The sequence below is a fragment of the Microcoleus sp. B3-A4 genome (assembly GCF_036705385.1).
GTDB lineage: Bacteria > Cyanobacteriota > Cyanobacteriia > Cyanobacteriales > Microcoleaceae > Microcoleus.
The window spans coordinates 1-48,239 of sequence record NZ_JAUBUI010000049.1 but is presented as its reverse complement, the minus strand read 5'-3'; the positions used below and the strand labels follow the sequence as shown (position 1 = coordinate 48,239).

At 45.1% G+C, this 48,239-nt stretch carries 40 protein-coding genes, 1 tRNA gene and 2 pseudogenes; 26 read left to right on the top strand and 17 right to left on the bottom strand.

From position 1 onward, the window contains the following. Positions 1 to 1,038: 1,038 nt before the first annotated feature. Positions 1,039 to 1,185, bottom strand: a complete 147-nt coding sequence (locus QUB33_RS19095) for an isochorismate synthase (RefSeq protein WP_333352619.1) — start codon at positions 1,183 to 1,185, stop codon at positions 1,039 to 1,041. 109 nt (positions 1,186 to 1,294) lie between these two features. Here QUB33_RS19095 and QUB33_RS19090 point away from each other — a divergent pair, with 109 nt between their 5' ends. The 9 genes from QUB33_RS19090 (at position 1,295) to QUB33_RS19050 (ending at position 8,418) form a co-directional block, all read left to right on the top strand. Further along, entirely contained in the window at positions 1,295 to 1,489 is a 195-nt protein-coding gene (locus tag QUB33_RS19090) for a hypothetical protein (RefSeq protein ID WP_333352616.1), read from the top strand. A 197-nt stretch (positions 1,490 to 1,686) separates the two neighbouring features. After that, positions 1,687 to 3,090 (top strand): nicotinate phosphoribosyltransferase, encoded by a 1,404-nt coding sequence (locus QUB33_RS19085; protein ID WP_333352613.1) that lies wholly within the window; start codon positions 1,687 to 1,689, stop codon positions 3,088 to 3,090. Positions 3,091 to 3,214: 124 nt separating this feature from the next. Then, positions 3,215 to 3,814, top strand: a complete 600-nt coding sequence (locus QUB33_RS19080) for a nicotinate-nucleotide adenylyltransferase (RefSeq protein ID WP_333352610.1) — start codon at positions 3,215 to 3,217, stop codon at positions 3,812 to 3,814. Then, the gene (locus QUB33_RS19075; RefSeq protein WP_333352607.1) at positions 3,775 to 4,524 is read left to right on the top strand and encodes an NrtR DNA-binding winged helix domain-containing protein; all 750 of its coding nucleotides are present in this window, start codon (positions 3,775 to 3,777) and stop codon (positions 4,522 to 4,524) included. The genes QUB33_RS19080 and QUB33_RS19075 overlap by 40 nt, the downstream gene beginning before the upstream one ends. 70 nt (positions 4,525 to 4,594) lie before the next feature. Next, positions 4,595 to 4,888, top strand: coding sequence for an isochorismate lyase (locus QUB33_RS19070; RefSeq protein ID WP_333068455.1), 294 nt, complete (start codon positions 4,595 to 4,597; stop codon positions 4,886 to 4,888). 87 nt (positions 4,889 to 4,975) lie between these two features. Further along, entirely contained in the window at positions 4,976 to 6,712 is a 1,737-nt protein-coding gene (locus QUB33_RS19065; protein ID WP_333352604.1) for an NAD+ synthase, read from the top strand. Between the two features lie 19 nt (positions 6,713 to 6,731). Beyond that, the gene (locus QUB33_RS19060) at positions 6,732 to 7,661 is read left to right on the top strand and encodes a DUF192 domain-containing protein (protein WP_333352601.1); all 930 of its coding nucleotides are present in this window, start codon (positions 6,732 to 6,734) and stop codon (positions 7,659 to 7,661) included. Positions 7,662 to 7,704: 43 nt separating this feature from the next. After that, a complete protein-coding gene (gene crn3, locus QUB33_RS19055) occupies positions 7,705 to 8,037 on the top strand; it encodes a CRISPR-associated ring nuclease Crn3/Csx3 (protein WP_006635328.1) in 333 nt (110 codons plus the stop codon). Between the two features lie 204 nt (positions 8,038 to 8,241). Further along, positions 8,242 to 8,418: a GUN4 domain-containing protein gene (locus tag QUB33_RS19050; RefSeq protein WP_333352598.1), complete on the top strand. Its 177-nt coding sequence runs from the start codon at positions 8,242 to 8,244 to the stop codon at positions 8,416 to 8,418. Positions 8,419 to 8,743: 325 nt separating this feature from the next. Here QUB33_RS19050 and QUB33_RS19045 read toward each other — a convergent pair whose 3' ends face one another. Continuing rightward, positions 8,744 to 9,649, bottom strand: a complete 906-nt coding sequence (locus tag QUB33_RS19045; RefSeq protein WP_333352594.1) for a LysR substrate-binding domain-containing protein — start codon at positions 9,647 to 9,649, stop codon at positions 8,744 to 8,746. A gap of 244 nt (positions 9,650 to 9,893) precedes the next feature. Between QUB33_RS19045 and QUB33_RS19040 the strand changes: the two genes are divergently transcribed. The 4 genes from QUB33_RS19040 to QUB33_RS19025 all read left to right on the top strand — a co-directional run bounded on the left by QUB33_RS19040 (position 9,894) and on the right by QUB33_RS19025 (position 14,460). After that, the gene (locus tag QUB33_RS19040; protein WP_333352591.1) at positions 9,894 to 10,790 is read left to right on the top strand and encodes an aspartoacylase; all 897 of its coding nucleotides are present in this window, start codon (positions 9,894 to 9,896) and stop codon (positions 10,788 to 10,790) included. A gap of 170 nt (positions 10,791 to 10,960) precedes the next feature. After that, complete coding sequence (locus QUB33_RS19035) at positions 10,961 to 12,631, top strand: S8 family peptidase (protein WP_333352587.1); 1,671 nt, start codon at positions 10,961 to 10,963, stop codon at positions 12,629 to 12,631. Between the two features lie 151 nt (positions 12,632 to 12,782). Beyond that, entirely contained in the window at positions 12,783 to 13,592 is an 810-nt protein-coding gene (locus QUB33_RS19030) for a calcium-binding protein (RefSeq protein ID WP_333352584.1), read from the top strand. Between the two features lie 238 nt (positions 13,593 to 13,830). Further along, positions 13,831 to 14,460 (top strand): hypothetical protein, encoded by a 630-nt coding sequence (locus tag QUB33_RS19025; RefSeq protein WP_333352581.1) that lies wholly within the window; start codon positions 13,831 to 13,833, stop codon positions 14,458 to 14,460. Between the two features lie 231 nt (positions 14,461 to 14,691). Here QUB33_RS19025 and ureC read toward each other — a convergent pair whose 3' ends face one another. The 5 genes from ureC to QUB33_RS19000 all read right to left on the bottom strand — a co-directional run bounded on the left by ureC (position 14,692) and on the right by QUB33_RS19000 (position 19,757). After that, the gene (gene ureC / locus QUB33_RS19020; RefSeq protein ID WP_333352578.1) at positions 14,692 to 16,428 is read right to left on the bottom strand and encodes an urease subunit alpha; all 1,737 of its coding nucleotides are present in this window, start codon (positions 16,426 to 16,428) and stop codon (positions 14,692 to 14,694) included. Positions 16,429 to 16,582: 154 nt separating this feature from the next. Beyond that, positions 16,583 to 17,737 carry a glycosyltransferase family 61 protein gene (locus tag QUB33_RS19015; RefSeq protein ID WP_333352575.1) on the bottom strand — a complete coding sequence of 385 codons (1,155 nt, stop codon included), beginning with the start codon at positions 17,735 to 17,737 and terminating at the stop codon, positions 16,583 to 16,585. Positions 17,738 to 18,065: 328 nt separating this feature from the next. Then, positions 18,066 to 18,383 carry an urease subunit beta gene (locus QUB33_RS19010; protein WP_333352572.1) on the bottom strand — a complete coding sequence of 106 codons (318 nt, stop codon included), beginning with the start codon at positions 18,381 to 18,383 and terminating at the stop codon, positions 18,066 to 18,068. 33 nt (positions 18,384 to 18,416) lie between these two features. Continuing rightward, on the bottom strand, positions 18,417 to 18,719 hold the full coding sequence (ureA, locus tag QUB33_RS19005) for an urease subunit gamma (protein ID WP_006635319.1): 303 nt from the start codon (positions 18,717 to 18,719) through the stop codon (positions 18,417 to 18,419). A gap of 162 nt (positions 18,720 to 18,881) precedes the next feature. Beyond that, the gene (locus QUB33_RS19000; protein ID WP_333352569.1) at positions 18,882 to 19,757 is read right to left on the bottom strand and encodes an urease accessory protein UreD; all 876 of its coding nucleotides are present in this window, start codon (positions 19,755 to 19,757) and stop codon (positions 18,882 to 18,884) included. Positions 19,758 to 19,921: 164 nt separating this feature from the next. On the opposite strand from QUB33_RS19000, the gene QUB33_RS18995 reads away from it, so the two are divergent. Then, positions 19,922 to 22,645 carry a DNA methyltransferase gene (locus QUB33_RS18995; protein WP_333352566.1) on the top strand — a complete coding sequence of 908 codons (2,724 nt, stop codon included), beginning with the start codon at positions 19,922 to 19,924 and terminating at the stop codon, positions 22,643 to 22,645. A gap of 241 nt (positions 22,646 to 22,886) precedes the next feature. Next, on the top strand, positions 22,887 to 24,662 hold the full coding sequence (locus QUB33_RS18990) for an ATP-binding protein (RefSeq protein WP_333352563.1): 1,776 nt from the start codon (positions 22,887 to 22,889) through the stop codon (positions 24,660 to 24,662). A 378-nt stretch (positions 24,663 to 25,040) separates the two neighbouring features. On the opposite strand, the gene QUB33_RS18985 is transcribed toward QUB33_RS18990, so the two are convergent. Then, a tRNA-Leu gene (locus QUB33_RS18985) sits at positions 25,041 to 25,125 on the bottom strand. A 197-nt stretch (positions 25,126 to 25,322) separates the two neighbouring features. On the opposite strand from QUB33_RS18985, the gene ndhL reads away from it, so the two are divergent. From ndhL to QUB33_RS18955, 6 genes are all read left to right on the top strand, one after another. After that, entirely contained in the window at positions 25,323 to 25,538 is a 216-nt protein-coding gene (ndhL, locus tag QUB33_RS18980) for an NAD(P)H-quinone oxidoreductase subunit L (protein WP_193972727.1), read from the top strand. Continuing rightward, entirely contained in the window at positions 25,539 to 25,844 is a 306-nt protein-coding gene (locus QUB33_RS18975; protein WP_333083757.1) for a DUF3007 family protein, read from the top strand. A 305-nt stretch (positions 25,845 to 26,149) separates the two neighbouring features. Then, entirely contained in the window at positions 26,150 to 26,947 is a 798-nt protein-coding gene (trpA, locus tag QUB33_RS18970) for a tryptophan synthase subunit alpha (RefSeq protein ID WP_333352560.1), read from the top strand. 444 nt (positions 26,948 to 27,391) lie between these two features. Continuing rightward, complete coding sequence (locus QUB33_RS18965) at positions 27,392 to 28,039, top strand: DUF6658 family protein (RefSeq protein WP_333352557.1); 648 nt, start codon at positions 27,392 to 27,394, stop codon at positions 28,037 to 28,039. 689 nt (positions 28,040 to 28,728) lie between these two features. Beyond that, entirely contained in the window at positions 28,729 to 28,938 is a 210-nt protein-coding gene (locus QUB33_RS18960) for a hypothetical protein (protein WP_333352554.1), read from the top strand. Between the two features lie 252 nt (positions 28,939 to 29,190). Beyond that, on the top strand, positions 29,191 to 31,602 hold the full coding sequence (locus tag QUB33_RS18955) for an ATP-binding protein (protein ID WP_333352622.1): 2,412 nt from the start codon (positions 29,191 to 29,193) through the stop codon (positions 31,600 to 31,602). Positions 31,603 to 31,878: 276 nt separating this feature from the next. Here QUB33_RS18955 and QUB33_RS18950 read toward each other — a convergent pair whose 3' ends face one another. The 3 genes from QUB33_RS18950 to QUB33_RS18940 form a co-directional block, all read right to left on the bottom strand. Continuing rightward, positions 31,879 to 33,210: a serine/threonine-protein kinase gene (locus tag QUB33_RS18950; RefSeq protein ID WP_333352550.1), complete on the bottom strand. Its 1,332-nt coding sequence runs from the start codon at positions 33,208 to 33,210 to the stop codon at positions 31,879 to 31,881. Positions 33,211 to 33,364: 154 nt separating this feature from the next. Beyond that, a complete protein-coding gene (locus QUB33_RS18945; RefSeq protein WP_333352546.1) occupies positions 33,365 to 34,360 on the bottom strand; it encodes a pentapeptide repeat-containing protein in 996 nt (331 codons plus the stop codon). Between the two features lie 183 nt (positions 34,361 to 34,543). Beyond that, entirely contained in the window at positions 34,544 to 36,235 is a 1,692-nt protein-coding gene (locus QUB33_RS18940) for a hypothetical protein (protein WP_333352543.1), read from the bottom strand. 70 nt (positions 36,236 to 36,305) lie between these two features. Here QUB33_RS18940 and QUB33_RS18935 point away from each other — a divergent pair, with 70 nt between their 5' ends. Continuing rightward, entirely contained in the window at positions 36,306 to 37,805 is a 1,500-nt protein-coding gene (locus QUB33_RS18935; RefSeq protein WP_333352540.1) for an NAD(P)/FAD-dependent oxidoreductase, read from the top strand. 226 nt (positions 37,806 to 38,031) lie between these two features. Here QUB33_RS18935 and QUB33_RS18930 read toward each other — a convergent pair whose 3' ends face one another. Beyond that, positions 38,032 to 38,208, bottom strand: coding sequence for a hypothetical protein (locus QUB33_RS18930; protein WP_190732173.1), 177 nt, complete (start codon positions 38,206 to 38,208; stop codon positions 38,032 to 38,034). Then, positions 38,196 to 39,206 (bottom strand): leucine-rich repeat domain-containing protein, encoded by a 1,011-nt coding sequence (locus QUB33_RS18925; RefSeq protein WP_333352534.1) that lies wholly within the window; start codon positions 39,204 to 39,206, stop codon positions 38,196 to 38,198. Before QUB33_RS18925 ends, QUB33_RS18930 begins: the two co-directional genes overlap by 13 nt. A 178-nt stretch (positions 39,207 to 39,384) precedes the next feature. Here QUB33_RS18925 and QUB33_RS18920 point away from each other — a divergent pair, with 178 nt between their 5' ends. Beyond that, the gene (locus tag QUB33_RS18920; RefSeq protein WP_333352531.1) at positions 39,385 to 39,843 is read left to right on the top strand and encodes an ABA4-like family protein; all 459 of its coding nucleotides are present in this window, start codon (positions 39,385 to 39,387) and stop codon (positions 39,841 to 39,843) included. A 444-nt stretch (positions 39,844 to 40,287) separates the two neighbouring features. Here the strand turns inward: QUB33_RS18920 and QUB33_RS18915 are convergent, their stop codons facing one another. Further along, the gene (locus tag QUB33_RS18915) at positions 40,288 to 43,209 is read right to left on the bottom strand and encodes a GAF domain-containing protein (protein ID WP_333352528.1); all 2,922 of its coding nucleotides are present in this window, start codon (positions 43,207 to 43,209) and stop codon (positions 40,288 to 40,290) included. Positions 43,210 to 43,440: 231 nt separating this feature from the next. Between QUB33_RS18915 and QUB33_RS18910 the strand changes: the two genes are divergently transcribed. Beyond that, positions 43,441 to 44,601, top strand: coding sequence for a quinone-dependent dihydroorotate dehydrogenase (locus tag QUB33_RS18910; RefSeq protein WP_333352526.1), 1,161 nt, complete (start codon positions 43,441 to 43,443; stop codon positions 44,599 to 44,601). A gap of 102 nt (positions 44,602 to 44,703) precedes the next feature. Here QUB33_RS18910 and QUB33_RS18905 read toward each other — a convergent pair. The 3 genes and pseudogenes from QUB33_RS18905 to QUB33_RS18895 all read right to left on the bottom strand — a co-directional run. After that, positions 44,704 to 44,952: pseudogene (locus tag QUB33_RS18905) on the bottom strand (hypothetical protein); the annotation flags it as partial. After that, positions 44,936 to 45,268: a hypothetical protein gene (locus QUB33_RS18900; protein WP_333352523.1), complete on the bottom strand. Its 333-nt coding sequence runs from the start codon at positions 45,266 to 45,268 to the stop codon at positions 44,936 to 44,938. The gene QUB33_RS18900 and the pseudogene QUB33_RS18905, both read right to left, overlap by 17 nt. A 53-nt stretch (positions 45,269 to 45,321) precedes the next feature. Further along, on the bottom strand, positions 45,322 to 45,552 hold the full coding sequence (locus tag QUB33_RS18895) for a hypothetical protein (protein ID WP_333352520.1): 231 nt from the start codon (positions 45,550 to 45,552) through the stop codon (positions 45,322 to 45,324). 427 nt (positions 45,553 to 45,979) lie between these two features. On the opposite strand from QUB33_RS18895, the gene QUB33_RS18890 reads away from it, so the two are divergent. Both QUB33_RS18890 and QUB33_RS29695 read left to right on the top strand, forming a co-directional pair. Then, a complete protein-coding gene (locus tag QUB33_RS18890; RefSeq protein ID WP_333352517.1) occupies positions 45,980 to 47,890 on the top strand; it encodes an ABC transporter ATP-binding protein in 1,911 nt (636 codons plus the stop codon). A 212-nt stretch (positions 47,891 to 48,102) separates the two neighbouring features. Next, positions 48,103 to 48,239, top strand: a pseudogene (locus QUB33_RS29695) (IS1 family transposase); the annotation flags it as partial.

The following is a 48,239-nucleotide window of genomic DNA, read 5'->3' as shown; positions in this document are numbered from 1 at the left end:
CAAAATTGGGACGTATTCTCCGCTTATAAAGCCAGTTTAGGCTTTGTTTGGGCTTAAAATTTGTTTAAGTCCCGATAGTCATCAACTCTTGTGGTCTCAGGCGTTGAGCTTTGAGGCGCCTGTTTTTTGCAAGATTTCTTAGACCAGCAATTCTTCGGATTTGGTGGCATTTTTTTCACCGGCTTTATTTGAGGGCGTGATGGAGTTTGTTGTACGCTTAAGCTATAAGATAAACGACTCTCAATTTCGACAATAGAAATCACAGAAATTTCCAACCCCTGTTCCGATTTCCCCGCTACACCATTATAAAAATAACCCTTACCGTCAGTTTTTTTGCCACTTTTTCTTAAAAAAGAACAATCGATAACGGCAATGACTGTGTGTTCAGGATTTAAGGCAGATTCGAGGAATTATTGATTAAATTGTGGAAAATTAAAGTTTTTGAGAAAGTGACGACGGTAGGTTTTTTCGCTCAAATAACTATAACGACTGAGATTCGTGAAGTTGACCTTACCATAGACCAGCAAAATAGTTGAGAATAAAGTGATTAAAAACTTCTTTTTGGGTTGACTAATTCCTGGCATTTGTTGTAAGATGGATTCAATAATCTTCATAAGGCAATCTGTTGAGCTTGTGTGTTTTTATAGCTTAACCTAAAAGAGTGCCTTTTTTTCTGTTTATTTTGGGTTCAGATACCACTCAGTTTTTTCGCTTCTGTGCTTTATTGCGTAAGCATCCCTATTTAAAAACTGTCCGGAGTATTGCTCTAATTTATACGCAGTAAACCGGGGCAAAAATCTTTATTTCAAAAGCTTACTACCCTGAATATATTTTTTGTCAATTGGGGAAGTTCAGTGTAATCGGTGATTGGTAATTGTAGGTGGGGTAGAAGGAAGGGAAACCCCACCTACAATTACTATTAACAGTCAACAGTCAACAGTCAACAGTCAACAGTCAACAATTAATTGTTAACTGTTGACTGTTAAACTGACTGCAGCCTGTGCCGAACTCGTTATAAAGTGCCAGAATGGCTGCTCATTATCTCGATTTTGAACTCTTGGAGAGCTTACCTTCAAAAGGTTGAACTCCACTATTTGGATAGTTGTCATCGCTGGGGCTAAAAATCCGCACCGCTGCTTCCGAAACGTAACGCATCGCGTTTGCCAAAGATTTAGAAAGATTCATAGAATCTGCCTCTCTTAATCTGGGTTCTGATACTTATTAGATTACTCGGATTTTTGGGCTATGGATGACTTTAGCAATATTTATTTGAATTACTTATTGGTCTGCAACATTGAAGCAAGCTGAAGGTTTTAGGAATTACGCATTGTTGGACGATCGACCTTTTGCTGGTAGATTTTTCCTTGGTCAACTCAAGCTGTCGCGATCGCCCTCCCGACGCTCAGAAACCGGGTTGTCTAACTCTGTTCAAAGGCTGCAAGGAAATATTTTCGCAAAAAACCCGGAACGCCTGAGTGTTTGTGGTTAATTCCTGAGTTTGTTAAATTAAATATTTATATTGGTTTTACCATAATATTAATGTACAAATTAACCGAAATCCGCTATAAAAGGGCATAACCAGCGAATTTCTCCGACAAATATAGGTAATCTTTATCAAAGATTTACAAAAAGATATGGTGTTTGTCACTATAATTAAAAAAAAGAAGTTTGTCCGGGGTTTTTCTTATGAAAACTACCACAGAAAGCCTGCAGCTCACAGGTTTTGAAGAAATCTTAGAAGACCGGGAACTAACGGTTTCTTCAGCAGATTACAGCCTTTTGACCGATCTCTACCAGCTAACGATGGCCGCTTGTTATGTCGGGGAAGGGCTCGACGGGCGGGCCGCGAGTTTTGAATTATTCGCGCGCAGGCTGCCAGAGGGTTTTGGCTACGCGATCGCGATGGGTTTGGCCCAAGTTCTCGATTATTTGGAGAAATTTCGGTTTTCGCCGGCCCAAATTCAGGCTTTGCAGTTCACTGGGATTTTTGCCGGCGCCCCGGAGCAATTTTGGACTTTACTCGCCACAGCCCGCTTTACTGGCGATGTTTGGGCGGTTCCGGAGGGAACGGCGGTGTTTGCCAACGAGCCTCTGCTGCGAATTGAGGCTCCTCTGTGGCAGGCTCAGTTAGTGGAAACTTATTTATTAAATGCCATAAATTATCAAACTTTGATTGCGACGCGGGCAGCGCGGCTGCGCGATGTGGCGGGCCCGGAGGCTAAGTTGCTTGAATTCGGGACGCGCAGGGCTTTTGGGCCTCAAGCTGCTGTTTGGGCGGCTAGGGCTGCTCTGGCTGCGGGATTCGACGGAACTTCTAATGTTTTGGCTGCTTTGAAGTTGGGCCGCAAGCCTGTCGGTACGATCGCCCATGCTTTGGTAATGGCTGTGGCTGCCCTCGAAGGCAGCGAGAATCAGGCGTTTGCAGCTTTTCACCGCTATTTTCCGGGGGCGCCGCTGCTGATCGATACTTATGATACTGTGGCGGCGGCGCGGATGTTGGCCGATCGAGTCAACAGCGGTGAAATGCAGTTGGAAGGCGTGCGGCTGGATTCGGGCGATTTGGCGGTGCTGTCTCGGGAAGTTCGATCGATCCTTCCGGGCGTTCCTATTTTTGCTAGCGGCGATTTGGACGATCGAGAAATTGCGAAATTAAAAAGTAGCGGCGCTTGCATTGACGGTTACGGTTTGGGAACCAAGTTGGTCAGCGGTTCTCCTGTCAACGGTGTTTATAAGTTGGTGGAAATTGACGGAATTCCGGTGATGAAAGAGGCAAGCGGCAAGGTAACATATCCAGGAAGAAAGCAAATTTTTAGACATATTGAAAATGGGCAAATTCTCGGAGATTGTTTGGGATTGTCAGGAGAAAATATTAAGAATTGCGATTCTCATGTACCATTAATGAAATTGGTTGTCAAGGACGGCAAACGAGTCCAGAACCCGGAAAGTTTGGACGATATCGCCAAACGAACTGCTGCTTCTGTCGCCAGTCTTCGACCCGAAACTCGCCAACTTGACAACCCGATTTCGCCGCAGGTGGAAATTTCTACTGATTTGCAGAGTCTCACCCAAAAAACGAAAAAGAGTCATTAGTCAGTAGTCATCAATCAAGAGCCAACAATCAACAGCCACAATCAACAGTCATTAGTCATCAATCAACAGCCAACACTCAACAGTCAACAGTCAACAGTCAACAGTCAACAATTACCGATTCCCTATGCAGAAGATTGCTCTTTTTGGAACCAGTGCCGATCCGCCCACAGCAGGACACAAAACAATTCTGAGTTGGCTTTCCCAACATTTTGATTGGGTAGCAGTTTGGGCGTCGGACAATCCTTTTAAGTCGCACCAAACTTCTCTAGAACACCGATCGGCAATGCTGCTGTTAATGATTCAAGAAATTAATTCGCCCAGACACAATCTTTGCTTGCATCCAGAACTCAGCAGTCCGAGGACGGTGGAAACTGTGGAACAAGCAAGATTGCTGTGGCCGAATGCAGATTTGACGCTGGTAATAGGTTCGGACTTGGTGGGGCAACTGCCTCGCTGGTACAAATTTGAACAATTGTTAAAACAAGTGGAGTTACTGATAGTACCGCGGCCCGGTTATCCGTCAGAGCAATTAGATTTGTGGCAGTTGAGGCGCCTGGGTGCAGACGTGGCGATCGCATCTTTGAGTGCTCCCAATGTTTCTTCTACTTCCTATCGGGAAACAGGAGACAGGGAAGCTCTGACTCCGACCATCGAAGATTACATCAATAGGGAGCATTTGTACGCATGGCACGAGGCACGAAAAAGGGCGAAGGTTGCTCATTAGCTGACTTTAAAGTAGGAGTAGATAATGTGATTTTCTCCGTCGATGCCGTGCAGAACCGCTTGTTGGTGCTGTTGGTAATGCGGCAAGACGAACCGTTTATCGATTCTTGGAGTCTTCCCGGTACTTTGGTGCGTCAGGGCGAGTCTCTTGAAAATGCGGCTTACCGAATTTTGTCTGAGAAAATTCGGGTAAAAAATTTGTATCTGGAGCAATTGTATACTTTCGGAGAACCGGGGCGCGATCCTCGGGAAATTACCAGGGGCGATCGCTATCTTTCGGTGAGTTATTTTGCTTTGGTTCGCTTTGAGGAAGCTGAGTTAATTGCTGGGAGTGTAGTGGCGGGCGTCGGGCACCGCGTCGGCGGCATTGCTTGGTATCCCGTGCAACAAGTTCCACAGCTTGCCTTCGATCACAATCAAATTCTCGAATACGGATATCGGCGACTGCGTAACAAACTTGAATACAGTCCGGTAGCTTTTGAAGTTTTGCCGGAACTTTTTACTTTGAGCGATTTGTATCAGCTTTATACAACTATTTTGGGGGAAAGTTTTTCGGATTATTCTAATTTTAGATCTCGATTGTTAAAATTGGGTTTTTTGTGCGATACCGGTGTTAAGGTTTCGCGCGGGGCGGGTCGCCCTGCTAGTTTGTACCGCTTTGATGCGGCCGCTTTTGCTCCTTTCAAAAATAAGCCACTGGTGTTTATCTAGCTGTTCCTTGGATGACATTCGGGGATCAATTTAGTAACATTAGAATAGAAGCTATTAAGGAGTGCAGACTATGAAAGACCCTGATGAATGCGCTAATATTCACGAAGTTCGGGAGGAAATTGATATCATCGATCGAGAAGTGATCGAGGCTTTGAGCAAGAGATTTCAATACGTCATCGCGGCTGCAAGGTTCAAAACGAGTGAAGCTAGCGTTCGATCGTCGGATCGCTTTCAGGCTATGTTACAACAGCGGCGCGAGTGGGCTAAAGAATCGGGTTTGAATCCTGATGTCGTGGAAAATATTTACCGGGATTTGGTAAATTATTATATTGAGGAAGAGTTAAAACATTACAAATCTAAGTAAGTTTTCGCTACATTCAAATCTAGGACTATAGGAAAGTGAGCCCGCGCGGGCGGATTGTTAGCAATATTTATTAAGTGATTTGGTGATATGAAAATTGCGATCGCACAACTCAATCCTACTATTGGTGATATCTTGGGCAACTCCAACCTAATTCTGGAGGCTGCGAAAAAAGCTGAGGTTGAGGGCGCAAACTTATTGCTAACACCGGAACTTTCCCTGATCGGTTATCCGCCGCGCGATTTGTTAATTAATCCGAGTTTCATTGCAGATGCAGGTGCACAGTTGCTGCAACTGGCGCAAGGTTTGCCGCCGGAGTTGGCAGTCATAGCAGGTACTGCCTTACCTAATGCTAATGCTGTTAAACTCGGCGGAAAATCATTGTTTAATAGCGCTGTTTTGTTGCAAAATGGCGTTGTCAAACAAGTTTTTCATAAACGCTTGTTGCCTACTTATGATGTATTTGATGAAGATAGATATTTTGAACCAGGAGAAAACAGCAATTACTTTTCTATTGGCGAACTCAAAGTCGGCGTGACAATTTGTGAAGATTTGTGGAACAATGAGGAATTTTGGGGTAAACGCAGTTACGCAGGCGATCCTGTTTCCGATTTGGCAAAATTGGGTGTAGATTTAGTGCTGAATTTGTCGGCCTCGCCTTATTCTGCGGGGAAGCGGGGAGTGAGATCGGCGATGTTGCAGCACAGCGTCATCCGCTGCGGGCTACCGATTATTTACGCTAATCAGGTAGGGGGAAATGACGATATTATTTTTGACGGCAGCAGTTTTGCTGTGAATCGAAAGGGTGATTTAATTCAGGTATTAGCTTCTTTTGAAACGGATTTTGCGGTGCTGGAATATGACGCAGCTAAACAAGATTTAGTTGGCAGCCATCAGCAAAGTGCAGCAGGAATTGAGGCGGTGCCGTTGAGTTTTTATCCGGCAGAAGGAGATGCCGAAATATGGGCGGCTTTGGTTTTGGGAGTACGAGATTATGTTCGCAAGTGCGGTTTTTCTAAGGTTGTACTCGGTTTGAGCGGCGGAATAGATTCGGCTTTGGTGGCGGCGATCGCCAGTTGCGCGATCGGACCCGAAAATGTTCTAGGGGTGCTGATGCCTTCTCCTTATAGTTCGGATCATTCGGTTAATGATGCTTTGGAATTAGCCCGAAATCTGGGCATCGCGATCGAACTATTGCCGATCGGCGATTTGATGAAAACTTACGATGGCACTCTCGCCAATTTGTTTGTCAACACAACTTTCGGGATTGCTGAGGAAAATATTCAATCGCGGATTCGAGGCAATCTGTTGATGGCAATTTCCAATAAGTTCGGACATTTGCTGCTTTCGACTGGGAATAAGTCGGAAATGGCTGTGGGTTACTGCACTCTCTACGGCGATATGAATGGGGGATTGGCGGTGATTTCCGATGTGCCGAAAACTCGCGTTTATTCGCTTTGTCGGTGGCTAAATTCTAGCGGATATGTAGGGGCGGTGTCCCCGTCGCCGCCTCTGGCAAAGGAAATTATTCCGGTTAATATTATTAGTAAAGCGCCGAGTGCTGAACTGAAACCGGGACAAATTGACCAAGATTCTTTGCCGGATTACGATGTTTTGGATGACATCTTGCAGCGGTTGATAGAACATCACGAATCTGCCCAAGAAATTGTCGCTGCAGGACACGATGAAGCGGTGGTTAAACGTGTAGTAAAATTAGTCAGACAAGCGGAGTTTAAACGGCGACAAGCAGCCCCGGGTTTGAAAATTAGCGATCGAGCTTTTGGTACCGGTTGGCGGATGCCGATCGCCAAATCTTCATTTTATTAAACGCATCATTAAACGCAAAATGGTTAACATCGACGGTAGTTTCGGCTTCGATTTTCTCCTGGGAACTCTCAGCAACGATACGATTAGAGGATTTGCGGGTAATGATACTGTTCAAGGTTTGGGGGGAAACGACCGAATTTTTGGCGATCGAGAAAATGATTTGCTAGCAGGAAATGAAGGCGCTGATACCCTGTCTGGCGGTCAGGGAAGCGATACAATCTATGGAGGACAAGACTCCGATTGGATATTTGGCGATCGGGGTAACGATTTGCTAATAGGTGGCGAAGGGGGGGATATCTTGACAGGAGGGGCGGGGGAGGATTTATTTGTGATTGAAAGAACATCCGCCGCATCTACTATTACTGAAGCCGATACAATTACAGATTTTGGCAACGGCAATGATAAAATTGTCTTGACAGAAGGCATGAAGTTTAGCGATTTAGAGCTTTCTGTTTCCGACAACCAAACTATTATGAAAGATAAAAATTCGGGCAAATATTTAGGAGTTGTTTCGGGAAATTCTAATCTGACTGAATCCAACTTTATTTCGCTGTTTGGCGAACTAGATAGGGGTCAGCTTTTGCCAATTTCGGTTAACACGATTATAGCCGATCGCGCGATCGGACTGGAAGTGGCGCAAACTCCCCAAGAACAAGCCACAGGTTTAATGTTTCGGACAGAATTACCGGAGGACAGAGGAATGTTTTTCCCGATCGAACCAGCGCGAAACGTGCGTTTTTGGATGAAAAACGTGTTGATTGAACTCGATATGGTTTTTCTGCGGGAAGGCGTAGTGCAGGCGATAATTCCTAACGTACCGCCGTGTTTGACCGAAACCTGCCCCAACTACGGCCCGGATGTTCCCGTTGACGGAGTGATCGAACTAAGAGGGGGAAGGGCGGCCCAATTGGGACTGAAAGTTGGCGATCGGATTCCCAATTTACCGTAAAAGGTATATGATTTTATCGCAGCCTTCAACATTTGTGCATCCAATGAATCCTATTGAATTAAAAATAATCCCCAATCAAACTCAAGACGGTTTAGCTTACCAACATTTGCGCTTGCGTATTACAACTCAAGACGGTATCATTACGCCAAATGATTTACAAGGTTTGAAACTTCCTCAAGACGTTCAATTCAGCCAAGGAATTGTCATTGAAGGTAGAGGAGCAATTTGGCTGTACGGGTATTTAGTACACGAATGTCATCCTGCGGCTTGGGTTGGATGTTACGATCCGCGATTAGAAGGTGCCGTGGTAGTAGCGACGCACAAGCACGAGGTATCAGTTGGACAGGTATTAAAATTGAGTTTACCGAGCGATTAAGACTCTCCGTAGCGGGTGTAGCGGCTTTAGTTTTGAATGCCAATCCGATTCTTACTCCGGCCCAAGTTGAGTATATCTTGACGACAACAGCCAACCCAAATGGGATAATAGCCTAGAAAAAATAGGCAGCCACTATTCAGAAACATTAGTCGATCGCCATACAACCGCGCCAATCTGTTTTGTCCGAACCTCCGCGCGGATGGGATGTGGATGCAATCCAGCAATGGCAAATATGGATTGACTTCGCAGTTAGAAGTTTGGCAGAAACTCGGCGGTTCTAGTTGTCCAACTTGTGAAGGTCAAATTCAAAATTTTAGCAAGCAAGTAGGATGGAACATGAGCTCGCAAGTAAGTCCTATACCAAGGGAGTTTCCAGGCTAGTATCCAACACTTGCTGCATGAAGTTGGCAAAGTTATGTTGACAGCGATAAAAGCATAACTAGGTACAGTCTTTTTGCTGGCGCGCAGACATGACAAGCGTGGAGAGTTACAAAAATTAATCTGTTTTCTACTTTCGCTTGCGGCAAGTAACAGTTAATACCGCATATTCCAGGTTCATGAACTAGAGTAGCAGCTATATTGTGTGGTGTTAATCTGTCGGGTGCGGATCTGCGAGATATTGGATAAAACTTGCAGATTGTTGATGGCAACGCACCTTAATTGCTGGAGTTTTCAAGGCTTTTTACCTATGCCTGTTTCTCACAAATCATTTAGGATTGCTATAAATTGAGAGGGGTTTAATAATATTGAGGAATTGCTGCAAAATGGTGGACGAATGATTAGGCCGCCAAACAGCAGTTAATTGAGTGGTTGTCGTTTGTTCCTGAATCTGACGATAGACCACTCCTTCGCGTTGAATATTCTGTACGTGAGATGGCAGAATGCTGATACCTGTTTCGCCTGCGACTAATCCCAAAATTGTGACCATAAAGACGGCTGTTTGAGCAACTTTAGGAACAAACCCTGCTTGCGAACATACATGGTAAATTTCCTCAGATAAGCCAGCCACAATCTGATGAAGGGGCATTACAAATTCTTGATCCTTTAGGTCGGAAAGCGAAATTTTGGATTGGGCTGTAAGCGGATGGTTTTTGGGTAAAACGACGACAAGTGGTTCTTGCGTGAGAGACATCGTTTCTAAATCATTGGCTTCAGAAATATCGTGGTAGAGATAGAGAAAAATGATATCAGTCTGGCGATCGCGCAACCTCTGAATTAAGAAAGCACTGTGTTCTTCCTGCAAAATCAGTTGTACCTCTGGATATTGCTGTCGAAAAGTTCGCAGAATCTCTGGAAAGACACCATTCGCGATCGAACTGGGAAAACCCACCGTCAAATAACCCAATTCACCCTGATCGATGCGCTGGGTTTTATGTACCGCTTGTTCTAACTGTACCAAAGTTGCGCGAGCTTCTTCTAAAAACGCCTGTCCTGCTGGGGTTAGCTGAATCGGGTGACTTTTGCGATCGAATAGCTTTACACCCAGTTCAGCCTCTAAATCTTTAATTTGTTGACTTAGGGGGGGTTGGGCAATGTGCAATCGCTTTGCGGCGCGACTAAAGCTCAGTTCGTCTGCCACTGCAATGAAGTAACGAAGATGGCGAAGTTCCATAGGTTATACGATTTTAGATTTGAGAATTGAACGATTGGGAATGAATGATTACTATTATGGTTTGGAGCACGGGCCTACAGTTACATTCTCTTTTGTAACGGGGATAAAATACTATATTTTTTAAGTATATTTTTATATAAAAAATAGTATTTGACATATAGCAATAACTTCTTTATCTTGAAAGTAATAGTTATAAGTTTCGGCACGAAATACCCATTTAAGTATTGCTTAATGAGGATTATTCATGATTTCGCAAGTAATTCGACGAGTTGCAGTTGTGGGAGGAACCCACGGAAACGAGTTGACTGGGGTTTATCTGATTAAGAAGTTTCAACAATTCCCAGACTTATTGAAACGATCGAGCTTTGAGGTGGTTACTCTATTAGCTAATCCTCAAGCGGTAAAGTCCAATCGGCGTTATGTCGATCGCGATTTGAACCGTTGCTTTGCCGAGGAAGATTTGTCTAACCCAGATTTGATGGGTTACGAGAACAGACGTGCTAAGGAAATCTCCGCCCAACTATGTCCGAAAGACGAACATGGGGCTGATGCGATCGTTGACCTTCACAGCACAACGGCCAACATGGGGCTGACAATTTTACCATCTAGCAAACATCCATTCAATTTGCAATTATTAGCTTATTTGAGTGAGATCGAGCCCTCACTGCGAGTTTGTTTGGGAGAGCATTCTGGTGAGGATGCCCCAATGCTTCGATCGCTGTCTGCTTTCGGTGGCACCGTAGAAGTTGGGCCCATCGCCCAGGGAGTCGTCAATGCTCATCAACTTCAGCAAACCGAAATGCTGGTTCACGCCATTCTGGATTATCTCGACGCACAAAATCGGGGAAAGCCGCTTCCTATACCATCATATTTAACTGTATATCAAGCGATCGGCTCAGTAGACTATCCCAGAAATTCAGTAGGTGAACTGCAAGCTGCGATCCACCCCCAACTTCAGTTCAAAGACTATGAACCCTTACATCCCGGTGAACCGATGTTTCTCACATTTACGGGAGAATCACTCCCCTATCAAGGAGAATCTACTGTTTTCCCTGTATTCATTAACGAAGCTGCCTATTACGAAAAACACATAGCGATGGTTTTGACGCAAAAACAACAGCTTCAGCTTGAAACGGCATAACTTGCCGAAAAATATGACTTTTATGAAATTAGGGTTATGACTTTTATGAAATCAAGCAATGAATTTATGAATTGACTTATCATCTCGCCGGTGGAAGAATGTTAATTAATTTAAAATCAAGCATTGTCTCCCGTCAACAAAAGTGAATCTCAAATTATCGGAGCCAATTTATGGAAAGTACGCTCGGTATACTTGCAATCGATCGCGAACAGCAGCTCACCCCAGCACTAACAACCTTTGGTAATAGCGGTCAGCTTAATTTTTTCACGGCCTCCAGTCAATTTAACGGTAGCGTTCCCGGCAACGGCTTTGACACTGATAATTTGACAGGGATGGCGATCGGCGAACAACAACAAATAGCAGATTTTGTAGTAGCCCAAAGCAGCGACATCCTCAGTTACTCAGCCAACAATCAAGTCGCTAGCGGTACATCTGCTGCTCAACAACAACCAAACTCTGATGCGATCGCTGTCGGCACAGATCCCCTCACAGGAACGAGAACGGCTAATCAGTTGAATTTCTCAGACCCAGACAACTCCTTAGCCACTGCACGCAACATTGGTGTTGCTGATAACAATCGCCTCACCTTCAATGATATTGTCGGAGTTGACGATAACGAGGATTATTATCGCTTTACTATTAACAACAATAGCGATGTAAGCTTGCGTATCGATGTTGTGAATGGAGCAGGAATCGAGTTGATTCAAGATAAGAATCGCAACGGCGAAGCTGATTATGATGAACTTCTTGGCAGCGATTATGCCTCACCCGGTGCCTCCGGCGAGATAAATTTCTTCAACCTCACTCCTGGAGATTACTATGTCGCAGTTTATAGTTACTTTGACTATAAGAATTACAACCTGAATCTGGCTGCAACGCCTGGTACTGGTTTTAGCAGCAATTACGGATACGGTTTAGTGGATGCAAATGCAGCAGTAGCCCGCACTTTTAACAGTTCAGTTAAGTTCCCCGAAGTTCCTAATTTGGGCGGGAATGATTGGGCAAGAGACATGGTAAATGCGCCGGAAGTTTGGCAGGGCGGAATTACCGGAAATGGGATTGTTGTAGCTGTCGTCGATACCGGCGTTGACTACACCCATCTCGATTTAGATGCCAATATTTGGCAGAATGCGGATGAGATTCCCAATAACCGAATTGACGACGATCGCAATGGATATATTGATGATATTCGGGGTTGGGATTTTGTGTGGAACGACAACAACCCAATGGATTGGGACGGTCATGGGACTCACGTAGCAGGCGCGATCGCGGCCGAACGCAATGGTTTTCACATCACAGGAGTTGCCCCCAATGCCAAGATTATGCCTGTCAAGGTGTGGGACCCGTATAACGGGAACATCAATAATATTGCAGAAGGAATTCGCTATGCTGCTAATAATGGAGCCAATGTAATTAACCTCAGCTTGGCCGATTATCGGTTATCTTCCAAGGTAATTGAGGACGCAGTTCAGTATGCAAATAGTAAAGGCTCTGTTGTCGTCATGTCAGCAGGAAATGATTATTCCAGGCAACCAGATTATCCAGCTAGAAATGCCGATCGCTTCGGAATGGCTGTTGGAGGAATTGATCGAAATGGCAGAGTGGCTTACTTCTCTAACGATGCAGGTTCTAAACCTTTGAATTACGTAGTCGCACCTGGAGTAGATATCCTTTCTACAACTCCAAATAACAATTACAAAACCTACGAAGGCACATCGATGGCGGCCCCTCACGTGGCGGGTGTAGTGGCTTTAGTTTTGAATGCAAATCCGAATCTAACTCCGGCTCAGGTTGAGCAAATTTTGACTTCAACAGCCAACCCAAATGAGATAATAGCCTAGAAACTACCCGTACAGAAACATCTCTGTAATTACTGGCAAAACTTTCTCGCAATCTGTGCTTTAAAAAATAAAACTTATTTTTTTGCATAAAAGTCGGAAGCTTTGCCTGAGTAGAAAAATAAATCGAGACATCGCAAGGAGAAACGAACTTATGACTTTACGAACAGATCCATCAGGAATACCCCGCTTAATTGGCGAAGACAAATCAGAATTAGTTGATTTATACGATGTTAATTCCCAATTTGGAGAAGTAACTAACTTCCCTTCAGGAATTTGGATGCTCGGAGGTAACGATACAGTTCACGGATCTTTAGCTAATGATTTGGTATTTGGTAATGACGGGGAAGATAGTTTCAGAGGGGATGAGGGAGATGATTCTTTATTTGGAGGAAGAGGGAAAGACTTTTTGCAAGGAAATGAGGGAAATAACTATTTAAGTGGGGGTCAAGATGCAGATTGGATTATAGATAACGGAGACGATGATATTTTATTGGGCGGTAGAGGCAATGACATTCTCTACAGCGGTTACGACAATGATACTCTGGTTGGAGGTTTGGGTCGAGACTTCTTATCAGGTGTAGTTTCTAGCATCGGGGGAAATCTCCCTAAATGGACGGGAAGAACTTTATACGTTCTCCAACCTGAACCCGGAGTTACTGATATCAATCAAGCCGATCTGATTAACCATTTCAGATTGGGTTTCGATCGGATTGGATTAGCAAGTGGTTTGACACCTAACGATGTAGTTTTGCAAGAGTTGACCAATACAACTATTTTTATACAGTTTGATGTGCCAGAAGATGTGAAAATCTTGATGACGCCATCTGAGTTAAATCCTCCACCGCAAGTGCTTTCAGGGACTCTCATCAAACTCAGGAATACCGGAGATTTCCTAGGTTTTGTTCCAGGTATAACGCCCGATCGACTCCAAAACAGCATCATCTCGGTTCAGGAATTATAAGTTAAAGCAATTTTTGCCAGTGGTGGCAATTAGCATTATATGGCGGGGTTTCCCAACCCGATTTGGTATTATGTAGGGTGTGCAGTGCAAACCTTACCGCTGTTGCCAATTGAAAACCCCGATCTTATACTAATTCTAAAAAAACCTGCAACAGTAGCTGTAGGGTGCATACAGTCTTTCAGGAAACAAACCAAAAACTCATAACAGTTGCATGATTTTGAAGAATTGGTATTAAATTATGGCAAGTTACAGAACTGTGTTGTTTTTAAACAGTCTAACTTTAATGCTGGTTGGGCTAGTGACGGCGTGTCTGAGTTTATTTGGTTCTTCGGTAAAAGGGTTATTTTTGCCTCCTTGCTCTGCCACGTATCCGGGTGCAGGTTTCTTTTTTTTAGCCTTCCAAATGTTATTTTATTTATCGGTAATGGTGTGCGCTTTTACCTTTGGATTGCTGAGAATTATTCAACCCCATCGCCCAGAAAATCGATTTATTTTATATTCGGCACTGTTTGCCGGTTGCTTTCTGTTCAATGAAGTTTTTCGCACCCACGTTCATCTTGGACGTGCGGGTTTTCCGAAAGTGACAATTGTCATATTTTACGCGGTGCTGGCAATTGCATACGGATTAGCTTTTCGGAGACAAATTCGCTCCACTCCCTATGCTTTACTGCTGAGTGGCGTTGGTTTGCTATTTGTTGCCTTTTTTGCAGAAGCGCTGCCATTAAAAAACGAGATTGTTTCGAGCTTGCTGGAGGGAATACCGAAGCTGTTGAGCGGAATTAATATTGCACTTTATTTTTGGTTTTTGTGTCAGGGTTTGATAGTGCGATCGCTCAATTTTTCTAACAAGACATCACATCCCGAATGAAGTAAGATGAAGATTTGCCGTTGGGTGGGGGGGGTTTTTGAGATTGTCCGTTTTTGGCAAATATTGTTGGTAAAACCCGCCCCTAGATGATTGTATAATCGGTTAAAACTGAGATATTGCACCCTTCTCAATTAGGCTTTTATGAACAGGCATCTTGCCTGTTCCACAAAATATAAATTTTATTGTGGAACAGGCAAGATGCCTGTTGCTGACAATGGTGCAAGATATCAGTTAAAACAAAAAGTATCGCTGCGCCATTGGCAAAACTGTTGCCGGTTCGCAAGTTAGCAATTCCCCATCCGCCCTGACTTCATAAGTTTCTGGATCGACTTCCATTTGTGGCAAATAATCGTTGAGTTTCATGTCTCTTTTGCTAATTTGTCGCGTCCCGGAAACTGCTACAGTTGGCTTTTGCAAACCGAGCTGTGCGGCAATATCTCGATCGCGCGCAGCTTGGGAAACGAACGTCAGACAAGTCGCCCCAATCGCCCCGCCAAAACTGCCAAACATCGGCCGCATATGCACCGGTTGCGGCGTCGGAATGCTGGCGTTAGCATCTCCCATCTGCCCGTAGGCGATCGCCCCTCCTTTAATTACCAGTTCCGGTTTCACCCCAAAAAAAGCCGGCCGCCACAAACACAAATCCGCCAACTTTCCCTCTTCCACCGAACCGACATACTGACTAATTCCGTGAGTAATTGCCGGATTAATTGTATATTTCGCAATGTACCGCTTCACCCGAAAATTGTCATTTTCTCCCCCTGGTTCCCCCCCTTGGTAAGGGGGGGTTAGGGGGGGTAAAATCCCTCTTTGAACCTTCATTTTATGAGCCGTTTGCCAAGTCCGAATAATCACCTCTCCCACTCTTCCCATCGCCTGAGAATCAGAAGAAATCATACTAAACGCACCTAAATCGTGGAGAATATCCTCAGCAGCAATAGTTTCCCTTCTAATTCTCGATTCAGCAAAAGCCACATCTTCAGGAATGCCTCGATCCAAATGGTGGCAAACCATCAACATATCTAAATGTTCTTCTAAAGTATTGACAGTGTAAGGGCGAGTCGGGTTAGTTGACGAGGGCAAAACATTAGCTTGGCCACAAACTTTGATAATATCAGGTGCGTGTCCGCCACCCGCACCTTCGGTGTGGTAGGTATGAATGGCTCGATTCTTAAAAGCGGCAATTGTAGCTTCCACAAATCCCGCTTCATTGAGAGTATCCGTGTGAATTGCAACTTGCACGTCGTACTCGTCAGCTACATTCAAACAAGTGTCGATCGTTGCTGGTGTAGTTCCCCAATCTTCGTGGAGTTTCAAACCCATTGCACCGGCAAAGATTTGTTCAATTAATCCTTGGGGTTGACTGCTATTTCCTTTACCTAAAAACCCTAGATTTACGGGGAAAGCGTCAGCAGCTTGCAGCATTCTGTACATATGCCAAGGCCCCGGAGTGCAAGTTGTGGCGTTTGTACCCGTTGCAGGGCCAGTGCCGCCGCCGATCATTGTCGTGATTCCGGAGGCGATCGCCACTTCTATTTGTTGCGGGCAAATAAAGTGAATGTGAGTGTCAATTCCCCCAGCGGTGAGAATCATTCCTTCACCGGCAATTACTTCAGTACCAGGCCCGATAATAATATCTACCCTATCTTGAACATAAGGATTTCCGGCTTTACCAATTTTGTAAATTTTGCCGTCTTTAATACCGACATCTGCTTTAACAATTCCCCACCAATCCAATATTAAAGCATTAGTAATTACCGTATCAACAGCGCCGTCTGCATTAGAAATAGGCGACTGTCCCATGCCGTCTCGAATGACTTTGCCACCGCCAAATTTAACTTCATCCCCGTAGGTTGTGAAGTCTTTTTCAACTTCTATGAATAATTCTGTATCGGCTAACCGGACGCGATCGCCCACAGTCGGCCCGAAGGTTTCCGCGTAGGCGCGGCGATCCATTCTGTAACTCATGCTCGCTCCTAATATTAATAAATTTTTAGTTGGCAGTTGAGACCCACTTGAATTATAGTATGTGACGAGTTCCTCAATCTGCAACAGTCAAAAAAATACAACATTAGGCAAGCTTTAAAACCCCGATATGCCTCAATTTTTGCCAATCGAAAATCTAAAATGCTATCAAGGGGCAACTTTCCTCCAGCATTTTAGGGATTTCCCTTTTCAAAATCTCCACATCCACCGTCATATCCATGCCAATGAAACTCCAATCTTCTGGTATATTATTGTCATCAACCATACGGGAGTATTCTAATCCCAATAGCTGGCAAATGTAATAGAAATATGGCGGAGTGTACCCTCCATAAAAGAATTCCAATACTTTCGTTCCCGGCTGACACCACAGCAAATTTGTAAAACCAGCCCCGTGAGGGCCGACAACCACCGCCGCTTCTGCAAACAGACGAATTTGTTCATCAACAGGGCGCGGGATATCTTCCAAAATTTCAAAATCAAATTCTTTCAAAACCTCTCGCACTTGTACTTCATTTTTTACCTTGCGCCGGCCGCTTCTAGACAAATAAAGTTTTCTATAAGGCTTTACCTTTTCCTTAAGACAGAATTTTTTCCGCAAAAGCTCTATATCGTAAGGACTGGGAAAATACCAGTCTTGATTGTTTCCCACCACCACACTTTCTGCATGATATCCCGTATCTCTAGCCCGAGTGTCGATTAGTGAACTTTCAGGAATACCGAGTTTGGTCATAAAACCCAACTCAAAATCTGTATGTCGTAAAGGATAACAAATTTTAGCTTCTTGCCAAATTTCCTTACCTAAAGCCTCCTCAATTCGACAAAGTTTAGCCAGCACAAAAATTACATAATCATAATAACTACACCACAAATGCGACCAAGGAGCAACTACCAGCGGATAGGTAATTTGATTAGGTTTGTAAGGCCATTCCAGAATGCCCGCACCGCTAATCCGAAAATCCAAGTCTAAAAGCAACTTGTTATTCAGCAGCGTGTTGCCAGAAGTGCAAATAGTTAGAGAATTTATTTTTTGATTCAGGGAAATCTTCCACACATAATCTGGGTCAAAAGACACGGGTTTTTCCGTGGCAAAAAACCGAGAAGGCACTTTGTTTACCGAGGTTAATGCGGGTATATTAATAGGTTGGTGCTGCTTTTTGTAAACGATGCTGTCATCTAACAATTTGATGCTGGTGCGCCGGTCTAACGGGGTTCTCCAGACACGCCTTGATGTTTCGAGCAAGCTCTGCTTCAGTGTCTGTTTTATCTGGTCAACTAATTTTGGGTTTATCACGCGCTTTTGCTGTATATCTTTGCAGTTTTAACAACCACGGTATACCGCCAACTGCAAATTTTAACTCGCTCAAAAGTGGGAGATTGAACTAACAAAAGAAAGCCAGAAGGGACTTATACAGAAGGCAGAGAAAAAGTTGTGAGATGGCTTTGTCACTCTCCAGGCATAGGGCTGGAAGTGATACCATGTTAGATTCGGGATTGCGGATGACTTATTACTATCATGGTGTGGATATTTTTTACAGTTGCATTCTTTTTGGAAACTGGCAGAACTTTGAATTTAAAAAGTTCACATTCAAAGCTCAACAATCGTGAACCGTCATCTGGCTTCATACTTCAGCATCCAGATGACCGTCCACTTTTCCATTAAAGCCGTAGACTTGACGACTACCAACAAACGGCACTAATTGAACTTCCCTTTCATCTCCCGGTTCAAACCTGACTGCTGTACCTGCGGGGATATCCAACCGCATTCCTTTGGCTTGTTCTCGATTAAATTCTAAGGCTTCGTTAGCTTCGTAAAAGTGATAGTGGGAGCCAACTTGTATGGGTCGATCGCCTTTATTTCCTACCAGCACCCGCACGGTTGGGCGATCGGCATTTAATTCTATTTCGCCTGCTGAAACAATCATTTCTCCGGGAATCATTTTTTCCTCCTATGAGTCTCTGTGGTTAATTTTTTAACGGATAGGATCGTGCACTGTTACCAACTTAGTTCCGTCGGGGAAAGTCGCCTCAACCTGGACTTCATGCACCATTTCTGCTATCCCTTCCATCACATCTTCCCGTGTCAGTAGAGTTGTTCCATAACTCATTAAATCGGCGACGGTGAGGCCGTCTCTGGCTCCTTCTAAAATCGCGGCGGAAATATAGGCGAGTGCTTCTGGATAGTTTAATTTTAAACCTCTTTGTTTCCGGCGCTCTGCTACCAGGGCGGCGGTGAAAATCAACAGCTTGTCTTTTTCTTGGGGGGTGAGTTGCATTTTTATTCTTGTAAGTGCGATCGCATTATTTGGTTATGATATCGTTTACGGTTGTTTCTGAATGATTAAACCGCAAAGGGCGCTGAGGGCGCTGAGGAAGAGAAGAGAGAGATGAATAATCTAGTTAGGAGGGCAACTATACATTGAAACTCAAAGATCATCCTATTTTATCCAAACTCTGGGCAAACAGCAAGGGCGTTGTGAAAAAGACAAGCGCAGCAACTGCCAAATGTTGACAAACCAGTCTCTAGCTGCGGTTGTGGATGTACCGCGATATCGGCATAGCAAACCGTTAGGAATACGAGTCACGCCGACGGTGGAATTACCAGGATAAATTGTTGCCTCAGATGGCAAATCTCGCACTTTTTCCACGAGTTCTGTGGTTACGGGTTCGCCTACCCAAGCGAGGGTGGCGACTACGGGTTTTCCTGCAAGGCCGTGAGGGCTTTCGAGCATTTTTTCTCCACCTTTGAGCAATTGTCGGTCAATCCATAAAGGGCTGTTTTGTTGCCAGATTTCGGTGTGCGATATCCATTCTCCCGACAAGAACCTTTCGCCCCTAGCACTGCGTCCAAATCTGGTAATTTCCCACAGTAAAATCCTCGCTGTTGGTGCTAATTCTACCCGCAAACTTTGCCGATATATTGCGCCGTCAAAAACTATTGTTTCCTGTGGCAGCCATTCTAAATTAGCACCGGCTTCTAGTTTGATGTCGATATTTTGTTGTGATTCTAGTCCGCTGCTGCGATAGATTTTACTAGCAGCGGCGCTGGTAATCAAGGCTTTGGCGTTGGGTTGGAGGTGAAAATGGCTGGAAAGTCGATCGCCCCCGACAACTCCCCCAGCCGTGTGCAAGATGACGCTGTGACAAATCTCTTTCCCTTCAGGATAAAAGGGGCGCTGCACCTTAAGGGGCGCTTGCATTTGATTGTGAATGATTTGAGTTGCGCCGCTGCGGTTAGCGTAGACTAAATTGAGGTGGCCGTGCCATCCAGTTTGAATGTTATTTGTAGGTGTGTCAGTCGAGTTTTGAATCACAGCTTTTTAGAAGTTAATAATAAAGATTATTAACAATATAGTATTACTACCCGCTACCCAACATTCCGCCAGGGAATTCATTCCCTGGCGGTCTATGACAAAAGATAACAATAATACAAGATAGCAGATTATACTAATTAATATGCGTTTTAAATTATCCTCCCATGCCAGCAACCCCTGAAAGCCTCCAAAAATTCGTTACCTACTGCCAACAACACATTACAGGCGATGAAAAAGGACAAGCACAGGTATTTTTAGACCGCTTCTTTCGGGCTTTCGGCCACGATGGGGCATTAGAAGCAGGCGCAACCTATGAGGAACGCATAGAAAAAAGCAGCAAAAAAGGTCAAATGGGATTTGCTGATTTGGTGTGGAAAAAGCAGGTTTTGATTGAAATGAAAAAGCGCGGTGAAGATTTGACTAAAAGAGAACACCGCACCCAAACAGAACGCTATTATATTCGCCTCAAAAAAGACGATCGCCCGCGCTACGTGATGATGTGCAATTTTGACGAGTTTCACATTTACGATTTCGACCTTCAGCCGGATCAGCCTGTAGACATTATATCCCTAAAGCAATTGCCCGCGCGATCGCCCGCTTTTGCCTTCATGGAATCTACCAGCCGCCGCCCCATATTCAAAAACAACCAAGTCGAGATTACTGAAAAAGCTGCTAGCAGGATGGGGATGCTGCTGGAAATGCTAATCGAGCGCGGCCAAGAGCGCAAGTTTGCTAAATTTAATCAGTTTCAGGCACAGCGATTTGTGTTGCAGTGCGTCTTAGCAATGTTTGCCGAAGATAGGGGACTTTTGCCGTCGGCACTCTTTACTCGCTGCGTCAAAGATTGTCTGGAAGGAGCAAGTTCTTACGATGTCTTGGGCGGCTTATTTCAAGCAATGAATCAGCAGGGAGTCACGCCGGAAGGACGTTATGAAGGAGTCGAGTATTTCAACGGCGGATTATTTTCGGAAATACACCCCATTGAACTGCAACAGGGAGAGTTGAAAATATTAGAAGTTTGTGCCGAACAAAACTGGAGTCAGGTACGCCCTTCTATCTTTGGCAATATCTTTGAATCGGCTTTGAAAACAGATAAAAAACAGCGCCGCGCCTACGGGATTCACTTTACTACAGAGGGAGACATTCGTCGCATTGTTTTGCCCACAATTAGCTATTACTGGGAAGAGCGAATTAACGCTGCAAATACCGTAGCCAAACTGCAACATCTGCACCAAGAATTAGGTCGCTATCGCGTCCTAGATCCGGCTTGCGGTTCGGGTAATTTTCTGTATGTAGCTTATCAGGAACTTAAGCAAGTTGAAAAGTTACTTTTAGATAAGCTAAACGAGTTCGACGGTACAAGAGGTTATATGAATTTAGTCACGCCGCAGCAATTTTACGGCATGGATATTAACTCGTTTGCGGTGGAGTTGGCGCGGGTGACGTTGATGATTGGCCGCAAGGTGGCGATCGATAATTTGGGATTGAAAGAACCTTCTCTGCCTTTAGATACTTTGGATAAAAATATTGTCTATGCTGATGCTTTATTTACTGATTGGGTGAAGGCTGACGCGATTATCGGCAATCCTCCGTTTTTAGGCGGAAAGCACATGAGGATTGCCCTGGGAGATGAATATATTGACCGCGTTTTTAAACGCTTTCCTGATGTGAAAGATTCGGTGGATTTTTGTGCTTATTGGTTTCGCATAGCTCACAATAATTTAGAACTCAATGGCCGGGCTGGTTTAGTTGCTACTAATTCAATTAGTCAAGGTAAAAGTCGTGCTGCTGCTTTAGATTATATAGCGCAAAATGGCGGTCACATTTATGCGGCAGTTTCTACTCAGCCTTGGTCTGGGGAAGCTAAGGTTCATGTTAGTTTGATTAACTGGAGCAAGGAAAAACAGAAAGTTTACTATTTAGATAATCTCGTGGTTTCAAGTATTAACTCTTCACTACAAGCTACGATTGATGTTTCTCAAGCTGCTAGGTTGTCAGCGAATTTAAATAAATGCTTTCAAGGTATAATTCCGGTTGGCAAAGGATTCATTGTTACTCAGCCGCAAGTAGAGGATTGGGTGAAAGCTGATGCGAAAAATCAAGATGTTTTGAAACTTTTTTCAATGGGGGCAAATCTAGCAAAAAATCCTAACGGTATGCCGGAACGCTGGATTATTGACTTCAATGATATGAACATTGAAGAAGCGAGCGAATATGTGCTGCCTTTTGAGTATGTGAAATCTAATGTAAAGCCTGAACGGGATAAGAATCGCAGAGAAGTAACTAAAGTTAATTGGTGGAAATATGGCGAAAAACGACCAGCAATGAGAAAGGCGATCGCCCCTTTATCTCACTACTTCACTGTACCGAGAGTCTCAAAATGGGCTGTCTTCATTCCCGCTCCCGTTAGTTGGCTACCAGGTGACTTAAATATTGTTGTTGCTTCAGAAGACTTCTACATTTTTGGCATTCTCACATCAAAGGTTCATCGCTTCTGGGTTAAAGCTCAAAGCTCAACACTTGGAGATACAACTCGATACACGAATACAACCTGCTTTGAAACTTTCCCATTTCCCCAGACAGCAGCGAAGCAATTAGTAGAGCAAATTCGGGCAACTGCGGTTGAATTGCATCAATATCGCACTCAACAAATGTCAGCAAAGCAGTGGGGAATTACTCAACTTTACAATAAATTTTTTGAAGAACCAACAAGTCAACTTTATAAACTTCATGCTAAGCTCGATCGCGAAGTAATGCAAGCTTACGGATTTACTGACAGCGACGATATTTTAGCAAAAGTGCTGGAATTAAACTTAGAACTGGCAGAAAAAGAAAAACGGGGAGAACCGGTAGTTGGGCCTTGTGTCCCAACTGACTACAAATACTAATCGCTGTAACCCTAAGTTTTGTTAATTTGCGTATAATCACATAGATTGTTGATATAGATCACAAACACTCTAGTCTAAAAACAGAGATACTAGGGGAAGCGTTGAGTATTGAGGGGTGAGTTTTGAGCTAAAGATTTCAAAATTCAAAATTAAACACTCAAAACTGCTTTCGACCTTTAGCATAAGTGCATTCTGCTTTTCTTCGCTCAATTACTCCTGATTAGTTTGGGAGGAACTTCCAATGTTATTATTTAACCACAGTCAGTCCAAGAATAGCAAGGTAGAGCAAAAGCACTATGCTCAAAAACATTTGTTACAAACTTCAACTATTAATCTAACTGGGCTAAAGGCAGAATGCAACCATTTGCGGATCGGCCAAAAAATTAGCTATGGCTATGCTTTAGCTATCGGCATAGCGATTTTGGGAACTGGTGCGGGAATGAGATTGGGAGACTACTTTCGCAAGCAAGCTTTAGTTCAGGTGAATGTAGCCCAACAGCAGCAGCAACTGCTGCAAAATTTGCAAAATACTGTATTTGAAGCCCGATCGCACGCGGCGAGATTGCCAGTCGTTTTAGGAAACACGGTGTGGCTGCAATACGAACAAGATCGGTTTTTCAGGCAAATCAATCAGGCGAAAATCCTGATTTCAGAAATTGAATCTTTTGCACGAGAAAATCCCGATAGACTAGCAACAGAAGAGGCAGCATTGCAGGCTCTATTGAAGAAATCTGCTCTTGTCATAGATTACTACGGTCAGCTAATTAAATTGCAGTTAAAAGAAGCGGAAGTTGGGAATTTGCCTCCCAACACCATCGAGTCCGCACAGCTACAAATGTTGAGGACTAGCAGCGGCCAAGAAGCGATCGTACTAGATAACCTTGCTCAGAGTTTAACTGACCTAATTTCTACAGTAGAAATTCACAAACAGCAAGGAACCCAAGCATTAGAAGAATCTGAAAATTTGCGAAACCGACTTATTCTCGGGAGTATGCTAATTTCAGCACTCATCGCCGTCGCGCTGGCGGACAAAACCAGCCGCGCGATCGCCCAACCCCTCGAAACCGTTACTAATTTTGCTCAGCAAGTCACTCGCGAATCGAATTTTAACCTGCAAGTACCAATCACAACCGACGACGAAATCGGAGTTTTAGCGGCCTCTTTCAATCAATTGATTCAGCGAGTTAGCGAATATACACAAGAACTCAAACAAACTCAATCCCAATTAATTCAGACCGAAAAAATGTCCTCTCTCGGTCAAATGGTTGCAGGGATAGCCCACGAAATCAACAATCCCGTCAACTTCATCGGCGGCAACATTGACTATGCCAACCAATACATCGAAGATTTGGCAGGTTTGGTAACTCTCTATCAAGAATATTATCCCAACCCACCAGATGCCATTCTAGAGCGAATCGAAGACATTGAACTCGAATTTCTCAAAGAAGATTTGCCAAAAACCCTCTCTTCGATGAAAATGGGAGCCGATCGCATTCGCGAAATTGTCGTATCCATGCGTAATTTTTCGCGATGCGACGACGAAAAAATGAAATCAGCCGACATTCACGAAGGAATTGATAGCACCCTCGTAATTCTCAATCATCGGCTCAAACAAGGTATTCAAGTTATTAAACAATACGGCAAGTTGCCTGCGGTTGAGTGCTATCTGGCCCAACTCAATCAAGTATTTATGAACGTGATCGGCAATGCAATAGATGCGCTGGAGGAGGTGAAAAAGGAAGACAAAGGCTATTCGCCAACGATTTGGATTAGCACGGAAATTACGGCCGACAATACTGTCACCGTCAAGATTCGGGATAACGGGCCGGGAATGGCAGCAGCCTGTGCCCAACAGATTTTTGACCCATTTTTTACTACAAAGTCGATCGGCAAAGGTACTGGATTAGGATTGGCTATTTCCTATCAAATCCTTGCCAAGCATCAAGGCAAAATTGAGGTAAATTCTCAAATAGGACAGGGCACGGAATTTGTGATTACTTTGCCAGTTGCTGCGTAAAATCACGCGGGGCGATCGGGATGAAGATAAAAAATAGGTTCCCACCGTCGCCCCATTTCCAAAACCAGCCGACTTGCTCAACCAATTGAAGGCCCGACGTAAAAAGTCCGGGGCGAAGTTGGCAGATATAGAGCCGGTTTGAGAAATACTAGAAAACCATTAGCGCGAAAATTGAGCGAAAAACACAACGATTGGTGACAATAAATCTGAAACCGTTGAATCATATTGTTTTCGGTTGCACCGGAATGATACCGAGGACACGGCACTGCCATATCCTCTATATCATGTCGCTCGTCCAACCGGAAACGATATCAACAGTCAAGAGTCAACAATCATTCCGGTGCAACCAGAATTGATATCACAAATGATTGAAATGGATGGGGGCGGAGGGACTTGAACCCACACGACCGTTTCGGGTCAACGGATTTTAAGTCCGTAGCGTCTACCATTCCGCCACGCCCCCTTTTTGTCAAGCTGTTGTGGTTTTGAGCCACTAAGAGCAACAGCCTTTTATTCTACAGCCAAAACCCCAATTTACGCAACCCCTAATCAAAAAAATTCCAAAAGTCGCGCTGGATCTCCGCAAGCGGTACAATAGTTAACCAGCTAACGGAGCGTGTCAACCGACTTACCGTGTTATTATTCCCCTAAAGCAAATCTATGTATATTACCTTACTGCTTTACGCCGTCTTGGCCGGAGCCTACCTCCTGGTAGTACCCGCGGCCACCTACGCTTACCTGAACAGCCGCTGGTACGTCGCTACCTCTTTTGAGCGCGGCTTCATGTACTTCTTGATGTTCTTCTTCTTCCCAGGTATGTTTCTCCTAGCTCCGTTTTTGAATTTTCGGCCCAAACGGCGGCAGATAGAAGCCTAAATGCGACGTATTGACGTAATTGGAATCAGTGTCGGCTTTTTTGTAGCAGGTGGGTTTGTCTACTTGCTACTGCAATTTGCCGGACTTGACAGCATGAATGCAGGGATTTGGAGTCAGTTATTTTTGGTCGCCGGCTTGATTGGCTGGCTGGTGACTTATTTATTTCGAGCACTGACTCAAAATATGACCTACAGCCAGCAATTGCAAGACTACAAAGAAGCTGTCTTGCAGAAGCAGCTCGATGAACTCACTCCTGAAGAATTAGCCAAACTTCAAGCCGAAATTGAGCAGGAAAAAGATAATTAGTCAATAGTCGTTAGTTCTCAGTTATTAGTTATTAGTGAGCTATTAGTGATTAGTTATTAGCAAGAAACGGTGAACTAATGACTGGGGAATAACAACTCATGAATAGTAAGATAGACGGCTAACTAATGACGGATGACTGAGATCACGTTCCCTAAAATAAGCGCAATAGGTTGGTAGTGAGGACTTCAGTCCGAGGGAGTTTTATGAGCCAGGAATTCCTCACTACAAACAAATTTGATTGCGAGCGATCGAGGGTAAATTCTATGTATGATGACTGATAACCAATGACTGATGACTAATAACTAATGACTATTTCTAATTGTTTTGAAACGTTACGCAAGAACCACGAATGTGCATTAATTCCTTTTATTACTGCGGGCGACCCAGACTTGGAGACAACAGCTAAAGCACTGCAAATTTTGGATGATAACGGTGCAGACGCGATCGAGCTTGGCGTTCCCTATTCTGACCCGCTAGCTGACGGGCCGGTGATTCAAGCCGCTGCTACAAGGGCGCTACAGCGGGGAACGCGGTTAGATACGGTGCTGGAAATGGTAGCGAAAGTTAGTCCGAATTTGCGATCGCCCATCATTCTCTTCACATACTACAACCCGATTTTGTACCGAGGTATAGAAACCTTCTTGCAGCAAATCAAAAGTGCTGGAGTTCAGGGATTGGTTGTACCAGACTTGCCCTTAGAAGAAGCCGACAGTCTCATCCAACCTGCCAACAAATTAGGGATTGAACTAACATTATTAGTTGCTCCCACAAGTCCCAAAAGTCGTATAGAAGCGATCGCTCGTCAGTCTCAAGGATTTATTTACTTAGTCAGCGTGACGGGGGTTACGGGAGTGCGCGAAGGCTTAGAAACGAGAGCAAAAGAGTTGCTGCAAGAACTCCGCACCGTCACCGACAAACCCATCGGCGTCGGGTTTGGTATATCGAAACCCGAACACGCTCGCCAAGTGAAAGAATGGGGTGCAGATGCTGCGATTGTTGGCAGTGCTTTTGTGAAACGCTTGGCCGAAGGCACTCCAGAACAGGGTTTAGAGGCGATAGGCGAATTCTGCAAGAGTTTAAAAACAGCGATTCAAAATGCTTAGCAACTGTACAGATACTTTCAGCCATTAGACAGATGTGTGCGATCGCGATGTGTCGCCACAATTGCGATTAAAGACCTTGTTGTACTTGAGATCATACACCACCTTCCTTCTAGTTCCTGACTAGAAGGTTTTTTTTGAGCCGAAAATGCAAAACATTTCAATATACTGCGGGCACGGAGAACCAAACAGCGCTATAGGGAAAGGACATTGCCGTGTCGGGCGCGGGGTGCTGAGATTTTTAATAATTGGTAGAAGATTGAAGATTCTCCATTCGTTCTTCCTTCTTCCTTGTACTATAACTTGAGAAATCTAACTTGAGATAGATGAAAAGCTCCTGTTTCTCTTCGTAAACTAAAAAAGTGTTTAAGTGCCTACTTTTGTAATGCTAACCATCTACAGAACCACCAGGCATTTGAGCCTATCACAATAGAAAGGATCATTTTTATGAAGAGACTAACTGCATTTGTGAAAAAAATTCGAGCTGTACAAATTTTAACAGTGTTTCTGGCTGGCATTTTAGTATTAGTGAGTACGGCCTGCAGCCGCCCTGATGTGACGGCAGGAAAAACTGATGTAATCGCAGGACAAGGTGATGCGAGGATAGGAAAAACTGCCGACCAAATTAGAGAAGAAGTGCCTTCAGGGGCTGTAACTTCCGAATTCAAAGGCGGCATGAACGACTACCCCGATGTCGATCCCAGAAACAAAAAGCTTACAACACAAGAAGCAAAAGCTCAGCTACTCAAAGAGGAAGCGCAGCACCGCATTGACACCAAATCTAGCAGCAATGTAGGCGAAAACGTGCGCCGGGTAGCGGACGACGCCCCTGACAAACTCGGTCAAATTGGGAACAAGGTGAAGGAAGATGCTAGCACCGCCCAGAGCAAAGCTGATAACTTTGGCGACAAAACCAAACAAGGGTTTGCTAATCTTAAAGAAAACACTCGCGAAGGCTTGAAGGGAGCAAAAGATATTGTTAAAGAAGCCACTGCGGGAGCTAAAGAAAGAGCAGCAGAGGGTACTGAGTCGCTGAGATATGGTACCAGCGGCGGCCAAGAAAATATCAATGATGCAGCGCGAGATGCCAGATAGAACGCTGAAGATGCCTCGGAGAATATTTGCTAGAAAGTGAATCGAGATATTGACATAACTCAACGAGTGGCAGAAACAGCGGCAGACGCGATCGACTAATTTCAAATAACGCTGTTTCCTTCTCGGGAAGCTAGATTCCGACAGGGGTGTTAACCTCTGTCGGAATCTACGTAAATTCATGTGAAGACTACTGCCTATTACTATTTGATTTGGTTTTAACCCTTGGGAGGGCTATTAGGCCGGAAGTAGAGTGGAGGGGGAGTTTCACCACAATGCAACGATTCTGTCCTTTTCTAGGGGGGACTAGAGTGCCACTGCTTTCACGACGGATTCTTTATAATTTCTATAGATTGTATTTGGACTTTTTAAGGTACTAACTTTTTGAGCCGCTTCGCGGAAATTTGGGCGATCGAGCTATATTAAATCCAATTAATTACCCATTGTATTTTTCAAGACAGGAAACTGCGGTGTTTATACGGTATTTCGCGTTCATTGAATTGCATTTGAGATTAACAGGAGAAACTTATACGTAAGTAAAAAGCTTTAATCGCGAGCGCCAAAGTATAAAATGTTGTTCATTAACAGACAATTAGAATTTTCGATCGGGCGATCAAAAATTATGCGGTTTATGCCCTAAGATAGATACACTAAGTTTTGTCAAGCTAATGTCGGAGTTGAGGTCAGGCGATATGGACGCAACAGTAGATGTAGTAGATTTGACTGCGGTAAGGCAGGGATATCGCCCGATCGCGCAATTGTACACAGATTCTCGATCGGCTATCGATCGGTTCGTGTCCGAGAAAGACCAACCACCCGCCGCTAAAATTCTCAAACCTACGTCGTTGTGGCTGAGGATTTCCGGGACGCGGTGCTGCCAAAATCCCAAAAAGTTGCATTAGCGACCGTTAATTGGATGGGTAGAAATAGTCCTCAACCCCACAGACATTCTCGACAAACTCGAACGCAGGTCGGTTATTTACAAATACATTAAACCTTCCAATCTTTCAATTAATCTTAACTGTTATCTGCCACATGGAGGTGTATAAATTTTAGGAAAAAGAGGCCACGGATTCGGGATATATTCGCGCCGCAATCCGCCGCCAATCGACAGGGGAAATGGAGGCAAACCTTATCTTGGGAATTGTGTTTTGATGCTAGTAACGATGATGCACGACTTTTATGATGCGCTGGCAGATTTGGCAATCTATGCAGATGCCGCACCGGCGGAGCGCCAACAAATCCTTAAGCGCGTTGGGGCTAGTCAGAAAAAATTAAAAGAATTCGCGCACCATACGCCGATCAATTACCAACACAAGTTCGATCTGGTTGAGGCAGAATTGCTGGGCGTTTTGGGACAGACAGCCGAAGCAATGGAACTGTACGATCGAGCTATTACAGGAGCTAAAGCGAACGAATATGTCAATGAAGAAGCTCTTGCCTGCGAACTCGCTGCTAAGTTTTACCTGTCATTGGGAAGAGAAAAAATTGCCCGACTCTACATGATAGATGCCTATGATTGCTATGTCCGCTGGGGAGATAGAGCAAAAATTGATGACTTAGAAAAACGTTATCCTCAATTATTAAAACCGATTTTAGAACCCGCAAAACTTCCTGCAAATCCATTAGCAAATTTTCCAACACCTGCGGAGCCAAATCAATTGCTTCATCCATCCATTCATCCATCCATTCATCCGTCTGTTTCGGCGAGCGTCTCAGATTTCGGGAATTTTTCGACACTGCTAAAAGCTTGTCAAGCGCTCTCTAGTGAAAGAACTCTCGATCGACTGATTGCCAAACTGATGCAACTGGCGATGAAAAATACAGGAGCTGACAAAGGAGCGCTGATTTTGCCAAACGGCAATCAATGGGAAATCGCGGCTACCAGCGCGCTCGACAATTCGGGACTCGAATGGGCGATCGACTTATCATCCGCAACACTCGATCAAAACAGAGATATCTTGCCCCTTAAAATTGTTGACTGCGTTAAAAATTTATTGAAACCTGTGATTGTTCGGGATCTCGCTCAACAACGTGATTGGGATTCCGACTCCTACATCCTCAAATACCAACCGCAGAGCCTGTTATGTTGGCCGATTCTCGATCGAGGCAACTTAGTCGGCATTTTGTATCTGGAAAATCGCTTAACCGCAAGAGTTTTTACCCGCGATCGCCTGCAACTTCTCAATCTCCTGTGTTCCCAGGCAGCCATCTGTTTGCAAAATGCTTTGCTGTATAAAAAATATCAGGATTACAACCAACAATTAGAGCGATCGCTAGTAAAAATTAGCCGAACCGAAGCTCAGCTTGCCGATCAGAAGAAAATGCTCCAAGCGATTCTTGATGTCGCTCCGATTTGGATTTGGATGGTGAATCCCAGTGGTAAAGTACAGTTTGTGAACAAGACATTTTCTCAAGATGTGGGCGTGCCTCTGAGCGATTTCCTAGCTGTCGATCATTATAAAGATCTACTGGGGGAGAATGCAGCGGGCTGTCTGGTTTCAGATGCCGCCTGCCTTGCTCAAGATTTGCCGCATTACTCCAGCGAAATTCTCCGACTTGTTGACGGCAAACTACACGATTTAGAAATCACGAAAGTGCAGTTAAAAAATTCCCAGGGCGAGACAATCGGGATTATTGGTTTGGGTGTTGATGCCACTGAGCGCAAGCAAGCCGCCGAACTTTTGCAAGAGCAAAATCAACAGCTAGAACGAACTTTAAAAAATTTACAACAAGCACAACTGCAAATCGTGCAAAATGAGAAAATGTCGGCATTGGGTAATTTAGTCGCCGGAGTCGCCCACGAGATTAACAATCCGATTGGGTTTATTTCTGGCAATTTAAGCGAAGGTAAAAGAAGTTTGGAAGATGTTATCGAACACTTAGAATTGTATCGCTCCGCTGCATCGCAATCGGAAATAGCAGACCACGCCGAAGAGATAGACCTCGATTATCTTGTGGAAGATTTACCGAAGATGATTGATTCAATGCAACTCGGATGCGAACGCATTTGCAGTATCAGCAACAGTTTGCGTACCTTCTCCCGAGGCGACAAAGACTACAAAGTTCCTTTTAATATTCACGACGGCATTGATAGCGCTATTTTAATTTTGAAACACCGCCTCAAAGCCAACGAACACCGCCCGCAGATCGAAGTGATAACTAAATACGGCAATCTCCCTAAAATCGAATGTTTCCCCGGTCAATTGAATCAAGTTTTTATGAACCTGCTTGCCAATGCGATCGATGCCTTAGAAGAGTCAAATATAGGCCGCAGTTTTAGTGAAATTACCGCCAATCCCAACCGCATCACGATTGGCACGGATATAGTCGGCGAGGGGTACATTAAAATTCAAATTGCTGATAACGGCACTGGGATAAAAGAGGAATTTAAACAGCAGATATTCGACCATTTGTTCACGACGAAAGGTGTGGGCAAAGGAACTGGATTGGGGTTGGCAATTGTCCACCAAATTGCGGTAGAAAAACATGGCGGAAGCATCGAGGTGAATGGCGAGCCTGGAGTTGGCACTGAGTTTGCGATCGTTTTGCCTGTGAAGGGATAAATTTGAATTTGAATTCAATATTTTTTGGGCGATCGCGTAATAAGATATACTGACTTTAATTCGGGTCTTTTTTTGAAAGCCTTGGCATAACGATTTTAAAGTAGGATCATTTTTTTGATCGAGCCGTCTGGTTTACAAGCTGTTGCTACTGAACTTAATGAACCTGGAATCTGCGGTATTTTCGACACCCTATAAGTGAGCGCGTCACCCATTTTTAGTTGGGAGATGTTTATTATACAAAAAAAATTAATCACCAAGGCTTCGCCCTACAAAAATTTATCTTAAATTTAACCAATCTTGAATTTCTTGCGCTAACCAAGCCGCCTCAACCTCTTTCAAATTTGTTGCTAAAGTATAAAAGTAAGTTCCCCTCTCGTTACCTGAACGAATCCTGATTTCATTTCCCTGATAAGTATTGTATAGAAAAGCACCCAAAATCTCAGAAACTTCCCCCCTTTGTCCTAAATAACTCCAACCAAATATCTGATGTTCCAGTTTAAAGTAGTTCCGGTTAAAGGTAATTTTAGTACCATTGCCCAAAATCTTAACTAAGATACTTGCTATAAGCGGAAAAAATCCTAATCCCATAGTCAGATTTACTGGCAAATATGCTAAGACTATTGGCCAAGATAGCAGTATAGTTAATATTCCTATAAAAGCACCTGAAAAAGGCTTTCTGACTAAACGAGACGGAATTTTAATCTTTAACTCCGTTGCTGATTTGCTAACTTGAATGCGACTGTGAGGTGGTTTAGCAATTTTCCAAACAGTCGGAATTGGAAGATTAGCCCCTTGTATTTTTCCCGATTTCAAAGCTGCTAAAGCCTCTCTAGCCTTGCTGAAACGCTTTTCTAAGGCGATTTCCGTCATCTTCTCAATCCAGCTTACCAAAGTGGGATTCACACTCACGCGATCGCTAAACTGAATCCGAGAATCTTTCTGGGGCAAATCCGCAGGAGTCGCCCCCGTTAACAAATGAATTAAAGTAGCTCCCAAAGCATACAAATCCGAAGCCGCCACCGCCCGCCCCCAAAACTGTTCTAACGGTGCATAGCCACTCGTCCCTACCACTGTAAACGTTACACCTGTCACCGCCGCTTGAGCTTGTACCGCACCAAAATCTACTAGATAAACGTGCTGATCTTCCCCCCAAATTAAATTACTCGGCTTAATATCTCGGTGCAAAACTGGGGGGCTTAATTCATGCAAATAAATTAAAATTTCCAGCACTTCAGTGGCAATTTTGCGTACTTGTTTTTCTGAAAAATTATTACCTTTTTCTAACAATTCCTGAAGTGAAAATCCCGGAATATAATCTTGCACTAACCCAAACCAAGGCAATCCTGCTCCGGCTTCCCGCTCTAGGGAAAAATAATCTCGATAGCAAGGAATGCGGGGATGATTTAGCGCCTGCAAAACTTGTGCTTCTCTTTCAAAAAGCTTGAGTTCTTCCCAGTGCATTTCCGGGCTAAAAGCTAACATTTTCAGCGTCACCTGTTCTTGAGACTCTAAATCCACTGCTAGCCAAGTTTGATGACCGGCGGCTGTGCGTCCTAAACGCTGTTGCAATTGATAACGTTCTTGTAAAATTTTTCCTGTATCTAACACAGCATTGCCCTCCTGTTTTGAATTCTACAAAATGGCCTTAACTATTAAATTAATGACGGCTCTCCTACCCCGCTCATTTTTACTCATAATTGTTAAATCACACGGTCGAAGATTAACTTTTTTGGCGGCAGCCTTAAATTGCTACTAGAAGTAATTAAAGGTGCATTTCTCCATTCGGCATGATTGTACCGCGCAATTGAGCACCCGCTAAATTAGCAGTGCTCAAATCTGCCCTAATCAAAGTTGTGCGGTGCAGAATTGCCTCCCGCAAATCTGTTCTAGCCAGGTAAGCATCAGTCATATCAGCTTCACTCAAATTTGCCTGATTAAAATTAGCTCGACTCAAATCAGCCCGCACCAAATTAGCTCGACTCAAGTCAGCCATAATTAAATTAGCATTGCTCAACTTAACATCAGTCATAAATGCACCGCGCAAGTTAGCGCCAGCCAATTCAGCATCAAGCAACACAGCTCTTTCCAACTTAGCATTTGCCATTACAGCCCAGGAAAAATTTGTTTCTACCAAAGTTGCTTCAGTCAAAAATACGCCATCTAAAATAGCTTCGCTCAAATTCGCCTGAGTCAGATTTGCTTCTCCCAGAAATGCTTCAGTCAAATTAGCGTGACTGAGATTAGCTTTAGTCAAATCTGCACCTTGCAAATTGACGCCCCGCAAATCTGCACCTTGCAAATTTGCACCCCGCAAATTTGCACCCTCAAAAATCCGCAGTTCCTTCCGCAAATTTGCACCCCGCAAGCACGCACCGCGCAAATCTGCACCTTGTAAATTCACACCTCGCATATCTGCATCGCTCAAATTTGCATCAATAAAAACTGCCAAAGAGATGTTGGCTTTGCGAAAGTCTGCACCTTGCAAAGTCGCTCCGTGGAAGTCTGCATCGGACAAATTTGCTCCGCTCAAGTTGGCTTGATTTAAGTTAGCACCGCACAGCTTTGCATTAGTTAAATTTGCGCGCTGAAGGTTAATTCGGCTCAGGTACGACATGGCTAAGTTTGCACCCCAGAGGTCAGCACTGCTTAAATTGACGCCAATTAAATCAGCACCGCTCAGGTATACGCCTCGGAGATTCATACCTTGAAAATCTAGTTCTCCTGATGTATATCGCCTTAAAATTTCGCTGGCATTCATATTTGTTTTTGTTGTTAATTAGGTACAATCTGCTATTTCTAGACTGCTTAAATTTCTGTTCGCGCAGGCGGACTTAGTTTTTGTAGCCCCAGACTTGAGTCTGAGAAATTTGATGAAATTTCTTGAATTTCAGTTGACGCAGGCCGACTTAGTTTGTGTAGCCTCAGACTTGAGTCGGGGCATTTAATGAGTTTGATTGACAAATTCTTGAGTCCAAAAGACTGTTTTGCTACCTAACTGTCGCCCGTGAATTTTCACATGAGTAAGATATTTGGATTTTAAAGTACACAGTTTTTTGTGAATGTATGTAGCTGTCGCCTGTTGGTTTGGTACTTCAGCCGACTCCAGAATAACATGGAGCCAACCGTCTTTAAATCCCGCTGTAGCAGCAATTCCCTTAGGTTGTAGCAATTGATTAATCAATTGGGCGATCGCCTTTGGTTTGCCTTGCTTTGCCATTTCCAGAAGCTGATACTGATTTGCTTTATGGCTAGAGTTTTCCTGCGGTATGTCTAAAATATTGTCATCCAGGTCTTCGGTGATTTCAGAAGGATATTTACCGCTTTCTTTTGACTCCAGTTCGATCAAAATTTCCAGCAATTTATCGGTAAACTTCTGAACTTTTCCTACATACTCTCTGAGATTTTTATATTTCCAGTACAAACGCTCCTCTGCACTTCCCGTAGAAAATTTTCCGTTCAAAGCAGCTTCTAACTTGGTGAATATATTTTCTATTTGCGCCGTTGCGGAGTTAGCACTTTGACTGACTAATTCTGTCATTTCTTCTTCCAATTCCAACTTGCGTTTGATGGAATCGCTAATATTTATAATAACAGGAGCTGCCGGTTCTAAAGTTTCGATAATAGTCGCCATTTCTGCAACTGGGAATGTTTCTACCATTTCATGTCTGAAATCGGTAGCATAATTATTGCTGGTTTCGGCTTCTTTAAACTGTACCGTTTCTGCAGTGTCCGGGACTAAGTAACTCTTTTGGGGGTCATAATGATAGTGAGCAGGAGCAGCTTGAAGGATGTGAGTAATCTCGCCTGGATCAAAATAATCGGTGCGCCTGTCCACCAGCTTGCTCTCTTCATAAACACTGTTGTTTAAATGCGTCTGATCGTAATCTTCGCTAGCGGAAGATTCGGCTTCATCCGGTTCTTCCTGTTGCATTTTTGTGTAACAAGGATTCATCGCTTTGATGATTACGCTCGCAGCTTGGTCGTTTTCATCTCTGTTGTCAAGATTGCTAGCAGTTGTGTACAAGCGAGATTCGAGTTCGGCTAGGCTGCCACATACATTAAACAGTTGTCGCAGTAGATTGTCAAGTTCTTGAGTTTTCAGCAGTAGCCAATCGCGATCGCTAAAAGTAAACTCGTGATAAAGAGTAGAAAAAATTAGGATTTTCGCCCTCAGCGGATTTGTTTGCTGCAAAATTTTTTGTCTTACATCAAATAATTTGCCTGGGTTTCTTGCACCTTCTTCGCTGCTGGGTATTTCCGAACTAAAGTGCTCTTCAAATGCGGGAGCTTCCTGACCGCCAAAACTAGATATGTTTATTTCTAATTTGGTGAAATCTTCAAATTCATACAGCCTGCTAAGTTGACAGACTATGAGGTCTGCTACTAAAGCATACTCGGTTTTTTTATTAACCTTAGAGACTATACTATTTAAAACGGCTTCAATATCTTCTAACCTGCTGTACTTGGCGCACAGTTCTTCAATTAAAAGCCTTACATCTGCGCTGGCGAGTTGGGCGGGGTCGTTTTCCCAGGACTCTTTACAAGCAAAAAATATTATTTTTTTAATGCGCGAGAGATTCACGTCTTGTTCTAATTCGCGAACAACTTCATCTAAAATAGATAAAGCTTTCATAGTTTTCCTCCCATAAAAATACCCTGTCAACACTCAGCAAGAAATAATACAATTATACCACATTTGATAAATGCAAGACTTTGATGCGATCGTAATTGGCAGCGGTATTGGCGGCTTAGTCGCCAGCTCGATGCTAGCTCGTTACGGCAAGCGGGTGCTCGTCTGCGAGAGCCACACAATAGCGGGCGGGGCAGCTCACAGCTTTTCGCGCCGGGGATTTCACTTTGATTCGGGGCCTTCTTTTTATTGCGGTTTGACTGACCCCCGGTCGTTCAATCCTTTACGGCAAGTTTTTGATGTTTTGGAGGAATCGATCGCAGCAATTTCCTACGATCCGCTGGGGCATTACCATTTTCCAGAGGGAAGTTTAGCGATTTATGCTGATGCGAGAAGTTACTTAGATGCTGTAGCTAAGTTCGCACCGCAAGGTGCTGTAGAATTGCAGCAATTTCAACAAAATTTATTAGTTTTGTATGAAGCTTTGCGTGGAATTCCGGCTTTAGCACTGAGATCCGACTGGCAGTTGATACCTGTTTTGCTGTCTCGGTACTCGCCTGCTTTGCTGAAGCTGTTGCCGCTAGTAGGTGCGATCGCGGGTTCAGCCGGTTCCTTGATGGATAGGGACGTGCGCGATCCTTGGGTGCGGCGTTTGATCGATTTGGAGTGCTTTTTGCTGTCGGGTTTGAAAGCGCACGGAACTGTCGCCCCGGAAATAGCTTTTATGATTGGCGAAAGATCGCGCTGTGCGATCGAATATCCTGTCGGCGGCAGCGGTGCGATCGTCGATGCTTTAGTCAGAGGTTTGCAGCGCTGGGGAGGAAAATTGCGCCTGGGAGCTCCCGTCGAACAAATTTTAGTTGAATCCGGCAAAACCACCGGCGTTCGCTTGAAAAATGGCGAAGTTATCCGCACCCCAATTGTCATTTCAAATGCCACAATCTGGGATACTTATACAAAATTACTGCGACCAGAAGATTTGCCGGAAAGCTACCGCAAAAGCGCTTTGTCGATGCCAGCAGTAGAGAGTTTCATGCACCTGCATTTAGGAATTAAAGCCGAAGGACTCGAAGGTTTGACCGGCCACCACGTCGTCGTTCACGACAGCAAGATTGACATTACAGTACCCGGAAATACTTGCATGATTTCGATTCCTACAGTGTGGGATGCAACTCTGGCGCCGCCCGGACATCACGCCGTTCACGCTTATACATTGGAACCTTACGAAGGTTGGGAATATGGCGAATTGTATCCGCAGAAAAAGCAAGAGCGATCGCAATCTCTGTTTCAAGCTTTAGAAAAAATTATACCCGATTTGCGATCGCGGATAGTATTAGAGTCGATCGGCACACCGCTAACCCACGCCCGATTTTTGCGCCGATATCAAGGAACTTACGGGCCTGCAATTGCCGCCGGAAAAGGCACATTTCCCGGGCCGCAAACACCAGTCAAAGGCTTGTATCGCGTGGGAGACAGCACCATGCCAGGAATTGGCGTCCCCGCCGTCGCAGCATCGGGTATTTTGTGCGCGAATACTTTGGTAAATTCGGATGTTACAGCACAATTTTTGTAAGCGAAGGAAGAAGGAAGTTCGGCAACGGATTCTGTAACGGATGTCAGGAAGAAGGAAGAAGGAAAATTAACTGGTTCCCTGCCTCTGACTGGGAACCGAGCTCCAGAGGCTCTGCCTCGCTTGCAAAAAAACAGGAGGCAGAGCAATAGTGAAATGCGTTCCCAGCCAGAGCCAGGGAACGAGGAGAAAACTACTTTTTACAAAATCTGCCTGCTGCCAAAACTGATTATCCACCAGCGGCAAAAGCGCCCATAATTGCGATCGACAAAGCCAAACCTGGCAACAGCAGCAATCCTAACATCAAAGCATCGTGTCCGCTCATTACTTTCTCCTGATATTGACCTTTGACATTATACTCTATAAACTGCCATCTTGCCTCGGCCTTAATAATTAAAACCGGCATATAGATTCAGGATTGACAGGGCAAATTTTATTAACAATGGGATTCCCGCGCAAGTCCAGGCTAGTTAACTTTTGCAAAGATTGCAGGGAACTGATATCAGATATTTGATTGTTGTACAAGTCTAGTAAAAATAAATTATTTAAAGCTTGTAGCGCGCTGGTATCCGAAATTGGATTGTTGAACAGATACAGTTCAGTCAAGTTAGTTAACGATTTCAGCGGACTGATGTCTGATATTTGATTGTTACCGAGGTTGAGTTCAATTAAATTAGTGAGCGATGTCAAAGGACTAATATCTGATATTTTATTTTGGAATAAAACCAATTTATTTAAGTTAGTTAGAGAACCCAGCGGATTAAGGTCAGATATTTCATTTCCGAAGAGAAACAGCGTATTGAGATTTTTTAAGGAAGCCAGCGGCGTGATATCCGATATTTTATTATTATAAAGGTAGAGTGTCTGGAGTTCCGTTAAATTTGCCAGAGGAGCGAGATCATAAATTTGATTGTTGTAGAGAATCAGCGCATTTAAGTTAGTTAAATTTTTCACCGGAGTGATGTCGGAAATTTTGTTGTCAAACAACACAAGTGCGGTAAGATTACTTAGACCTGCCAGGGGACTGATGTCTGAGATTTGATTGGTATCGAGAACGAGTTGACTCAGATTTATTAGAGATGAAAGCGGGCTGATATCTGATATTTGATTGACATCCATAATCAAACTCTTCAGATTGGTTAAAGATTGCAGGGGAGCGAGGTCAGATATTTGATTGCTGCCGAGGATAAGATTAGTAATTTGAGTGAAAGATGAGAGGGGGCTGATATCGGTAATTTGAAGATTTTTGAGGTTAAGTTCTGTTGTATTAGAAAGCAGTTCGTTGCCTCGCTCGCACTCGGGAGTCTCTGATATTTGCAACAGTATTTCTACCGTATGTTTAGCATCAAGCGAGAGATTTTCTTTTTGCTTGCACCAATCGGGAAAGTTATTATAAGTTGTCATGGGCTGTGCTGCCTTAATCGATTTTAGATGGGAGATTTGAAATTTTAGATAAGTATAGCAATTCTATTTCATTTGTGAATAAGATTTTTTTCAGGTTTTGAGAAATTTCCGCAAAAATTGTGTAAAGTAATCTTAACATCCTTAATTGAATTGCATTCGCAGGAGCCAAGAGCAAACTATGACACCAGAACTAATTTTTAATGCCGGTAATCTGTTCGTTGTGCCTTTCTGGGCAATTATGATTTTATTACCAAACTGGGGAATTACCCGAAAAGTGATGAATTCCTTCATTCCGTTTGCGATGCTCGCCGCTTTGTACATATATTTGTTTGGTAGCAGTCTAACTGCGGAAAATGCGGCTGCTTTGTCGAATCCTAAGTTAGCAGATATTGCTAAGTTTCTGGGGGAGGAAACGGCCGCGGCTACGGGATGGATACATTTTTTAGTGATGGACTTGTTTGTCGGGCGCTGGATTTATTTGGAAGGACAGCGGACAGGAGTTTGGACGGTTCATTCTTTGGCTTTGTGTTTTTTTGCTGGGCCGATGGGATTGCTTTCTCATATTGTAACTGCTTGGATTACTCAAAGGTTTTTCCCGAGTTCTGAGGCGGCGGAAACTGTTACTTCATCGGTTTAAGCAGAGGGTTTTTAATACCTTGGATGTTATAGCAATCCTTGCAGGAGTCGTAAATTTTTGACCCCACCCCAACCCTCCCCTTATCAAGGGGAGGGAGTAAGAAATTCACAAATGATTTAGGATGGCTATATATCGCATCCGGTTGCATCGGAATGATTAAACCGCGAAGGCGCAAAGGACACGAAGGAAGAGAAAGAAGAAGGTGCAGTTTTTCCTTCGCGCTCTTTGCGTCTTCGCGGTTCATTTAATCTTATGACCTAACAGAACTCGCTCTAATACAAGTCCGAATCAAACCGAGTTGATATCAATCATCCACTCTTGGACGCAGAACCTAATTATGTAGCGTGCACCTGAAGCACTTTACCGCTAGAAGTTGGGTAGGGGCTGGTTTATAAGTACCTAGTATGTGAATTGCAGATAGGGTGAACTCGCCCCTACAGAATTTTAAGAATTGGCTAGGGGCAGCACTAAACGAGCCACAATTAAATTGTTTTCTAACATTTCTAGAGAAAAGTTTCCCCCCATTAAGCGTACCGCTCGCTGATAAACTAAGAGATTTTGCACGATCGACCTATTGGAACTAGAAACGGCTAATATGTCCGGCCCGGAACCGCCGTTGAAGGCAGCAATTAAGTGTCGATCGCACGCGCCGCTATCGCTCACAGACAATTCTAGCCAATCTTCTCCCAACAACTGAGAGCGAATCTCAATCTTGGCGCCAACAGGAGAGCGCCTGCAAGCCGTCGCCAGCAATTCGCACAGGATCAAATCCAGCTTGATACTGTCCCCGCGAACGCTCAAAGTTTGACCCGCAGGCATCGACACAGCAGCTTCTCTGTGCACATCCAGCAAGACTTGCGACTGTTTGACCAGGGAGGCCGTTCGATCGAGCGATCGCCTCAGCCAAGCGCTCACAGGCACCGCATCTTGTCCGAATTGCAGCCTCCACTGTTCCTGTTTCAGCAGCAAATGAGTTGACCCCAAAGCATTGCCAATTTGCCGCAAAACCTGTTGGTAGCGCAAAATTTTCAGAGCATCCTTTTGCTCCTTCGCCGACTGCAAAATCGACTGACTCAACTCCCCCAACTCCTTCACCCCCGCTCCCACAGTGCGGTAAAACTCCTCAAAACGGCGCTGTTTGTACCAGTTGAGCAGCTCCAGATCCAATCGCTGCGACTCGCTTGCCGATTGCACCGCCAAATACCTGCGCCACCAAGCCAACTGAGAAGCCATCGAGCTGAGTAAACTCACCGACAACTCCGACCACTGGCGGCCCGGAGCGTCCGCAGCCACCACAATGCCCGCCGGAGCGTGTTCTGGGGCAGTCCGCAGCGCCACCGTCAGAATCTCGCCAATTCCCGGACTGCGGAGCCACCGCTTCGTCGCCAGCGGCAGTTGGTTCGTGCTCTGTTGCAGCACGCCCGCTTCTGCCAGGGTTTGTTGGATCAAGGCATCTGTTTTGACAGGAATCACCGCCTCGGGATTGAGGGCAAATACGGGATTGGCAGCTACCGTCGCCACGATAGAACCTTCCTCCTGACCCGGATTCCAAGTAATTAGGGCGACTAAAGGACAGGAAAGTGTCTGGGAAACGTGTTGAGCAAAGTTACGATCGAGCTTTTGTAGCGGCAACTCTGGGAACATCGTCGGTGAAGCAGCAGATATCTCTTGCTCAGATTGCTCATCAGGAGAATGTTGCAAAACCGCCAAACCCGATTTGAGCAATCGCTCAAATTGCTGGTATTTGTCGATTGCCGCACTCTGCTGCCAGGAGTGCAGGATCAATCCTAGCTGTTGGCCCACTAGCCGAACTAATTCTTGCTCAGATCGCCTCCAAGTGCGAGTTGCATTGTGTCCGACAACCAGCAAACCCTCGATCGATTTTCGATTGGCGATTTTCGATTTTAGATTGGGGTTTTCTCCCTCTTTCTTTTTCCCCCTCGTGGTCGATGCCAAAAGCGATCGCACCCCCGCCTCCCCCAAAACTTCCCGCCAAGCGCTCAACCGCCCGTCTTCCTCCCAATTTTCAATAGCCACAGGTTCGCTTTCTTGCAACAGCCCCACGTCAGCCACATCGAGGGCGTTGAGCGGCGACGGCACTGACCTGCGGTTGCGGGGCAGATTTTGGCAGACAATTTCAAAGCGATTTTGTTCTTCGCCGTACAGCAGCAGCAAAAAGTATTCGCATTTGAGCCGCTCGCACAACTGTTCGGCGGTATTTTTCAAAGTCGCCTCCCAGTCAGCATCGCTGTAGATGGCGCGAGCTATTCCCGCAGTTAAATCTCGATCGATCTCAATTTGCTGAATCCTCTCCTCCATCTCCGACACAGGAGCCGTCAGAGCCACTAACTGCGCCACTCCCCGCAGGTAATGTTTTTCATTGTCTTGCCAAATCCGGGGCTCGCCGGCTTCGACTGCCAAAAATCCCAACAATTCCCCTTCTGAAACAATCGGCGCAGCCAACAGAGAGCGAGCGCGGATTTGCTGCATCAACCGCCCCGTCAGTTCAGTTTTCAGAGAACTTTGAGATTCACCGATCCAAACCATTTCTTCCCTGCCCAAAGCCTGATAAAATTCGCCCAAGTCTTGAACGGTGATGCCCGAAGCCGCTCGGCTCGGCCCGCCCAAACCCGGAGCAACTTCGCGGTTGCTGACTCGGCGCCAAAAATAGCGCCGCTCTCGCTCGAACCAATAAACATTGGTGCGCGTCGGCTCGATAAATTCATGAGTTTGTTCGACAACCGCTTGCAAGTATTGGTCGAGCGATCGCAGTTCCCCCAACTGCGAAATCAGCGCTAAAAGAGACTCATCTGGGTGTTTAACTTGTTGTCGCTGCCAGTCTTTTTCTATTTGGTAAAGAGCAGTTGCCAGCGCTCCAAATACGATCGCCAACTGCGTTTTTTCCCCGGACTTTGGCGACGCTCCCCACACGTCTGTGCCGAGCAAAATCACGCCGTAGCAGCGGTCTTTGTAGCGGAGCGGAAACAGAGTCGTGCCTTGAATATTGAAAGTTTGAGCTGCTTTGCGCCATTCTCCGGCTCTACCTTCCGATCGCAAATCCGGGACTCCCACCGGCCGGAGCTGAATCACAACTTGTTCCAGCAAATCCCCTGGGCTGAGGGCAAACCGCTGTTTGAGAAAAGACTGGTCGCCGTTAGGAGTCATGCCGCCTTTCCCCAACAATCTGTGGGCCTGTCGATCGTACAACCCGATCCAAATCAACCCCCAGTCAAATTCCGTTTGCAAGTAACCGAGTGTGGTCGAAAGTAGCACTTCCACATTCTCCTCTTCTCGGAGAGTCTCGAGAACGCGCTCTAGGGTCGCGATTTGTTCGTCTAAATCCTTCGGTCTTTGCTGCTGCCCCATTTCCAAGCTTCCCCGCACCTTTGTCTAAATTAAAATTACCAACTTAAAATTTAAAAAAATTAAAAAGCAAAAGAACCAACTTATAATATAATCGTCTCACTTATCCTTCTATCTAAAACATTGGATAAAGTCGATCGAAGTTGAAGTAACAACCTCGTCTTCGCTGTCTGCTCGTGAATATTTTTATTTCCCTTCTCATTTCTCATTTGTAAATTGCCCCAGTACAAGTCATTGGATATTTATCAATCAGGTGTGCGTCCGCTGTTGTTTTCGGTATTGAAAACCGATGCCGAGTGGCTGCACAACCGCACTCTCCAAGTTCTCGAATTCGCAGCCAGAACCCAATCAAACCCGGCAACCAGCCAAATGCTCTCCCGATTGCAGAAATCTTTGGGAGTGCAAGATTCTCGCCTCGAACAATCTTTGTGGGGACTGAGCTTTAAAAATCCTGTCGGCTTGGCTGCGGGATTTGATAAAAACGGCGTAGCTGCTGACATTTGGGCAAATTTTGGCTTTGGCTTTGCCGAACTTGGCACTGTCACTTGTCAACCACAGCCGGGAAACCCCCAACCTCGCTTGTTCCGCTTGACGGAGGACAGTGCAGCCCTCAACCGCATGGGATTTAACAATCAAGGAGCCGCGGCAATGGCAGCCCGGTTTCAGGCAGCACAGAAACAGTCAAAATTCGATGCCCAGCGCCCCATGCCTCAATCTCGGTTCCCCTTGGGCATCAATCTCGGTAAATCTAAGGTAACACCGTTAGAGCAGGCAGCAGCCGACTATTTGGAGAGTTTTAAGCTGCTGAAAGATTGGGGCGACTATTTTGTAGTCAACGTTTCATCTCCGAATACGCCGGGGTTGCGATCGCTCCAAGATGCTGCTGGGCTCAGCACAATTTTGGAAATTTTGCAACAAGAAAATCGGGGAATCAAGCCAATTTTAGTCAAGATTGCGCCGGATTTGGAGCCAGAGGCGATCGTATCAATCCTCGACTTAGCAAAAACCTACCAACTAGCAGGAATTATCGCCACAAATACCACCATCCGCCGCGATGGATTGAAAACACAAATATTGCGAGAAACAGGCAAACCAATCGCCGAAGAAGCCGGGGGAATTAGCGGGCTTCCTGTGCGGGAGCGATCGACAGAAGTAATCCGATTTATCTGGCAATATACAAAAGGCGAATTGCCCATAATTGGAGTTGGCGGCATTTTCACCGCCGAAGATGCTTGGGAAAAAATAGCCGCCGGTGCAAGTTTAATTCAAGTCTACACTGGTTGGGTTTACGAAGGGCCTTGGATGGTGCGTCGAATTCTCCAAGGTTTGCTGCAAAAGTTAGAAGAAAAAGGATTTAATTCAATTTCCCAGGCAGTTGGTTCGGGCAATCAATAGACATACGAGTGAAAAGCAAGTCTTGGGCAGGCAGGGTGCCTGCCCCACAATAATTGTTGAATAAGTATAATAAATTATTGCAGCAGGATTTACGCACCGACTCTAACGAGTTATTAACTCTCTTATGTCACTTGAGGCAGAAGAAAAATATAAATCAGGGTGAGACAGAAATATAAAACTTGAGGAAGTCAGCCTATAAACGATAGATTGAAGTTTAGCAAACCCTAAAGATAATTGAGGAATAGGAAAGACTGTAAGCCCCGGCTGAATTAAGTTCAATATGGTAAAAGGTTGAAGTATGATACGAAGATTGTTCCAAATATTCTTCCAGCCCTTACCCCTCCACCTCCTTCAACCCGTCCTCTAGCAGCATCCGCACAATATCGACTTTCTTGCGCCCCGTCCTGGCTGCCAGCATCGACACTTTACGATGTAGAGATTCGGACATATCCACCGTAAACCTTACCGTTGCTTCTTTGTCGGGTGCTTGGAGTCGGTGAGTCAGACTGCTCTCTTGGGATGGAGCGGGGACTGGTTCTGCTGCTGATGCTTCCGGCTGCGGTGGTGTTAGCGCTGGCAGTGCAACTTCCAGTATTGGTGGTGTTTCCGTTATAAGTGATGCTGTGGGTGTTGTTGCTAGTGATACAACTTCTGTTGGTGCTTGCACACCTGTTTTTATGTGTGTTAGCTTATTACTTAGAAGAGCATATGTGTCAACGATTACCGTCCGTCGTCGTTGTTTGAGGATGAGGAGTGGTTGAATGCTTCTGAGTCAGGGTCGGTGGTTGTCCCGGTTAAGTCATCCACTCCAGCAAAACGGAAAGCTTCAACAAAATGTACTTGTGAGAGTTTTCCAGTTCCAAGTTTTTGGACGTTAATAACAAATTCATCGACAATCGCTAAAAACCGAGTCTCGCCTAAATTGCGTCTGGTTTCAGTTAGTTTCGACAAGCTGACAATGCCAGCTCCTTTGCAACAGAGAGCTTTGGATTTACTGAAGGTTTCCCTAATATTGTAGTCATCTATTGAGGGAGGGCGTTAGCCCGATTGCCCGACTGATGGAGGTTTTGCTTGGATGCGATCGACCACAGGGGGGAAGCTCCGATTAAAAAGTTGAGACTATCTCAACTTTTTAATAGCTTTGCCAAAAGTTTCGCGCTTTGCATCACACCAGGAAGCACGCGCGCTCTCGCTTTCTATTTAGCTACCCTTGAACAACGCAACTATACTTACATCTTGCACCAGTCGAATAATCTCACATTCCATCTGCCCGGCTTGACAACAAAGGTTATAACTCAAAGTTAATTTCTAGCTTCTCTGACTGGGGTGAAACTTCCTAATTGGTGCATTGTCTTACTTAGAGGCACCCAGTATATTTATGAATTTTCCATTCAAAGCACGTTTGAAGAGCCAGAAGAATTCACCAAAAATGGTGATGCCGTTAATTAACCAACATTGGTTGGTGCGGATCGTCCTGCGCTCCATTTCCTACTTCCGCAAAGACTTATGGCTGATCGTCACACTCTTGTTGTTGATCGGAGCATCGGTATTTTTCAACCTTCTCAACGCCTGGCCAATGGCGATTCTAGTCGATACGGTTTTGTCACCAACTCCGAAATCCAACTGGATTCATACGCTGTTTCTTGCTCCGTTCGGTGAAAGCACGCTGAACCGAATTTTCGGAATGGCATTCGTCGCGATGATTATTAGAATCCTGAGCGAGACCGTTTTCATGCTCCGTAGGATGTTGAACTACCGCATCCAGTACAACGGAACCTTGCGGGTTCGCACCGAACTCTACGACAAAATGCAGGCGCTGAGTCTCGGCTGGCACGGCTCCCGATCGCAGGGTGACGCAATCTATCGGTTGAGCTACGACAGCCTCGGCCCCTGGGGGGTAATCGATACGCTTATCGGCTCCACTGCCGCATCGGTGACGCTGACGGCGATGATCTGGATCATGCTGTCGCGCCATGTCCTTCTCACCGTGTTTGCGCTTTCGTTCACTCCGCTTCTAATACTGGCGAATTGGTACTTCGAGGGAAGGATTAGGAGTCGAGCCCTTGAGTCGAAGCAGACCGATGCGGTGATGACCTCAACCATGCAGCAAGCTATAGAGTCGATCGGGCTAATCCAGTCCTTCGGTCGAGAAGCAACCGAGTCGCGGCGCTTCGGGCAGGCGGTGGAACGCAGCGTCAAGGCCTCCATGCGACTCAATTGGCAAGAAAACCTCTATCCGCTAGCGGTTCAGGTAGTCTTCGCCCTGGGAAGCGGGGTAATCTTAGGCTACGGCGGATACCTAGTTTATCGCGACCAGTTCTTGCGTCCGGTGCAGGGCGGCGTAACCATCGGCGATCTGCTCGTATTTATGGCGTACCTGGGGCAGTTCTGGGACCCGATAGGTTGGGTGTTGGGGTTCACTACTAAGATCCAGACGTTTGTAGCTTCATGCGATCGCGTTTTTACGGTCATTGACGAGCCGCCTGCTATAAAAGATGAGCCTGATGCGCGATCGCTTCCCGTCCATCCCCGCACACTAGCACTTGCCGACGTAAGCTTCGAGTACAACTCTGGGCAACCCGTCTTGCGGAACATCAGTGCTAGTATCGAGCCGGGTCAGATGGTGGCGTTTTTGGGCCCTAGCGGAACGGGAAAGAGCACGTTGCTCAATCTTTTGCCGCGCTTCTACGACCCGACATCGGGCAGCGTCCTCCTCGACGGCTTCGACCTCCGCACCCTTAAGATTGCCGATGTTCGCAAGCACATGGCGCTCGTCTCGCAAGGCAGCCCACTATTCCCCGGAACGATCGCAGAGAATATCGCCTACGGTCGCCCGGATGCTCTGCTCTCCGATATTCGGGAAGCGGCGGTCGAATCTGGGGCAGCCGAGTTCATCGAAACCTTGCCGGAGCAGTATGATACTTTAATCGCGGAGGGCGGTCAGAACCTCTCGGGCGGACAGCGACAGCGCCTAGCTATTGCGCGAGCGCTCGTCACTCAGGCTCCTATACTCATCCTGGACGAACCCACAAATGCGCTGGACTTGAAGCACGAGCAGTGGGTACTAGAGACTCTGCAACGTCTACGTCGCAACAGAACCATCATCTTGGTCACGCACCGACTCGAAACTGCCGTAGACTGCGATCTGATTTTTGTGATGCAGTCGGGCGAGATTTTTGAGTCTGGCACTCACGCCGAACTCCTTACCAAACAGGGACTCTACTACCGAATGTTGGGCTACGGTACCGTAAAATCCACAGGACTTACGCACAAACCCTGCATAGAGTAGGGGCACGACATGGCGAACTTATTCTGATTCTTTTGCTTCAATCAGCGGGCGTTGACTGCCTGAGTGGGAATAGCACTGGCATTAACTGACCCAGCGGCACAGAAGGCTGCTCATGAACCAATATTAAGGACAGCAAGGCAAATAGCCGCAGGACGGACTATTTCGGAAAAAGTGCAAACGTACTGGAGATTTGGGAAAAGGATGCGATCGCGATCGGCTACGATCTTGGGCGTAAAGAATATAGATGGCTTTTTGGAGGAGCTCAGTCCGATCTCTGGCAATCTTTACCTCCTGTCTATAGACAATGTGCTGTTTGTTATACTGATTTTTGGGAATCTTATTCAGAAGT

What these genes read in the sequence shown, in the direction of transcription:
- QUB33_RS18940 (WP_333352543.1), bottom strand. Translation starts at nt 36,235, where the DNA reads ATGAAAGCTTTATCTATTTTAGATGAAGTTGTTCGCGAATTAGAACAA.
- QUB33_RS19025 (WP_333352581.1), top strand. Translation starts at nt 13,831, where the DNA reads ATGGCAAGTTACAGAACTGTGTTGTTTTTAAACAGTCTAACTTTAATG.
- QUB33_RS19070 (WP_333068455.1), top strand. Translation starts at nt 4,595, where the DNA reads ATGAAAGACCCTGATGAATGCGCTAATATTCACGAAGTTCGGGAGGAA.
- QUB33_RS18915 (WP_333352528.1), bottom strand. Translation starts at nt 43,209, where the DNA reads ATGGGGCAGCAGCAAAGACCGAAGGATTTAGACGAACAAATCGCGACC.
- QUB33_RS18945 (WP_333352546.1), bottom strand. Translation starts at nt 34,360, where the DNA reads ATGAATGCCAGCGAAATTTTAAGGCGATATACATCAGGAGAACTAGAT.
- QUB33_RS19040 (WP_333352591.1), top strand. Translation starts at nt 9,894, where the DNA reads ATGATTTCGCAAGTAATTCGACGAGTTGCAGTTGTGGGAGGAACCCAC.
- QUB33_RS18890 (WP_333352517.1), top strand. Translation starts at nt 45,980, where the DNA reads ATGAATTTTCCATTCAAAGCACGTTTGAAGAGCCAGAAGAATTCACCA.
- QUB33_RS18995 (WP_333352566.1), top strand. Translation starts at nt 19,922, where the DNA reads ATGCCAGCAACCCCTGAAAGCCTCCAAAAATTCGTTACCTACTGCCAA.
- crn3 (WP_006635328.1), top strand. Translation starts at nt 7,705, where the DNA reads ATGAATCCTATTGAATTAAAAATAATCCCCAATCAAACTCAAGACGGT.
- QUB33_RS19060 (WP_333352601.1), top strand. Translation starts at nt 6,732, where the DNA reads ATGGTTAACATCGACGGTAGTTTCGGCTTCGATTTTCTCCTGGGAACT.
- QUB33_RS19065 (WP_333352604.1), top strand. Translation starts at nt 4,976, where the DNA reads ATGAAAATTGCGATCGCACAACTCAATCCTACTATTGGTGATATCTTG.
- QUB33_RS18975 (WP_333083757.1), top strand. Translation starts at nt 25,539, where the DNA reads ATGCGACGTATTGACGTAATTGGAATCAGTGTCGGCTTTTTTGTAGCA.
- QUB33_RS19080 (WP_333352610.1), top strand. Translation starts at nt 3,215, where the DNA reads ATGCAGAAGATTGCTCTTTTTGGAACCAGTGCCGATCCGCCCACAGCA.
- QUB33_RS19085 (WP_333352613.1), top strand. Translation starts at nt 1,687, where the DNA reads ATGAAAACTACCACAGAAAGCCTGCAGCTCACAGGTTTTGAAGAAATC.
- QUB33_RS19075 (WP_333352607.1), top strand. Translation starts at nt 3,775, where the DNA reads ATGGCACGAGGCACGAAAAAGGGCGAAGGTTGCTCATTAGCTGACTTT.
- QUB33_RS19045 (WP_333352594.1), bottom strand. Translation starts at nt 9,649, where the DNA reads ATGGAACTTCGCCATCTTCGTTACTTCATTGCAGTGGCAGACGAACTG.
- trpA (WP_333352560.1), top strand. Translation starts at nt 26,150, where the DNA reads ATGACTATTTCTAATTGTTTTGAAACGTTACGCAAGAACCACGAATGT.
- QUB33_RS19010 (WP_333352572.1), bottom strand. Translation starts at nt 18,383, where the DNA reads ATGATTCCCGGAGAAATGATTGTTTCAGCAGGCGAAATAGAATTAAAT.
- QUB33_RS18955 (WP_333352622.1), top strand. Translation starts at nt 29,191, where the DNA reads ATGCTAGTAACGATGATGCACGACTTTTATGATGCGCTGGCAGATTTG.
- QUB33_RS19035 (WP_333352587.1), top strand. Translation starts at nt 10,961, where the DNA reads ATGGAAAGTACGCTCGGTATACTTGCAATCGATCGCGAACAGCAGCTC.
- ndhL (WP_193972727.1), top strand. Translation starts at nt 25,323, where the DNA reads ATGTATATTACCTTACTGCTTTACGCCGTCTTGGCCGGAGCCTACCTC.
- QUB33_RS18990 (WP_333352563.1), top strand. Translation starts at nt 22,887, where the DNA reads ATGTTATTATTTAACCACAGTCAGTCCAAGAATAGCAAGGTAGAGCAA.
- QUB33_RS18925 (WP_333352534.1), bottom strand. Translation starts at nt 39,206, where the DNA reads ATGACAACTTATAATAACTTTCCCGATTGGTGCAAGCAAAAAGAAAAT.
- QUB33_RS18965 (WP_333352557.1), top strand. Translation starts at nt 27,392, where the DNA reads ATGAAGAGACTAACTGCATTTGTGAAAAAAATTCGAGCTGTACAAATT.
- QUB33_RS19030 (WP_333352584.1), top strand. Translation starts at nt 12,783, where the DNA reads ATGACTTTACGAACAGATCCATCAGGAATACCCCGCTTAATTGGCGAA.
- ureA (WP_006635319.1), bottom strand. Translation starts at nt 18,719, where the DNA reads ATGCAACTCACCCCCCAAGAAAAAGACAAGCTGTTGATTTTCACCGCC.
- ureC (WP_333352578.1), bottom strand. Translation starts at nt 16,428, where the DNA reads ATGAGTTACAGAATGGATCGCCGCGCCTACGCGGAAACCTTCGGGCCG.
- QUB33_RS19095 (WP_333352619.1), bottom strand. Translation starts at nt 1,185, where the DNA reads ATGAATCTTTCTAAATCTTTGGCAAACGCGATGCGTTACGTTTCGGAA.
- QUB33_RS18920 (WP_333352531.1), top strand. Translation starts at nt 39,385, where the DNA reads ATGACACCAGAACTAATTTTTAATGCCGGTAATCTGTTCGTTGTGCCT.
- QUB33_RS19050 (WP_333352598.1), top strand. Translation starts at nt 8,242, where the DNA reads ATGTGGATGCAATCCAGCAATGGCAAATATGGATTGACTTCGCAGTTA.
- QUB33_RS18960 (WP_333352554.1), top strand. Translation starts at nt 28,729, where the DNA reads ATGGACGCAACAGTAGATGTAGTAGATTTGACTGCGGTAAGGCAGGGA.
- QUB33_RS18935 (WP_333352540.1), top strand. Translation starts at nt 36,306, where the DNA reads ATGCAAGACTTTGATGCGATCGTAATTGGCAGCGGTATTGGCGGCTTA.
- QUB33_RS18930 (WP_190732173.1), bottom strand. Translation starts at nt 38,208, where the DNA reads ATGCCGGTTTTAATTATTAAGGCCGAGGCAAGATGGCAGTTTATAGAG.